52 protein-coding genes and 1 riboswitch (2 of these 53 only partly in view) are annotated in these 56,040 nt (G+C 62.4%); of the genes, 34 read left to right on the top strand and 18 right to left on the bottom strand.

The genetic code is table 11. From position 1 onward, the window contains the following. Window positions 1-668: the 5' portion of an alpha/beta hydrolase gene (locus BMZ35_RS04230; protein WP_165609999.1), read on the bottom strand. 352 nt of this gene lie to the left of the window's left edge; 668 of the gene's 1,020 nt are visible here — the first part of the coding sequence; its start codon is at window positions 666-668; the stop codon falls past the left edge of the window. A 144-nt stretch (window positions 669-812) separates the two neighbouring features. On the opposite strand from BMZ35_RS04230, the gene BMZ35_RS20855 reads away from it, so the two are divergent. From BMZ35_RS20855 to BMZ35_RS04210, 4 genes are read left to right on the top strand one after another with little or no spacing between them, the layout of a single operon-like run. Beyond that, window positions 813-1,496, top strand: coding sequence for a lysoplasmalogenase (locus BMZ35_RS20855; protein ID WP_165609998.1), 684 nt, complete (start codon window positions 813-815; stop codon window positions 1,494-1,496). 38 nt (window positions 1,497-1,534) lie between these two features. Beyond that, entirely contained in the window at window positions 1,535-2,737 is a 1,203-nt protein-coding gene (gene ftsY, locus BMZ35_RS04220) for a signal recognition particle-docking protein FtsY (RefSeq protein ID WP_093091172.1), read from the top strand. Between the two features lie 46 nt (window positions 2,738-2,783). After that, window positions 2,784-3,686: an EamA family transporter gene (locus BMZ35_RS04215; protein WP_093091170.1), complete on the top strand. Its 903-nt coding sequence runs from the start codon at window positions 2,784-2,786 to the stop codon at window positions 3,684-3,686. Between the two features lie 14 nt (window positions 3,687-3,700). Next, entirely contained in the window at window positions 3,701-4,312 is a 612-nt protein-coding gene (locus BMZ35_RS04210) for an inner membrane-spanning protein YciB (protein ID WP_093091168.1), read from the top strand. Between the two features lie 102 nt (window positions 4,313-4,414). Here the strand turns inward: BMZ35_RS04210 and BMZ35_RS04205 are convergent, their stop codons facing one another. Further along, complete coding sequence (locus BMZ35_RS04205; protein ID WP_093091166.1) at window positions 4,415-5,116, bottom strand: glutathione S-transferase N-terminal domain-containing protein; 702 nt, start codon at window positions 5,114-5,116, stop codon at window positions 4,415-4,417. Next, window positions 5,049-6,029, bottom strand: coding sequence for an alpha/beta fold hydrolase (locus BMZ35_RS04200; protein WP_093091164.1), 981 nt, complete (start codon window positions 6,027-6,029; stop codon window positions 5,049-5,051). Before BMZ35_RS04200 ends, BMZ35_RS04205 begins: the two co-directional genes overlap by 68 nt. A gap of 111 nt (window positions 6,030-6,140) precedes the next feature. Next, window positions 6,141-6,218: riboswitch (SAM riboswitch) on the top strand. Between the two features lie 65 nt (window positions 6,219-6,283). Between BMZ35_RS04200 and metZ the strand changes: the two genes are divergently transcribed. From metZ to BMZ35_RS04175, 5 genes are all read left to right on the top strand, one after another. Continuing rightward, the gene (metZ, locus tag BMZ35_RS04195; RefSeq protein ID WP_093091162.1) at window positions 6,284-7,471 is read left to right on the top strand and encodes an O-succinylhomoserine sulfhydrylase; all 1,188 of its coding nucleotides are present in this window, start codon (window positions 6,284-6,286) and stop codon (window positions 7,469-7,471) included. A 261-nt stretch (window positions 7,472-7,732) separates the two neighbouring features. After that, window positions 7,733-8,833: a GTP cyclohydrolase FolE2 gene (folE2, locus tag BMZ35_RS04190; protein WP_093091160.1), complete on the top strand. Its 1,101-nt coding sequence runs from the start codon at window positions 7,733-7,735 to the stop codon at window positions 8,831-8,833. 131 nt (window positions 8,834-8,964) lie between these two features. Continuing rightward, complete coding sequence (locus BMZ35_RS04185) at window positions 8,965-9,189, top strand: hypothetical protein (RefSeq protein WP_093091158.1); 225 nt, start codon at window positions 8,965-8,967, stop codon at window positions 9,187-9,189. Between the two features lie 61 nt (window positions 9,190-9,250). Then, window positions 9,251-10,699, top strand: coding sequence for a TrkH family potassium uptake protein (locus BMZ35_RS04180; protein WP_093091156.1), 1,449 nt, complete (start codon window positions 9,251-9,253; stop codon window positions 10,697-10,699). Then, on the top strand, window positions 10,699-12,312 hold the full coding sequence (locus BMZ35_RS04175; protein ID WP_093091154.1) for a 5-guanidino-2-oxopentanoate decarboxylase: 1,614 nt from the start codon (window positions 10,699-10,701) through the stop codon (window positions 12,310-12,312). Before BMZ35_RS04180 ends, BMZ35_RS04175 begins: the two co-directional genes overlap by 1 nt. Before the next feature lie 112 nt (window positions 12,313-12,424). Here the strand turns inward: BMZ35_RS04175 and BMZ35_RS04170 are convergent, their stop codons facing one another. Further along, window positions 12,425-14,176, bottom strand: a complete 1,752-nt coding sequence (locus BMZ35_RS04170) for a serine protease (RefSeq protein WP_093091152.1) — start codon at window positions 14,174-14,176, stop codon at window positions 12,425-12,427. A gap of 152 nt (window positions 14,177-14,328) precedes the next feature. Here BMZ35_RS04170 and BMZ35_RS04165 point away from each other — a divergent pair, with 152 nt between their 5' ends. The 9 genes from BMZ35_RS04165 (at window position 14,329) to glmM (ending at window position 26,107) form a co-directional block, all read left to right on the top strand. After that, complete coding sequence (locus BMZ35_RS04165; protein WP_093091150.1) at window positions 14,329-15,258, top strand: glycine--tRNA ligase subunit alpha; 930 nt, start codon at window positions 14,329-14,331, stop codon at window positions 15,256-15,258. Then, window positions 15,255-15,779, top strand: a complete 525-nt coding sequence (locus BMZ35_RS04160; RefSeq protein WP_423227744.1) for a DUF6446 family protein — start codon at window positions 15,255-15,257, stop codon at window positions 15,777-15,779. Before BMZ35_RS04165 ends, BMZ35_RS04160 begins: the two co-directional genes overlap by 4 nt. A gap of 3 nt (window positions 15,780-15,782) precedes the next feature. Continuing rightward, complete coding sequence (gltS, locus tag BMZ35_RS04155) at window positions 15,783-16,994, top strand: sodium/glutamate symporter (RefSeq protein WP_093091146.1); 1,212 nt, start codon at window positions 15,783-15,785, stop codon at window positions 16,992-16,994. A gap of 9 nt (window positions 16,995-17,003) precedes the next feature. Further along, window positions 17,004-19,229: a glycine--tRNA ligase subunit beta gene (gene glyS / locus BMZ35_RS04150; protein ID WP_093091144.1), complete on the top strand. Its 2,226-nt coding sequence runs from the start codon at window positions 17,004-17,006 to the stop codon at window positions 19,227-19,229. A gap of 86 nt (window positions 19,230-19,315) precedes the next feature. Further along, the gene (ppdK, locus tag BMZ35_RS04145; protein ID WP_093091142.1) at window positions 19,316-21,856 is read left to right on the top strand and encodes a pyruvate, phosphate dikinase; all 2,541 of its coding nucleotides are present in this window, start codon (window positions 19,316-19,318) and stop codon (window positions 21,854-21,856) included. Window positions 21,857-22,007: 151 nt separating this feature from the next. Continuing rightward, window positions 22,008-22,652, top strand: coding sequence for a cell wall hydrolase (locus BMZ35_RS04140; protein ID WP_093091140.1), 645 nt, complete (start codon window positions 22,008-22,010; stop codon window positions 22,650-22,652). Window positions 22,653-22,779: 127 nt separating this feature from the next. Further along, entirely contained in the window at window positions 22,780-23,709 is a 930-nt protein-coding gene (locus BMZ35_RS04135) for a dihydroneopterin aldolase (protein WP_093091138.1), read from the top strand. Window positions 23,710-23,748: 39 nt separating this feature from the next. Continuing rightward, entirely contained in the window at window positions 23,749-24,768 is a 1,020-nt protein-coding gene (folP, locus tag BMZ35_RS04130) for a dihydropteroate synthase (RefSeq protein WP_093091136.1), read from the top strand. Beyond that, window positions 24,758-26,107 (top strand): phosphoglucosamine mutase, encoded by a 1,350-nt coding sequence (glmM, locus tag BMZ35_RS04125; protein WP_093091134.1) that lies wholly within the window; start codon window positions 24,758-24,760, stop codon window positions 26,105-26,107. Before folP ends, glmM begins: the two co-directional genes overlap by 11 nt. On the opposite strand, the gene BMZ35_RS04120 is transcribed toward glmM, so the two are convergent. Together BMZ35_RS04120 and ilvC are read right to left on the bottom strand one after the other, a co-directional pair. Further along, entirely contained in the window at window positions 26,108-27,022 is a 915-nt protein-coding gene (locus BMZ35_RS04120; RefSeq protein WP_093091132.1) for a DMT family transporter, read from the bottom strand. Window positions 27,023-27,116: 94 nt separating this feature from the next. Continuing rightward, window positions 27,117-28,139, bottom strand: a complete 1,023-nt coding sequence (ilvC, locus tag BMZ35_RS04115; protein WP_093091130.1) for a ketol-acid reductoisomerase — start codon at window positions 28,137-28,139, stop codon at window positions 27,117-27,119. 135 nt (window positions 28,140-28,274) lie between these two features. Here ilvC and BMZ35_RS04110 point away from each other — a divergent pair, with 135 nt between their 5' ends. Genes BMZ35_RS04110 through BMZ35_RS04100 form a run of 3 tightly spaced genes read left to right on the top strand, consistent with a single transcriptional unit; the run spans window position 28,275 to window position 30,360 of the window. Beyond that, on the top strand, window positions 28,275-28,730 hold the full coding sequence (locus BMZ35_RS04110; RefSeq protein ID WP_093091128.1) for an Lrp/AsnC family transcriptional regulator: 456 nt from the start codon (window positions 28,275-28,277) through the stop codon (window positions 28,728-28,730). After that, window positions 28,727-29,182: an Lrp/AsnC family transcriptional regulator gene (locus tag BMZ35_RS04105; protein ID WP_093091126.1), complete on the top strand. Its 456-nt coding sequence runs from the start codon at window positions 28,727-28,729 to the stop codon at window positions 29,180-29,182. Before BMZ35_RS04110 ends, BMZ35_RS04105 begins: the two co-directional genes overlap by 4 nt. Before the next feature lie 59 nt (window positions 29,183-29,241). After that, window positions 29,242-30,360, top strand: coding sequence for an aminotransferase class V-fold PLP-dependent enzyme (locus tag BMZ35_RS04100; RefSeq protein ID WP_093091124.1), 1,119 nt, complete (start codon window positions 29,242-29,244; stop codon window positions 30,358-30,360). An 89-nt stretch (window positions 30,361-30,449) separates the two neighbouring features. Here the strand turns inward: BMZ35_RS04100 and BMZ35_RS04095 are convergent, their stop codons facing one another. The 3 genes from BMZ35_RS04095 to BMZ35_RS04085 all read right to left on the bottom strand — a co-directional run bounded on the left by BMZ35_RS04095 (window position 30,450) and on the right by BMZ35_RS04085 (window position 32,987). Beyond that, window positions 30,450-31,652: a UbiH/UbiF family hydroxylase gene (locus BMZ35_RS04095; RefSeq protein ID WP_093091122.1), complete on the bottom strand. Its 1,203-nt coding sequence runs from the start codon at window positions 31,650-31,652 to the stop codon at window positions 30,450-30,452. A 62-nt stretch (window positions 31,653-31,714) separates the two neighbouring features. Continuing rightward, window positions 31,715-31,945: a hypothetical protein gene (locus tag BMZ35_RS04090; protein ID WP_093091120.1), complete on the bottom strand. Its 231-nt coding sequence runs from the start codon at window positions 31,943-31,945 to the stop codon at window positions 31,715-31,717. A gap of 397 nt (window positions 31,946-32,342) precedes the next feature. Next, complete coding sequence (locus BMZ35_RS04085; protein WP_093091118.1) at window positions 32,343-32,987, bottom strand: pyrimidine 5'-nucleotidase; 645 nt, start codon at window positions 32,985-32,987, stop codon at window positions 32,343-32,345. 124 nt (window positions 32,988-33,111) lie between these two features. Between BMZ35_RS04085 and BMZ35_RS04080 the strand changes: the two genes are divergently transcribed. Further along, a complete protein-coding gene (locus BMZ35_RS04080) occupies window positions 33,112-33,750 on the top strand; it encodes a GntR family transcriptional regulator (protein ID WP_093091116.1) in 639 nt (212 codons plus the stop codon). Window position 33,751: 1 nt separating this feature from the next. On the opposite strand, the gene BMZ35_RS04075 is transcribed toward BMZ35_RS04080, so the two are convergent. Together BMZ35_RS04075 and carA are read right to left on the bottom strand one after the other, a co-directional pair. Continuing rightward, the gene (locus tag BMZ35_RS04075) at window positions 33,752-35,647 is read right to left on the bottom strand and encodes a glycosyltransferase (protein ID WP_093091114.1); all 1,896 of its coding nucleotides are present in this window, start codon (window positions 35,645-35,647) and stop codon (window positions 33,752-33,754) included. 89 nt (window positions 35,648-35,736) lie between these two features. Then, window positions 35,737-36,891: a glutamine-hydrolyzing carbamoyl-phosphate synthase small subunit gene (carA, locus tag BMZ35_RS04070; protein WP_093091112.1), complete on the bottom strand. Its 1,155-nt coding sequence runs from the start codon at window positions 36,889-36,891 to the stop codon at window positions 35,737-35,739. A gap of 184 nt (window positions 36,892-37,075) precedes the next feature. Here carA and BMZ35_RS04065 point away from each other — a divergent pair, with 184 nt between their 5' ends. Further along, a complete protein-coding gene (locus BMZ35_RS04065) occupies window positions 37,076-37,543 on the top strand; it encodes a GatB/YqeY domain-containing protein (protein WP_093092552.1) in 468 nt (155 codons plus the stop codon). Between the two features lie 71 nt (window positions 37,544-37,614). Here BMZ35_RS04065 and BMZ35_RS04060 read toward each other — a convergent pair whose 3' ends face one another. The 4 genes from BMZ35_RS04060 to BMZ35_RS04045 all read right to left on the bottom strand — a co-directional run bounded on the left by BMZ35_RS04060 (window position 37,615) and on the right by BMZ35_RS04045 (window position 42,851). Beyond that, window positions 37,615-39,306: a calcium-binding protein gene (locus BMZ35_RS04060; RefSeq protein WP_093091110.1), complete on the bottom strand. Its 1,692-nt coding sequence runs from the start codon at window positions 39,304-39,306 to the stop codon at window positions 37,615-37,617. 129 nt (window positions 39,307-39,435) lie between these two features. Then, a complete protein-coding gene (locus BMZ35_RS04055) occupies window positions 39,436-40,230 on the bottom strand; it encodes a phytanoyl-CoA dioxygenase family protein (RefSeq protein ID WP_093091108.1) in 795 nt (264 codons plus the stop codon). Window positions 40,231-40,297: 67 nt separating this feature from the next. After that, on the bottom strand, window positions 40,298-41,128 hold the full coding sequence (locus BMZ35_RS04050; RefSeq protein WP_093091106.1) for an IclR family transcriptional regulator: 831 nt from the start codon (window positions 41,126-41,128) through the stop codon (window positions 40,298-40,300). Window positions 41,129-41,165: 37 nt separating this feature from the next. After that, complete coding sequence (locus BMZ35_RS04045; RefSeq protein WP_093091104.1) at window positions 41,166-42,851, bottom strand: long-chain-fatty-acid--CoA ligase; 1,686 nt, start codon at window positions 42,849-42,851, stop codon at window positions 41,166-41,168. A gap of 192 nt (window positions 42,852-43,043) precedes the next feature. Here BMZ35_RS04045 and BMZ35_RS04040 point away from each other — a divergent pair, with 192 nt between their 5' ends. The 3 genes from BMZ35_RS04040 to BMZ35_RS04030 are packed head-to-tail and all read left to right on the top strand — an operon-like array spanning window position 43,044 to window position 47,394. After that, window positions 43,044-45,131 (top strand): 3-hydroxyacyl-CoA dehydrogenase NAD-binding domain-containing protein, encoded by a 2,088-nt coding sequence (locus BMZ35_RS04040; protein ID WP_093092550.1) that lies wholly within the window; start codon window positions 43,044-43,046, stop codon window positions 45,129-45,131. 1 nt (window position 45,132) lies between these two features. After that, entirely contained in the window at window positions 45,133-46,320 is a 1,188-nt protein-coding gene (locus BMZ35_RS04035) for an acyl-CoA dehydrogenase family protein (protein WP_093091102.1), read from the top strand. A gap of 3 nt (window positions 46,321-46,323) precedes the next feature. After that, window positions 46,324-47,394 (top strand): acyl-CoA dehydrogenase family protein, encoded by a 1,071-nt coding sequence (locus BMZ35_RS04030; protein WP_093091100.1) that lies wholly within the window; start codon window positions 46,324-46,326, stop codon window positions 47,392-47,394. A gap of 54 nt (window positions 47,395-47,448) precedes the next feature. Here BMZ35_RS04030 and BMZ35_RS04025 read toward each other — a convergent pair whose 3' ends face one another. Next, complete coding sequence (locus BMZ35_RS04025; RefSeq protein WP_093091098.1) at window positions 47,449-47,904, bottom strand: YHS domain-containing (seleno)protein; 456 nt, start codon at window positions 47,902-47,904, stop codon at window positions 47,449-47,451. A gap of 157 nt (window positions 47,905-48,061) precedes the next feature. Between BMZ35_RS04025 and BMZ35_RS04020 the strand changes: the two genes are divergently transcribed. Further along, window positions 48,062-48,550, top strand: coding sequence for a peptidase associated/transthyretin-like domain-containing protein (locus BMZ35_RS04020; protein ID WP_093091096.1), 489 nt, complete (start codon window positions 48,062-48,064; stop codon window positions 48,548-48,550). Window positions 48,551-48,554: 4 nt separating this feature from the next. Continuing rightward, window positions 48,555-49,151 carry a ferric reductase-like transmembrane domain-containing protein gene (locus BMZ35_RS04015; RefSeq protein WP_242654687.1) on the top strand — a complete coding sequence of 199 codons (597 nt, stop codon included), beginning with the start codon at window positions 48,555-48,557 and terminating at the stop codon, window positions 49,149-49,151. A gap of 60 nt (window positions 49,152-49,211) precedes the next feature. Here the strand turns inward: BMZ35_RS04015 and BMZ35_RS04010 are convergent, their stop codons facing one another. Both BMZ35_RS04010 and BMZ35_RS04005 read right to left on the bottom strand, forming a co-directional pair. Further along, the gene (locus tag BMZ35_RS04010) at window positions 49,212-50,414 is read right to left on the bottom strand and encodes an acetyl-CoA C-acyltransferase (protein WP_093091094.1); all 1,203 of its coding nucleotides are present in this window, start codon (window positions 50,412-50,414) and stop codon (window positions 49,212-49,214) included. A 23-nt stretch (window positions 50,415-50,437) separates the two neighbouring features. Next, a complete protein-coding gene (locus BMZ35_RS04005; RefSeq protein ID WP_093091092.1) occupies window positions 50,438-50,899 on the bottom strand; it encodes a MaoC family dehydratase in 462 nt (153 codons plus the stop codon). Between the two features lie 245 nt (window positions 50,900-51,144). Here BMZ35_RS04005 and BMZ35_RS04000 point away from each other — a divergent pair, with 245 nt between their 5' ends. The 6 genes from BMZ35_RS04000 to BMZ35_RS03970 form a co-directional block, all read left to right on the top strand. Next, window positions 51,145-52,020, top strand: a complete 876-nt coding sequence (locus BMZ35_RS04000; RefSeq protein WP_093091090.1) for a crotonase/enoyl-CoA hydratase family protein — start codon at window positions 51,145-51,147, stop codon at window positions 52,018-52,020. A gap of 72 nt (window positions 52,021-52,092) precedes the next feature. Further along, the gene (locus BMZ35_RS03995) at window positions 52,093-52,623 is read left to right on the top strand and encodes an SRPBCC family protein (RefSeq protein ID WP_093091088.1); all 531 of its coding nucleotides are present in this window, start codon (window positions 52,093-52,095) and stop codon (window positions 52,621-52,623) included. A gap of 103 nt (window positions 52,624-52,726) precedes the next feature. Next, a complete protein-coding gene (locus tag BMZ35_RS03990) occupies window positions 52,727-53,656 on the top strand; it encodes an ABC transporter ATP-binding protein (RefSeq protein ID WP_093091086.1) in 930 nt (309 codons plus the stop codon). Continuing rightward, window positions 53,653-54,414 carry an ABC transporter permease gene (locus BMZ35_RS03985; RefSeq protein WP_093091084.1) on the top strand — a complete coding sequence of 254 codons (762 nt, stop codon included), beginning with the start codon at window positions 53,653-53,655 and terminating at the stop codon, window positions 54,412-54,414. The genes BMZ35_RS03990 and BMZ35_RS03985 overlap by 4 nt, the downstream gene beginning before the upstream one ends. A gap of 112 nt (window positions 54,415-54,526) precedes the next feature. After that, the gene (locus BMZ35_RS03980; RefSeq protein ID WP_093091082.1) at window positions 54,527-55,324 is read left to right on the top strand and encodes a S49 family peptidase; all 798 of its coding nucleotides are present in this window, start codon (window positions 54,527-54,529) and stop codon (window positions 55,322-55,324) included. A 171-nt stretch (window positions 55,325-55,495) separates the two neighbouring features. Beyond that, on the top strand, window positions 55,496-56,040 hold the 5' portion of the coding sequence (locus BMZ35_RS03970) for a calcium/sodium antiporter (protein ID WP_093091078.1). It continues 409 nt past the right edge of the window; 545 of the gene's 954 nt are visible here — the first part of the coding sequence; it begins with the start codon at window positions 55,496-55,498; its stop codon lies off the right edge, out of view.

Here is a 56,040-nt window from a genome sequence, read left to right as displayed (position 1 = left end):
GAATGCCCGCCCATGGCAATCCTGTCCGGGTCGATGTTGAAACGCGCGGCGTTCTTGATCACGAAGGACACGGCCTGGTTCACGTCTTCGGCCCCCGCCAGCGCCGCGTTCCACAGAAAGAGCCGGTTTTCTGGCGTATTCTCCAATCCGGGAAGTCCCGACGAGACTCTTGCGCGCACGGTGCCCTCGAATGCCTGATCCGTTATGAAGGCGCTCACATCCTCGACAAGGTGATTTTCGCCCGGTTTTTGCGCCACTACCGGGTTCTCCTGAGCGAGACGGTACTCCACGACAAAGACGACATAGCCAAGGGGGGCGAGCAGATGTGCGTAGTCTTCTGGACGAGAATGAACAGCCGCTTCTAGTTGGAATGGCGCAAGGCGGCGACCACCCCGATGATATGCACCACCATGCACATATATGACGGCAGGCCGTCTTGTCTCCGGCGCAAAGGTCCCCCGCGTGTAGTCGCTGTTTTCGGCCACCGGTGTGTAGGCATCCATGAAAAGCGGGCGTTCCTTGATGTCGCCATCCATAGAGACCAGCCCTGTGCCGTAGGGAATATCCAATTCGACCTTGTATCCAAAAGCGCCATCTGCGGCGGCGAAGCTGGGAAAAAGACCGATCGTGACAAGAGCCAGAAGGGCCACAATAGTTTTTCGGGGCATTGGAGCAGTCTCCGCAGGAAACGTGGTGCACATAGTGCTCTGGTCAAAACAGTTTTGCAATGTCGTCCACCTTGCCGTTACGGCGGGGGCAGACAGGTACGGCGCGCCCGGCTAGTCTCGGCCCGAACAGGAGAGGGTGCGCGCATGACCATTGTTGAAGAAATCGCCTTGCGCCAATCGGTGCGCTTCGGGCTGATCCTGATCGGGCTGCTTGCCACCGTCGCCTATGCGCTGTTCTTCTGTCATCGTGGTCCCAGCCGCGCCAAGACGCTGATCAAGGCGATCCCCATGCCCGCCTTTGCCGCCGCGGCGGCGGTGAGTTTTGGCAACCCGGTGATCGTGGGGGCACTCTTGCTGTCTGCGGTCGGGGATATCGCGCTCAGCCGGGACGGAGAGCGGTCCTTCCTGATTGGTCTGATCGCCTTTGCGCTGGCCCATGTGGCCTATATCCTGCATTTCTGGGGGCTGTCGGCGGGGCTTTCGGATGCATGGCTGCCGATTGCGCTGATCCTGCTGTTTGCCGCCTCGACCGAATTCTGGCTGGCGCCCTATACCGGCGACATGAAAGTCCCTGTGCGGGTTTACGTCGTGCTGATTTCGCTGATGGGGATCACGGCGTTGGGCCTGCCGGGCCTGCCGCTGGCGGTGATCGGCGCCTTTGCCTTTCTCGCCTCGGACACGATCCTGTCGATCCAGCTTTTCCGCATGTCCGACAGCTCTCCATGGCAGCGCCCGGCCTCGATCGCGCTCTGGCTGCTCTATGCGCTGGGACAATTCGCCATCCTTGCCGGGGCGGGCTGGTCAACGCCGCTCTTCCAAATCGCATGATTTGGGACTAGGTGAAGGGGACGATTTTCGGAGGCCCCATGGCGTTTTTCAAGAAACTCAAGGACAAGCTGTTCAAATCTTCCTCGCGGCTCGAAGAGGGCCTTGATGCGATTGTCGAGGATGGGGGCGAAGAAGTGGTGGTCGACACCACGCTCGAGCCGGTCGCCGCACCGACGCCCGCGCCCAAGCCGGAGCCTGCCCCGGAACCAGCGCCTGCCCCCGCGCCTGCGCCGAAACCGACACCCCCGCTCGAAGCCACCCCCGAGCCTGCACAGGAACCCGAACTGGAGCCCACTCCGGATCCTGTCCCGGCCCCCGCTGCTGTGCCGGACCCGGCGCCCGCGCCGCAACCGTCCAAGCCCGGTTTCCTGCAGCGCCTGACCGGGCGCAGCGCGCCGAGCGAGGTCAAGCGTGTTCTCGACGATGACATGCTGGAAAGCCTCGAAGAGTTGCTGATCACGTCGGACATGGGCGTGGACACGGCGCTGCGCGTGACCGCGAACATCGCCGAGGGGCGCTTTGGCAAGAAACTCTCGTCGCGCGAGATCAAGGAGTTGCTGGCGGGCGAAGTGGCCCGCATCATGGAACCGGTCGCGCGCCCGCTGCCACTTTACCCGTCCAAACCCCAGGTGGTGCTGGTGGTTGGCGTGAACGGGTCGGGCAAGACCACGACCATCGGCAAGCTGGCCAGCCAGTTCCGCAGCGCGGGCAAGAACGTGGTGATCGCCGCCGGGGACACTTTCCGCGCGGCGGCTGTCGAACAGTTGCAGGTCTGGGGCGAGCGCGCCGGGGTGCCGGTGATGACCGCGCCCGAAGGCTCGGACCCCGCCAGCCTTGCCTTTGACGCCATGACGCGGGCCGAAGCCGAGGGCGCCGACCTTCTGATGATCGACACGGCAGGCCGCTTGCAGAACCGCCAGGACCTCATGGAGGAACTCGCCAAGATCGTGCGGGTAATCCGCAAGAAGGACCCAGAGGCGCCGCACAACACGCTCTTGGTGCTGGATGCGACCACGGGTCAGAACGCGATCAGCCAGGTTGAAACCTTCCAGAAACTGGCCGATGTCTCGGGTCTCGTGATGACCAAGCTCGACGGCACCGCCAAGGGCGGCATCCTTGTATCGCTGGCTGACAAGTTCGGTCTGCCGATCCATGCGATTGGTGTTGGCGAACAGATCGACGACCTTGCGCCGTTCGATCCTGAAGAATTCGCCGCCGCCCTGACCGGGTTGGACAAGTGACGCCTGTGCCGGGGAGGGTGCCGGGTTTTGGTCTGGCGTCCATGCCATGTCCGACTGGCTGATCTCGCTCGAAGGCACCGAAACCGGCCATCAGGTGGCGCTGGCGCTGGCCCTGTTGGCGGCCTTCCTGCACGCCGTCTTTGGCGCGCTGCAAAAGGGGCGGCACGATCCGTGGCTCAGCCGGGGCGCGATCGACTTTTCCTATGGCGCGATGGCGGCGCCTTTCGCGCTTTTCGTGGTGCCATGGCCCGAACCGCATATGTGGCCGATCCTTGCGGGTGCCTTTTTCATCCATGTCGGCTACAAGCTCATGCAGAGCTGGGCCTATACCAAGGGCGCCTTTACCGTCGTCTATCCGGTGGTGCGCGGCACGGGGCCGTTTTTTACCGTGATCGGCGCCTACCTGATCTTTGGCGAAACCTTTACTGGCCTGCAATGGCTGGGGGTGCTGGTGCTGATGGGGGGGATTCTCGGGCTGGCAGGCTATAACATGGTGTTCATGACTTCGGGGCGCGAGACGCTGGGTATGGCGATGGTGCTGGCGGTGATCACCGGGTTGTTCGTGGCGCTTTACACGACCTATGACGCCTATGGCATCCGCGCCACGGCCAACCCGTTCACCTTCCTTGCGTGGTTCTTCTTCATCGACGGATTGTTCTTTCCGGTGCTGGCCTTTCTGCGCTGGCGCTCGATGGTGCACCCACCCGCGCCGGGACCGCTCATGCTGCGCGGGTTCATCGGCGGGTTGATTGCCTTTGCCAGCTTCGGCTCGGTCATGTTGGCCACGCGGCTCGACAAGGTGGGCGAGGCGGCGGTGCTGCGCGAAACCTCGACGGTGTTTGCCGCCCTCATAGGCTGGATTTTCCTGAAAGAAACCGTGGGCCCGCGCCGGGTCGCCTTGATGGCATTGATTGCGCTGGGCGCTGTGATAGTGGAGATGGGAGGCTGAGAGGACGCGCACGCATGGACGACACAACCAACGAAAAGAAAATCAACCCGACCCTGAAATTCGCGCTCGAGATGGGGCCGATCATTGTCTTCTTCGCCGCCTATCTCTGGTTGCGTGAGCGGACTTTCACGATCGGCGACACGGAGTACGAGGGGTTCATCATCGTCACGGCGGGTTTCGTGCCCCTGATGATCGCCTCCAGCCTCGCCCTGTGGCGGCTGACGGGGAAACTCTCCAAGATGCAGGTGGCCACGCTGGTGCTCGTCGTGATCTTCGGCGGCCTGTCGGTCTGGCTCAATGATGACCGCTTCTTCAAGATGAAGCCGACCATGATCTACCTGTTGTTCGGCGGGCTGCTGGGTGTCGGGCTGCTGCGCGGGGAAAGCTACCTCAAATATGTCATGGACGAGATGTTGCCGCTGAAACACGAAGGCTGGATGATCCTCACTCGGCGCCTGACGCTGTTCTTTTTCGTGCTGGCGGTGCTCAACGAGGTGATCTGGCGCACGCAAAGCACCGATACATGGGTCTATTTCAAGACCTTCGGCCTGACTGCGGGGGTGTTCATTTTCTTCCTGACACAAGGCAAGCTGTTTCAGGATTACGCGGTCGAGGAAGAAGACTGACGCGGCTTGCCGCGCCTGATTTTTCTTTTTCCAAAAATACCCCGGGGGTGGCGTTTGAAAATGCGGGCATTTTCAAACCGAGGGGCTGGCCCCCTCCCAGGCTCAGCTTTGCTGAGCCACCGAAAGGCGCAAAAGATCCGTCTGAACCCAGGTGTCGGATTTATCGCCTCGCAGATCGGCATGGAGCGCACGTCCGCGCCGCAGGGCGGGGCGGTCCCAAAGCTCTTTCAACCAGCGCGCCATATGCGGCTTGTCCTCCAACGTCTGCTCCTGTCCTTCCCAAAGCGAGGCCCAGCCCCAGATCGCCATGTCGGCGATGGAATAGAAGTCGCCTGCTACGTAGCGGTGCTCGGCCAGGCGCCGGTCAAGAACCGCGTATAGGCGGGCAACTTCGCCGCGGTAGCGGTCCTTGGCGTAGGCGATGTCCTCAGGCGCGTATTTCAGAAAGTGATGCGCCTGCCCGGCCATCGGTCCGACCCCGCCCATCTGCCACATGAGCCATTCCTCGACCGCGATCCTGTCCCGTTCGGAGGCCCCGTAAAACTGACCGGTCTTGCGCGCCAGGTACATCAGGATCGCGCCGCTTTCGAACACCGAAACCGGCGCGCCGCCGGGGCCGTCTGGATCGACGATGGCAGGCATGCGGTTGTTTGGGGCAATGTTCAGAAAATCGGGGGCGAACTGGTCGCCCTGTCCGATATTGATCAGGTGCGCCTCATAGGGCAGGCCCATTTCCTCAAGGGCGATGGAGACTTTCCATCCGTTCGGGGTGGGCCAGTAATAAAGGTTGATCGGTCCTGTCATGGGCGTGCTCCTGTTGCGAGGGCCATGATGCCGGTTTCGGCCAGAGGGGCAAGGAAAAGCCAAGGCGCCGAGGCGAGGACGTCAGGCGGCAGAGGGTTTGCAGCTGTGCCAGCGGCAGGCGCGCGGGCTCGTGGATCAGACTGCGATAGAAGGGGAACACGCCGGGGCGCAGGTAGGTGGACCAGTGACAGACCATGCGGCGGCGCGGGGCGATGGGAAAACCGAGCGTGGCGAGGTGGTCAAGGGTCTGGCGGTCGTCAAGGCGCAGGGTGAGGGCGTTGGGCGCGTTCAGCCCGCGCCCCAAAAGCCGGTCCCGCCGCCGCAGGAGCCGCGCGAACAGGTAGTCGTAAGGCGCGTTTTCGCGGCTCGAGATATTGAAGAGTTCCGCGCGGCGCCCTGCCGGAGACGCCAGCGCGCGGATGGCGTCGCGCTCAAAGGCCGCCGCGTTCAGCAGGATGACCCGCCCGACCGCCCCGGCGGGGGCGTGGGGCAGGGCGCGAAGCGCAAGGAACCCGCCCATGGAATGCGCGATGAGATGGACCGGGCGGTGCGGTGCGAGGCGGTGCAGGGTGGCGATCAGCGCGGCAAGGGCGCGGCTGGCGCGAAGGGCGGCCTTCAGCGCCTGTTTCAGGCTGCCGCGGGCGGTCCAGCCAAACGCGATGCCGACCCCTTGGCTGTCAAAGCCGAGATGGCGGGGCCAGCTCAGTGCCTTGCGATGGGCCGTGTCCTTAAGCGACAGGATATGATGGTGCGGGCAATGGGCCGGGTCGGCGGGTTGAAACCGGAAACCGTGGATCATGATGGCGATGGGACCGGGTGTGGCAAGTACGCGCCGCAGAGTCGGCTCAAGCCCCTGTCCCGCGCCATGCAGCCTGGGCGTGCGGCCATCGGCATTGATCCGTATGAGTGCCATTGGGCGACTCCCCTACATCTTGTGTGCGGTATTCAGAATGTTTGTGTATCTGGCGTGAAAATCGGGTTTCAGGACCGTGACGGTGTTGACGTGCAACACCTTGGCGCGCTAATCGGTCGGCGTGGCGATTTGTTACCGGATTGCGGGCCACGTAAAACATGCCGCTAAAGAGGTCAGGAAGAAGGAGCCCCCTTTCGCTTGGCCGAAACGGGGCTTTTTTGTTGGGCGTCTGGAACCGCCCGGGAGACATGAAAATGAACGACTGGAACACACGCACGAAGCTGGTCCATGGCGGCACGCGCCGTAGCCAATACAATGAGGTGAGCGAGGCGATCTTTCTGACACAGGGGTTCGTCTACGAGAGTGCCGAACAGGCCGAGGCGCGGTTCATCGAGGCTGGGCCGGACGAGTTCATCTATGCGCGCTATGGCAATCCGACCGTGGCGATGTTCGAAGAGCGGATTGCGCTTCTGGAGGGGGCCGAAGACGCCTTTGCCACCGCCAGTGGCATGGCGGCGGTCAACGGCGCGCTGACCTCGATGCTGAAGGCCGGGGATCACGTGGTGTCGGCCAAAGCGCTGTTCGGCTCCTGTCTATATATCCTCGAAGACATTCTGACCCGCTATGGGGTTGAGGTCACGTTCGTGGACGGCACCGATCTTGACGCATGGCGCGCGGCGGTGCGCCCCGGCACCAAGGCGGTGTTCTTTGAAAGCATGTCCAACCCGACGCTCGAAGTGATCGACGTGGCCGGTGTGGCCGAGATCGCGCATGGCGTGGGCGCCAAGGTGGTGGTGGACAACGTGTTCTCGACCCCGGTTTTCTCGAACGCGATCGCGCAGGGCGCGGATGCAGTGATCTATTCCGCAACCAAGCATATCGACGGCCAGGGGCGCACGCTGGGGGGCGTGATCCTTGGTACGAAGGAGTTCATCCGCAAGACGGTGGAACCTTACATGAAGCATACCGGGGGCAGCATGTCGCCGTTCAACGCGTGGGTGTTGCTCAAGGGGCTCGAGACCATCGATCTGCGGGTGCGCGCACAGGCCGCGAGCGCGCAGGCGATTGCCGAAGCGCTTGAGGGGCATGCGGCGCTGCAGCGTGTGCTTTACCCGGGGCTGAATGCCCATGCGCAGAACGCGCTGGTGCAGACGCAGCTTGGGGGCAAGGGCGGTACGGTGCTGTCGCTGGATATCAAGGGCGGGCAGGCCGCGGCGTTCCGGTTCCTCAATGCGCTGAACGTGGCTGTGATTTCGAACAACCTGGGGGATGCGAAATCGATTGCCACCCATCCCGCGACGACCACGCACCAGCGGCTATCGGACGATCAGAAGGACGAGTTGGGAATCACGCCGGGATTGGTGCGGTTCTCGGTGGGGCTGGAAGACACGGACGATCTGATCGGGGATGTGATGCAGGCTTTGGCGGCGGCGCAGGGATAGGCGCGCCGCCCGCGGCAAAGGGGAAAGGGGGCGCTGCCCCCGCCGCAGCAAGCTGCGACTCCCCCGGGGTATTTCTGGAAAAAGAAAGATCCAGGGAGGCGTTCCTTGTGTGTTTCGCCTGGCTTATCCGGATGGAGGCCAGGGGATCTTGAATGATCCGGGGCGTCGTTTTTGGCGTAGGAGTCTTCGAGGTTGGTAATCTTGCCGGGCTTTGCTTACATTAGTCTGGCGACAGGACGCGAAACGAAAGGCACCCCGCCGATGAACATGCAGACGCCCAAAGGCTCCGACAGCTTGTCCCGTGATGACGCACGCGAGGCGCTTGAGCGCCTGCGGGCCTGGGCGGCACAGGCGACGGTGACGGAAATTGCAGAGCTGGATCCGGCGGTGGCGCGGCTTTTGCCGGATCAGCCGTTGTCGAACTATCCCGACCTGTCGCGGGATTATCCGGAAGATTTCGAGGTGGACGCGGCCTATCGCGCCAGCTTGCCGGATTTGCAAAACGGGCCGAGCAGCCTGATCAAGGGCGAGAAGCAGCAGATTCAGCATGTGGGCATTTCGAATTTCCGCCTGCCCATTCGGTTTCACACGCGCGACAATGGCGATATCACGCTGGAAACCAGCGTTACCGGGACGGTGAGCCTTGAGGCCGACAAGAAGGGCATCAACATGTCCCGGATCATGCGGTCGTTTTACAAGCACGCGGAAAAGACGTTCAGTTTCGAGGTGATGGAAGCGGCGCTGGCCGATTACATCACTGACCTGGAAAGCTTTGATGCGCGGCTTCAGATGCGGTTCAGCTATCCGATGAAGATCGACTCGTTGCGGTCCGGGCTGCAGGGGTACCAGTATTACGACATCGCGCTGGAGAAGGTGCAGATGAACGGGGAACTGCATAAAGTGATGCATCTCGACTATGTCTATTCGTCGACCTGCCCCTGTTCGCTGGAGCTGAGCGAACATGCGCGCATGGCGCGCGGCCAGCTTGCGACGCCGCATTCGCAGCGCTCGGTGGCGCGGATTTCGGTCGAGATCATCGGGGACGACTGCCTGTGGTTCGAAGACCTGATTGACCTTGCGCGGGCGGCGGTGCCGACAGAGACGCAGGTGATGGTCAAGCGGGAGGACGAGCAGGCCTTTGCCGAGCTCAATGCGGCCAACCCGATTTTTGTCGAGGATGCGGCGCGGCTGTTTTGCGAGCAGCTCAAGAACGATCCGCGGATCGGGGATTTCCGGGTGATTGCCAGCCACCAGGAGAGCCTGCACAGTCATGACGCGGTGTCGGTGCTGACCGAGGGGCCGTTCTTTGCAGGACAGAGCCTTGATCCCAAGCTGTTCACAACGTTGTTCCACGTCGGGTAAGACTCGCGTGCGTGCGGCAGGGGGGCAACACCGCCGTTGCCGTATGGCAGGGCGCGGCCCGCGCGGGTGGGATGTTGGTGTAGACTGAACCCGTGGGAGGAAACCGAAGACGTTTCGAACGGAGGTTTCCAATGAACGGCGACGACTGCGAAATTCATGTTTCTTCAAGCCGGATGCTCAGGCGGATGGACCTTTTCCTTGCCGCGCAGGGTATGGGCTTCAACGCAGGAACCGAGCGGCGGCGGCGCTTGCATGACGCTTTTGCGCTGGACGCGCTCAGCGATTGTCAGTTGGCCTATCTGGGGCTGACGCGCGACCAGATTCCGGCCTATGTCTTTGCGGATTTGCTGGGGTGAGGGCGCGCGGGGCGGCTGATCCTGCTTGACAGGGACGGACGGGCAAGCCAACGCTGCGGCCATGTTTGACCTGCGTCCTGTCGGATACGTGATCGGCCTTCTGGTGGCCATGCTGGGTATGACCATGCTGCTGCCGATGGCCGTGGATCTCATGGACGGTGCCGAGCATTGGTCGACGTTTTTCATCAGCGCAGTGGTCACGATTCTGTCCGGTGGGCTGGTGTCCCTGTCCTGTCATAACGGGCGGGGAAGCGGGCTGAGCCTGCAGCAGACCTTTCTTCTGACCACCGGCGTCTGGGTGGCGCTGCCGGTCTTCGGGGCGATGCCTTTCATACTGGGGGCCACCGAGGCCCGGATTGTGGACGCGGTGTTCGAGGCGATGTCGGGGTTGACCACGACCGGGTCGACCGTGTTTTCCGGGCTGGATGATCTGCCACGCGGCATGCTGTTGTGGCGCGGGTTGCTGCAATGGCTGGGCGGGATCGGGATCATTGTGGTCGCGATGGTTTTCCTGCCTGAGCTGCGGGTTGGCGGGATGCAGATCTTCCGGTCGGAGGCCTTTGATACAATGGGGAAAATCCTGCCCCGCGCGACGGCGATCTCGGCGCAGATCTCGGTGATCTATGTCGGCCTGACACTGGCCTGTCTGACGACCTATGTCGTGATGGGCATGCCCGTTTTCGATGCGGTCGTGCATGCGCTGACAACGGTGTCCACCGGCGGGTTTTCAACGCGGGATGCCTCGTTCGGCGCGTTTTCCGGCCCGATGGAATACGCGGCGTCGGTGTTCATGATCCTCGCGGCGTTGCCCTTCGTGCGCTATGTCCAGATGGTCAACGGGCAGTCGCGGCCCCTGTTGCGGGACAGTCAGGTGCATGTATTTCTGATCACGATCGGGGTGCTCGTGCTGTTGTTCACGGTGGTTCTGACCCGGATTTTCCCGCACCACTGGGAACAGTCGTTCCGCGAAGCCCTGTTCAATATCACTTCGATCATTTCTGGAACCGGCTATGCCAGTGTCGACTACATGAACTGGGGCGGTTTCATCATCACGATGTTTTTTTTCATCGGGCTGATTGGTGGTTGCGCGGGATCGACCGCCTGTTCGGTCAAGATTTTCCGCTACCAGCTTCTGTTTTCCGCGATCAAGGTGCAGCTGCGCAAGATACAGCATCCCAGCGGCGTGTTTACTACGCGCTACCAGGGACGGCGGGTGGATGAAGACGTGCTGAGCTCGGTGATGACGTTTTTCGTGTTCTTCACGGTGAGCCTTGGGGTTCTGGCGGTGGCGCTCAGCATGACAGGGCTTGATTTCGTGACGGCGATTTCGGGGGCCGCGACGGCGATTGCGAATATCGGTCCCGGGTTGGGGGATATCATCGGCCCGGCCGGAAATTTCTCGACGCTTAATGACACGGCCAAGTGGCTGTTGATTATCGGAATGCTGATCGGGCGGCTGGAGTTGCTGGCGGTCTACGTATTGTTCACGGTTCAGTTCTGGAGGGCGTGATGGTCGAGGAAGCACGGGCGACGTTGGGGGCGCAGATTTCGCATATGCTCAGGGCGCGCGGCGTGGATGTGATCTTTGGCATTCCCGGCGTGCACAATGTCGAGTTGTATCGAGGCATTGAAGAAGCCGGGATCACGCATGTGCTGGCGCGTCATGAACAGGGCGCGGGGTTCATGGCGGATGGCTATGCGCGGGCCAGTGGCAAGCCGGGGGTGGCCTATGTGATCACTGGGCCGGGCCTGTGCAATATCATGACGCCGATGGGGCAGGCCTTTTCCGACAGCGTGCCGGTGCTGGTGATCTCATCCTGTCTGGACGAGGTGGCGGCGACGCGCGGGCAGCTGCACCAGATGCTTGACCAGAGGGGCGCGGCGGCTTGCGTGTGTGACTGGTCCGAGGAGGCGCGCAGTGCGGAGGCGGCCTATGGGCTGATTGACCGGGCGCTGGTGGAATTCGCGGCGCGCCGCGCGCGGCCCAAGCATATCCAGGTGCCGATTGGGGTGCTCGGAAGCCTGGCCCCGCCTGCGCCGAAAGGGCCGCCGGGCTGGGGCGAGGCGCATGGGGTGCCGGATGCCGGAGACATGCGCGGGATCGTGCAGGATCTGGTTCAAGCGCGCAAACCCTTGTTCATCTTTGGCGGGGGCATGGCGGCGCACGGGATGGGCGGCGCGCGGCTGGTGCGCGATCTTGTGGCGGAAAGTGGCGCGGCGGCGTTCATGACCTATGCCGGGGGTGGTTTGCTGACGCCGGATGATCCGATGAGCTTTGGCTGTTACCTTGGGCGACCGGAAAGTGCGCGGATCATTGGCGAGGCTGATCTGGTGATCGCGATTGGCACGGAACTGTCTGAAAACGATCTGTGGCGGGACGAACTGGGCCATCGCGGGACATTGGTGCGGGTGGATATCGACCCGGAAGTGCTGGCCGACCGGCACCGGGCCGGGATCACGGTGCAGGCGGATGCCTATCTGTTTGTCAAAGCGCTGTTGGACTTGCTGGAGGCGCCGCAGCCCGCCAGGTGGGACGCGGGTGAGATTGCCGCCGCGAAGGTACGGTTCCGCGCCGAGGCGGATGCGGAGCGTCCGGGGATTGTGCCGCTGTGCGCGGCTTTGGCCGAAGTGATGCCGGAAGATGCGATGGTGTTTTCGGACATGACCCAGTTTGCCTATGTCGCCAAGGAGGTCTGGGACATGGCCAGACCGAACATGTGGCACCACCCCACGGGGTTTGGCACGCTGGGCTATGCTTTGCCTGCCGCGATTGGCGGGGCGATGGCGCGGCGGGGACATCCGACGGTCTGTATCGCGGGGGATTACGGGTTCCAATACACAGTGCAGGAGCTTGGTGCGGCGGTGGAGATGAAATTGCCGATCCCGATCCTGCTCTGGGACAATGGCAAGCTCAAGGAGATCGAGGACAGCATGACCGCCAGCCAGATCGCGCCCAATGCGGTTGAAGCGGTGAACCCGGATTTCTGCAAGTTGGCGGAAGCCTATGGGTGTTTGTCCGAAGCGCCGCAGGATGTGGCGGCGTTGCAGGAGGCGGTGCTGGCGGCGTTTGCGGCGGATCGTCCGACGCTTATTCGCATGACGCCGGAGCTGGCGAGGGGGTAGGGGGCGTTGCCCCCATCGCGGCAGAGCCGCGATTCCCCCAGAGTATTTCTGGCAAAATGAAGAAGGGCGCCCGGTGTGAGGGGCGCCCTTTTGTGTCCTTTGCAGAAGCGGGTCAGTCCGTCCAGCAGCTCACGAGGACGGTCATGCCGGAGGCCAGCCGGGTGATGTCCTCGGGGGCCATGGCGCCGGAGACGTCGCTGGTGGTGGCGCGGATGCCTTCCTGTTCCAGCAGGGCGCGGATGGCATCGGCGTTGACCGCGAAGCTCACATTGTCGGGGAGCTGTTGTGCGCTGCCGGATGCGCGCGGCAGGAGCATGCCGAAGACCGCGCCGCCCGCGTCGAGCACGGGGCCGCCGGCATCGCCGGGTTGGGCCGCCAGCGCGAGGCGGGCGAGTTCCTGTTCGCCAGCGAGGCCCTTGATATCGGCCAGTTGGCCGAAGGTCATGGTGGGCGCGCCGAGCATACCTTCGTAGGAATAGCCCGAAACCGCCACGTCCGATTTCAGCAACGGCACGCCGAGGCGCAGGCTGGCCACGCTCATCGGGGCCAGCGCGCTTTGCGGTTCGAGAATCGCGACGCCGAGGGTGGAATCGATCGTCGCCACGGTGGCCTCGTAATCCTCTTCCAGCGTGATCCGGGTACAGTTTTGCACCGCCTCGGCGGTGGTGACGACGCGGCCGGTCGGGTCAATGAAGAACCCCGAGCGCGACAGGCGGGGTTTGCGGATCTGCAGGCCAGCGATCAGGTCGATATCCTGCGTCGGATTGCTGCCCGCCGCGGGATCGAGAACGCCGTCGATGCGCGCGAGGCTGTCCTGCATTTCGGTCAGGATGCGGGTGCGGCGCTCTTCGTCTCCGGCGGGCCAGACCAGGGTGAAGCCCTTGATCTCGCCATCCTTGAGCACGACCTCGGTATGCGAGACGATGTCGGCGCCTTCCCCGATCAGCAGGAAGCCGCGGTCCTTGCGGTCGCGCTTGCCGTTGAGGGGCACGATTTCCAGCGTCTGCATGATGTCATAAAGGCCAAAGAGCGTGGTCTGGTCGCCCGCCTGGCTGATCAACAGGACCTTGGCCGGGATGTCGCTAGTGGCGTCATATTGCACGAACGGGTATTCGGTGGTCGCCTTGGCAACGACACCCAGCGGCAGCATGATTTCGATCCCGGCGTCAAAGTCGCTGACCAGTTGCAGGTTCATGCCCTTGAGCACGGCGTTGTACTGATCCAGCAGCATCTGGCGTTGCATGGTGGTCAGAACGCCGGTTTCCTCGAAATTGTTGGCGCGTTGCCATGCGGCCATGGAGGCGCGGGTGCCACGTCCGAAGGCGCCGTCGATGGCGGAGGTGTAAAAGCCGGCCCATTGCAGCAGTTCCTGCAGTTCCTTGCGCTCATCGCGGGTGAGGCGGGCTTCGCTGGCGCGGGCTTCGCGCGGGGTTTCATCGGCGGCTTGCGGTTCGGGAGGGGCGACGCTTGTGACGGTGTCGCTTGTGGCATCAGGCGCGGCGGCGGCTGTCTGGCTGCCAAGCTGGTTGGTGCCCACCGGCCAGAACTGGCTGCGGTAACTGCCCGCGGTGGAAATGTAGCTGTCGATAGGGATCAGGCCCTCGGAGCGGTAGACCTGCAGCACGGATTCCGCATCGCGGCGCTGATAGGGGCCAAGCGCGATGGCGTACCAGCCGCCGCCAAGGGAAAATCCGTTAACGTCCTGCATCCGTTCGCCATAGGCGCGGATGCGTTCCTCGGCGACGGTCAGGCTGGGTTGGGCCTCGAGCTGGACCCAGACAAGTTCGTCATCGGCGGATTGGGAGAAAGCAGCGGTGGTGAAGAAGAAAGCGGAGAGAAACAGCGACAGTAGTACGCGCAACATCTTTGGAAAGGCCCCTGAAATGCAAATAGGTGTCTTGGTTGCACCTGTTTAGCAGGTTCACGCCGTCTTGCATCCCCATTTTGAGGCTTCGTGCAATTGACCCCGTCTTTGCATCCGCATAAGCAAGAGCCGCGTTTCCAAGGGGCAGAGCCATGGCATCAAAAGACAGCAAACCGCGCAGTTTCCAGGAGATCATCCTGCGGCTTCAGGCATACTGGGCCGGGAAGGGCTGTGCCGTCATGCAACCTTATGACATGGAAGTCGGTGCCGGGACGTTCCACCCGGCCACGACCCTGCGGTCGCTGGGCAGCAAACCCTGGGCCGCGGCCTATGTGCAGCCGTCGCGCCGTCCGACGGACGGGCGCTATGGCGAGAACCCGAACCGGTTGCAGCATTATTACCAGTACCAGGTGCTGATCAAACCCAGCCCGCCGGATCTTCAGGCGCTGTATCTCGGCTCGCTCGAAGCGATCGGGATCGACATGGAGCTGCATGACATCCGCTTTGTCGAGGATGACTGGGAAAGCCCGACGCTGGGCGCGTGGGGGCTTGGCTGGGAAGTTTGGTGTGACGGTATGGAAGTCAGCCAGTTCACCTATTTCCAACAGGTCGGCGGGCATGACTGTCACCCGGTTTCGGGCGAGCTGACCTATGGGCTTGAGCGGCTGGCGATGTATGTTCTGGGTGTGGATCACGTGATGGACATGCCGTTCAACGCACCGGACGCGCCGATTGCGCTGTCTTATGGGGACGTGTTCAAGCAGACAGAGCAGGAATACAGCCGCTGGAACTTTGACGTGGCCAATACCGAGGTGCTTTTGAAGCAGTTCGAGGAGGCCGAGGCAGAGTGCGAAAAGATTCTGGCGCAGGAGCATGTCGACCCGAAAACCGGCAAGCGCATCATCATGGCGCATCCGGCATACGATCAGTGCATCAAGGCGTCCCACTTGTTCAACCTTCTGGACGCGCGCGGGGTGATCTCGGTCACCGAGCGGCAAGCCTATATCGGGCGGGTGCGGGCGCTGGCCAAGCAATGCGCCGATGCCTTTGTGCTGACCGAGGCCGGGGGGCACGCGGCGTGAACGGAAAACTGCTGGCGGGGTTTATTGTCGTGGTCGCTTTCATTTCTGGCATCGCCATGTATTACCTGCAGGTCTATGCCTATTACGATGCCGTTCCGGCGTCGGGCACGGATGACGTGCAATTGACCGTGATGGCCAGCGGTCAGCCCGAGCCGATTCTCTATGAAAACTTCGAGGCAATCGACTCGGAGAGTTCCCCGATCCGGTATCGGGCCTGTTTCACGACGACGATGAGTTCCGGCCTGTTGACCGAGACCTATGAAGCCTATGAGCGCCCAGAGCCGCTTGTGGCGCCGGGCTGGTTTGACTGTTTTGATGCCAAGGAAATCGGTTATGCCCTGGAAGAAGGCGAGGCGCTGGCGTTTCTGGGCACTGAGAACGTGGTTTACGGCGTGGATCGCGTGATCGCGATCCTGCCCGACGGGCGCGGTTTCGCGTGGCATCAGATCAACCGCTGCGGCGAGGTCGTATTTGACGGCAAGCCCGCGCCCGAGGGCTGTCCGCCCGCGCCGGAGAGCTGATGGGTGGCTGAGCCGGTCATCATAAACGACTTTCTGACCGCGACCTTCGGGTTCGCGGTCTTTCTGCTGGGGGCTCGGCTGACCCGCAAGGTAGCGTTCCTGCGCGAGTTCAATATTCCTGAACCGGTGTCGGGCGGGTTGCTCGCCGCAGGTCTGTTTGCGCTTTACATGCAGGTAAGCGGGCAGGATCTTGAGTTCTCGATGCAGGGGCGCGACCTGTTCCTGATCCTGTTTTTCACCTCGATCGGGTTGAATGCACGTCTTGGCGATCTCGTCGCCGGGGGCAAGCCGCTGGCGATCCTGCTGGTGCTGACGGTGCTGATGATCGTGGCACAGAACGGGATCGGTGTTGTCGGGGCGCTTTACTTTGACCTGCCGGTGCCGGCAGGGGTGATGCTGGGATCGGCGGCGCTGATCGGGGGGCATGGCACGGCCATTGCATGGGCGCCCGAGGTGGTGCGCGCGACCGGGTTGACCGATATGCCCGAGATCGGGATCGCGATGGCGACGCTCGGGTTGATCGTGGCGGCGCTGATCGGGGGACCGATTGCCAAGCTGCTGATTGCCCGTTTCGACCTGACCCCGCGCCGTCCCGACGAGGAGACAACCGTGGGCCTGCCTTTTGACAAGGAAGGCCATGTGCGGCCCATCACCCATATCAGCCTGATGCGAGTGATGCTGGCGCTGAACATTGCGATCATCCTTGGCCATGCGCTGGGCGAGGTGATCGAGGCCGCCGGGCTGATGTTGCCGACCTTTGTGCCTTGCCTGATCATGGGGATTGTTGTGGGCAACGTGTCCCCCGTGCTGTTTCCGAAGATGGCGCCGATTTCGCGGACGCCGTCGCTGGCGGTGATTTCGGATTTTGCGCTGGGGGCGTTTCTTGCCATTTCGCTGATGACGCTGGATTTCGCGACCCTGCGCGGCGTTGGTTGGAGCATTGCGTTGGTATTGGCCTGCCAGACGGTCATGACGTTCCTGTTCGTCCGCTACTTCCTGTTTCCGGTTCTGGGGCGCGGGTATCGCGCCGCCGTGCTGGCCGCCGGGTTCGCCGGGTTTTCGCTCGGGGCCACCCCCACCGCCATCGCCAATATGACCGCCGTGACCAAGCGCTACGGGCCGTCGCCCATCGCCTTTGTGGTTTTGCCGCTTGTCTCGGCTTTTTTCGTGGATATCGCCAATGCGATTGTCATACAGACAATCGTGAACTTCTAAGGACCTGTCATGCCTGATCTGCTGATCGAACTGTTTTCCGAGGAAATCCCCGCGCGCATGCAGGCGCGGGCTGCTGAAGACCTGAAGAAACGTGTGACGGATGGTCTGGTCGAGGCGGGGCTAACCTATGCCGGGGCGCATGGGTTTTCGACGCCGCGCCGCCTGACGCTGGTGCTTGAGGGATTGCTGGCCGAGAGCCCGACCGTCAAGGAAGAGCGCAAGGGCCCGAAGGTGGGCGCGCCGGAAAAGGCGATCGAAGGCTTCCTGCGCGGTGCGGGCGTGGCGCGTGAAGACCTTGAAGAGCGCGAGACCCCCAAGGGCGCGGTCTATTTCGCCACCATCACCAAGCCGGGTCGTCCGGCGGCAGAGATCGTGGCCGAGGTTCTGGAAGACACGATCCGCAATTTCCCCTGGCCCAAGTCGATGCGCTGGGGCGCGGGCAGCCTGCGCTGGGTGCGTCCGCTGCATTCGATCCTGTGCATTCTCAGCGACGAGGCAGGGGCCGAGGTGGTGCCGCTGGAGATCGACGGGATCAAGGCAGGCGACACGACCGAAGGCCACCGATTCATGGGCGCAGGGCGGTTTGCCGTGACGGGGTTCGAGGATTACGAGGCCAAGCTCAAGCGCGACAAGGTGATCCTGAGTGCCGAGGAGCGGGGCGAGCATATCTGGCACGAGGCGACCAACATGGCCTTTGCCCAAGGTCTGGAAGTGGTCGAGGACAAGGGGCTTCTGGCCGAGGTTGCGGGGCTGGTGGAGTGGCCCGTGGTGCTGATGGGTGATATCGCCGAGGATTTCCTTGGGCTGCCTGCCGAGGTGTTGCAGACCTCGATGAAAGAGCACCAGAAGTTTTTCTCTGTGAAGAACCCCAAGACGGGCCGGATCGAGAAGTTCATTACCGTGGCCAACCGAGAAACGGCGGACCATGGCGCGACTATTCTGGCTGGCAACCAGAAGGTGCTGTTTGCACGGCTGTCGGATGCGAAATTCTTCTGGGAGAACGATCTGCGCATTGCCAAGCTGGACATGACGGTCTGGAGCAATGACCTCAAGAACGTCACCTTCCACAACAAGCTTGGCACACAGGCCGCGCGGATCGACCGGATTGCGGCGCTTGCGGGTGAGCTGGCGGTAGTGACCGGTGCGGATGCGGGGCGTGCGAAGGATGCGGCGCATCTGGCCAAGGCCGATCTGAGTTCGCAGATGGTCTATGAATTCCCCGAGTTGCAGGGTCTGATGGGGCGTTATTACATCGAGGCCGCGGGTATGCCCGCAGAGGTGGCCGCGGTGGCGCAGGAACATTATTCGCCGCTGGGACCGTCTGATGATGTGCCCACCGCGCCGCTGTCTGTGACTGTTGCGTTGGCGGACAAGCTCGACACGCTGACCGGGTTCTGGGCGATTGATGAAAAGCCGACCGGATCGAAAGACCCGTTTGCCCTGCGTCGCGCGGCGCTGGGGGTGATCCGGTTGGTGCTGGAAAACGAGCTGCGCCTGTCGCTGGATCGGTATTTCGACGGCCAGTTGCTACGTCATGAGATTGCACAGAACGGGGATGACGTGGTGTCGCGTGGGCTGATGACGGACATGATGGCGGAAGTGGCAGATCATGGCGTCTTTGGTGCTGCGGTGCGCACCGTGCTGGATGCGTTTGATGGCGACCTGCCCGAGCATATGGAAGAGTTGAAGAGCCGTCTGCCGGACACGTCGCGCGATTTGCTGGGGTTCTTCCATGATCGCCTGAAAGTCTACCTGCGCGATCAGGGCATTCGCCATGACGTGATCGACGCCTGTATCGCGATGCCGGGCAATGATGACCTGACGCTGCTGGTGAGGCGCGCGCGGGCGTTGCAGGACTTCATGAGCACTGAAGATGGCGAGAACCTGTTGCAGGGGTTCAAGCGAGCCAACAACATCCTGAGCCAGGCCGAGGAAAAGGACGGGGTGGAATATTCCTTTGGGGCGGATGTGAAGTTTGCCGAGGATGAGAGCGAAAAGGCGCTGTTCGCGGCGCTTGACGGTGCGGAGCGCGCGATCTCTTCGGCCATCGAGGCCGAAGATTTCGCATCGGCCATGGGGACCATGGCCTCTCTGCGCGCCCCGATTGATGCGTTCTTTGAAGCGGTGCAGGTGAACAGTGATAACGAAACCGTGCGGCGCAACCGTCTGAACCTGTTGTCGCGTATTCGCACGATTTGCCTTGGGGCCGCCGACCTGACCCGCGTCGAGGGGTGATCACCTGACGCAGTCGGGCAAGGCAAGCTTTCGCTTGCCTCGTTTCAGTTGGCGCGTATGCTGCGGTTTCAAAGAAAGGTGCCGCAGTGCAGCAAAACGACCCCGATATCACCCTGATCACGCAGGATGCGCCTGTGAGCGTCGCCAATCATGGCGGGCGGGCAAAATGCCTGCAGCGCCTCGTGCGGCTGGACCTGCCTGTGCCGGTGACGGTGGCGCTGAGTTTTGACGAGGTACATCGGATTGCGACCGGCGAAACGCCGGAGGTGGCCCGTATCCTTGCGCCTTTTGCCTCGGAACAATTGCTGTGTGTGCGCCCGTCTTCGGAAGATCCCGACTGGGGAGGGCCGGGGGCGGTGTTGAACATCGGCATGAACGACGCCCGCCTTGAGGCGCTGGGCAAGCGGATTGGCGAAAAGGCGGCGGCGCGGCTTTATGTGAAGTTCATCCAGTCCTATTCGACCCATGTCGCGCGGCTTGATCCGGATATCTTTGACGACCTCGACATGAACGCCCCCAACGTGGTGGCACAGTTCCTTGAGGCCTATGAGGACGAGGCTGAGGAGCCGTTTCCGCAGGAACGCGGGCAGCAGCTTGTGGGCGTGTTGCGGTCAATGGCGCGGGCCTGGGAAGGCACAACCGCGCGCCTGTTGCGCATGGCCAAGGGCGCGCCGGCGGATGCGGGGCTTGGGCTGGTGGTGCAGTCGATGGTGCTGGGTGTCGGGCAGGGCGAATGCGGATCGGGCGTGTTGCAGCTGGTCAACGGCGACTCGGGCCTGCCGCAGATCACCGGGCGCTACCTGAGCCAGAGCCAGGGGCGGGATGCATTACAGACCGGGGCAGAGGCGCTGTACCTTGAAAGGGATGCGCGCGGGGCGTCGTTGGAGGAAGAGGCCCCTGAAGCATTTGAACAGCTCAAGACCCATGCGGCAGTGATGCGCATAAAGCTGCGCGAAGAGATGCAGTGCGAGTTCGCGATTGACAGCGGAGAGGTGCATATTCTTGACGGCGTGCGTGTGCAGCGCACGGCGCGCGCGGCGGTGCGGATCGCGGTGTCGCTGGCCAATGACGGGATCATCCCGCGTGAGGAGGCGGTGATGCGCATCGAGCCACGCGCCCTTAATGAGCTTTTGCACCGCCAGATTGACCCCAATACCAAGCGCGACGTGGTCGGCGCGGGCGTGGCGGCCAGCCCCGGCGCAGCCTCGGGAAAGATCGTCTTTACCGCCGCCGAAGCACAGGCCAGCGCGGCGCGCGGCGAAGCCTGTGTGCTGGTGCGCCGGGAAACCAACCCGGAAGACATTCGCGGCATGCATGCGGCCAGTGCCGCGTTGACGGAACGGGGCGGGATCACCAGCCACGCGGCCGTGATCGCGCGCGGGCTTGGTCTGCCTTGCGTGGTGGGCGCGTCACAGATGCGGTTCCAGACCCGCAAGCGGCGGCTGGTGGCGCCGGATGGACGGGTGTTCCGCGAAGGCGACGTGATCACGGTGGACGGCACCAACGGCCAGATCCTTGCCGGAGAGGCGCCGATGGTCGAGGCGGCGTTGGATGATGCGTTCCAATCGTTGATGAACTGGGCCGATGACGTGCGCGACATTGACGTGCGCGCCAATGCCGACACGCCGGACGATGCGCGCACGGCGCTGAATTTCAAGGCACAGGGGATCGGTCTGTGCCGGACCGAGCACATGTTCTTTGAGGCGGACCGGCTGACTGCCATCCGCGAGATGATCTTTGCCGACGGTTCGGAGGATCGCCGCGCCGCGCTGCAGCAGATTTTGCCGTTGCAGCGTAACTCGATTGCCGAACTGTTCCGCATCATGGAGGGGCGTCCGGTCTGTGTGCGCCTGTTCGATCCGCCCTTGCACGAGTTCCTGCCGACCGACCGCGCCGGGCTGCGCGATCTGGCCGAGGCGCTGAACCTGCCATTGTCGGACGTGACGCGGCGGGTGGAAGCGCTGGGCGAGTACAACCCGATGCTGGGGATGCGGGGCGTGCGGCTTGGGATCACGGTGCCGGAAATCTATGACATGCAGGCGCGCGCCATTTTCGAGGCGATGCTGATGGTGACGGAAGACGGCGCGCCGATCATGCCCGAGATCATGATCCCGCTGGTGTCGGCCAAGCGTGAGGTGGAGCTGGTCAAGACCCGCATCGACGCGGTGGCCGCTGCTGTGCGTACCGAGAAGGGGCGTGATTTTGACTATCGGTTGGGCGTGATGGTGGAAACACCGCGCGCCGCGCTCCGGGCAGAGGATATCGCGCCGCATTGCGACTTTTTCAGCTTCGGCACCAACGACCTCACACAGATGACCTATGGCCTGTCGCGCGATGATGCGGGGCGATTCATGTCGCCCTATGTGCAGCAGGGTGTCTTCCCGGAAGACCCGTTCCATACGCTGGATCGCGAAGGGGTGGGTGAGCTGCTTCGGCTGGGGGCAGAACGGGGGCGCAAGGCGCGGCCCGAGTTGACGCTGTCGGTGTGCGGCGAACACGGGGGCAGCCCCGAATCAATCGCCTTCTGTCGCGAGATCGGAATGAACTATGTGTCCTGTTCGCCGTTCCGCGTACCGGTTGCGCGTTTGGCCGCAGCACAGTTCGCGATTCAGGACAAAATCTCATAAAATAAGACTTTTTTGAGGCTTTTGCTTGACATCGGCGTGTCTTGTCGCAAGCGCCGAAAGGCGACCGACTGGACGATTTTGGACAATTCGGCTAAGAGGGCGCCAGTTTCGGACGGGGAGGGTCCGGTCTGGAAACGATTTAGAGGTCGCTATGCGTAGGTTTTTTGCTGCCGTTCTTGTTTTTTCTCTGACGTCCGGAGTGGCGATGGCCGAGGCGCCCGCTGACAACCGGGACGACGCGACGCTGCCCAAGCGCGTGGCGTTGTTTGATGGAAAGAAGCTGCGTGATTTCTTTGCGCCGAAGTCTGAAAAGCTGACCGAGCAGGTGAGCTATTCACGTGCCTGGATCGACACGCTACCGCCGGTGGCCAAGAAGGAACGCGACACGGAATGGCAGTGTCTTTCGGAGGCGCTTTATTTCGAGGCGCGCGGCGAGAGCATCAAGGGGCAGTTCGCGGTGGCCGAGGTCATCATGAACCGCGCCGAGCATGGCGCGTTTCCCGACAGCATCTGCGGTGTGATCAATCAGGGCACGGCGAGCGGGCGCAAATATCAGTGCCAGTTCACCTACAACTGCGACGGGGTGAAGAACCGCATCCACGAAAAGGCCGCTTATGAGCGCGTGGGCAAGGTGGCCCGGCTGTTGATTGACGGCGCGCCCAAGGTGTTGACGGAAGGGGCAACCCACTATCACACCAAGGCCGTGAGCCCGTCCTGGTCGCGCAAGTTCAAGCGCACCGCGACCATCGGTGTGCATCATTTCTACCGGATGCCGACCCGCATTTCCCAGAATTAGGCCGATCTCCGGCTGCGTAGTCACCCGCTAGTGACGCGTTTCGCCACTGGTTTGCCGCCTTGGGCTTTGTTAAAGGCCCTGCAAGCGCCTAGTCTGGGCGTTGCCCGATACCAACAGGAGCGGCGCCATGACCAATGAAATCCGCCTCGCATTTGCGCACCCGTCCGAACGGTCCGAAGCCACCTCTGGCCCCGATCCGCTGGACCGGATTTCCCTGCGCGACCATATCGTCGAGGTAGACATCGGGGCGTTCCAGCAGGAGCGCGGCCAGATGCAGCGTGTCTGTTTCAACGTCGTGGTCGAGGTGCGTCCGTTGTCCGGGGCGGTCGAGGACGATGTGGACCGCATCCTGTCTTATGACCGCGTGACCGAGGCGATTGCCCATGAACTGGCCGCCGAGCGGCTCAATCTTCTGGAAACGCTGGCCGAGCGCGTCGCCGAACGCATCCTGCATGAGCCACAGGCGATGCGGGTGTTCGTGCGGATCGAAAAGCTGGACCGGGGGCCGGGGGCTCTTGGCGTGGAGATCGTGCGCAGCCGCAAGGCATCATTGGCCCCCGTCGAAGAGGCCGGCGAGGACGAGGCACCCCATCCGCGTGTTGTGTTCTTGTCCAACGAGGCGATCACGTCGCCATACCTTACGGGCTGGATTGACCAGCTGGAACGGGACGGCGTGCCGGTGATCTTTTGCGTCGGGGCCGGCGATGCGCCCGCGCCGCGTACCGGCCATGCCATGACCCAGCGGCGGATCGACCTTCTGTCGATCGAGCAGAACGCTTGGGTGCTGGCTTCGAAAGACCCGCGCTGTGTGGTGGTGAATACCCGGACCGAGCTGGACTGGGCGATGAAGAACGGGCAGTTCTGTGTCTGGGCGCCGTCCAAGATCGTGCTGGATGCGGTGGATGGCCCGTCGGCGCAGCCGCGCGACGCGGTGGCGCTGGGCGTCTGGTTTGCCGAGTTGGTGCAGGCGCGGCGGTTCTGGACCGTCGGCGCGATACCGCCCGAAGGCGCGAAACTTCCGGTGCGGGCCGTCCCTGTCGACGCAGAGCAGTTCTGAGCGCTTGCCTTTCGGCTGGCAATTGCGCATTCAGCATTCATGACGGATTATTTTCGTGCGCTCCCCCAGACCGATGCCGCGCGTCCGGAAGGCGCGCTGGTGCTCGCAGGGGGCTGGTGTTGGTTTACTCATGTTGAACATTTGCGGCGCGGCGCGCCGCCCGAGGTGATTTCTGCGCGCGACGTGCCCGAGGATGTGCTGGCGGCGATGACCGCCACGCGATCCAAGCTGGGGCGGGTGCGTATGGACCGCCCCCAGATCATGGGCATCCTGAACGTGACCCCGGACAGTTTTTCGGATGGTGGCGCGCATGTCGGACCGGCCCGAGGGCTGGCCCATGCGCGGGTCATGGTTGATGCTGGGGCAAGCCTTATTGACGTCGGAGGTGAATCCACACGCCCCGGCGCGATGGAAGTGCCACCCGAGGCCGAGATTGCCCGCACCGCGCCGGTAATCGCCGCGATTTCCAACGTGTTGCAGGTGCCGATCAGCATCGACACGCGCAAGGCGGTGGTGGCGCGGGCCGCGCTGGACGAAGGGGCATTTCTTGTCAATGACGTGTCCGGCTTCACATTCGACCCGGCGCTGAAGACATTGTGCGTGGAGCGCGCGGTGCCGATCTGCGTCATGCATGCGCAGGGCGATCCGGAGACCATGCAGGGCGATCCGCGTTATGACGACGTGCTTCTGGACGTGTACGATTTCCTGGCCGCCCAGGTCAGCATGCTGACCGGGCTGGGCATCCCGCGTGATCAGATCCTTGTTGATCCCGGCATCGGTTTTGGCAAGCGGATCGAGCACAACCTTGCCCTTCTTGCGCGGCTGAGCCTGTTTCACAGCCTTGGCTGCCCGATACTGCTGGGGGCGTCGCGCAAGGGGTTCATCGGCAAGATCGGCAATGCGCCGGAGGCCGATCAGCGGGGGCCGGGATCTGTGGCCGTCGCGCTGGAAGGCTTTGCGCAGGGGGCGCAGGTTGTGCGGGTGCATGATGTGGCCGAAACACGGCAGGCCCTGCAATTGTGGCAGGCAGTGACGACAGGAGAGTATCATGGTGCGTAAGTTTTTTGGCACGGACGGAGTGCGCGGCACAGCGAACCAGCATCCGATGACCGCGGAGATGGCTTTGCGCATCGGCGCTGCCGTGGGGCGGTATTTCCGCAATGACGGGACCAACCAGCATCGCGTGGTGATTGGCAAGGATACGCGCCTTTCCGGATATATGTTTGAGAACGCGCTGACGGCGGGGCTTACGAGCACGGGGATGAACGTGCTGTTGCTGGGGCCGGTCCCGACCCCCGCGGTGGGCCTGTTGACCAATTCCATGCGCGCGGATCTGGGGGTCATGATCTCGGCCAGCCACAACCCGGCGGAAGACAATGGCATCAAGTTTTTCGGACCGGATGGTTTCAAGCTTTCGGACGAGGCCGAGCTGGAAATCGAACGGCTGATCGAAGAAGGGGTCGAACCGGTGCATGCCCAGAATATCGGGCGTGCAAAACGGATCGACGACGGGCGGTTCCGGTATATCGAGCGGGTCAAAAGCTCATTGCCGCGCGCGCTGCCGCTTACGGGGATCAAGGTGGTGATCGACTGCGCCAACGGGGCGGCCTATCGCGCGGCTCCCGAAGCGCTCTGGGAGCTTGGCGCGGACGTCATTCCGGTTGGCACGTCGCCGAATGGTCTGAACATCAACAAGAATTGCGGCTCGACCAAGCCGCAAACCGCCAGTGAAGCCGTTGTGGCGCATGGCGCGGATGTGGGGATCTGCCTGGATGGTGACGCGGACCGCGTCATGATCATCGACGAAACCGGCAAGGTGGCCGATGGCGACCAGATCATGGCGGTGCTGGCATCGCGTTGGGCCGCCGAAGGGCGGCTCAAGGGGGAAGCATTGGTTGCGACCGTGATGTCGAACCTCGGGCTTGAGCGGTATCTCGAAGGGCGTGGATTGCGACTTGAGCGGACGGCGGTCGGAGACCGTTACGTGGTCGAAGCGATGCGCAAGGGGGGCTACAACCTTGGTGGGGAACAGTCGGGCCATATCGTGATGACCGACTATGCCACGACCGGGGATGGCCTGATGGCGGGCTTGCAGTTCCTCGCGGCCATGGTGGGGACCGGGCAGAAGGCGTCCGAGCTTGCCCATGTTTTCGAAGCTGTGCCGCAAATGCTCAAGAACGTGCGGTATCAAGTCGGGCAGGCGCCGCTGGAGATGGATGCGGTCAAGTCGGCGATCGCCGATGCCGAGGCTGCGTTGACCGGGAAAGGGCGGCTGTTGATCCGCAAGTCCGGTACGGAGCCGTTGATCCGGGTTATGGCGGAATGCGAAGATTCCGTGTTGCTGGAGCAGACCGTCGATGGCGTGGTGGATGCGGTGAGCGCGGCGGTGGCGGGCTGATCAGACCGCGCCGAAAAGTCGCTTCAGCGCGCCGTACTGGCTGAGCCCGACGCCGGCTAGGATCAGCATGGTGGCCCAGAGCAGCGAGGGCTGCACGGGTTCGGCAAGGAAGACCGCCCCGAGCAGGACGGACCAGAGCGGCACCATGTAATTGGTGAGGCTCATGAAAACCGGCCCGGCGCTTCGGATCACGACATTGCGCAAAAGGTTCGCGCCTGCGGTGGGAACGAGGCCCAGCAACACGACGTAGAACAACCCCCGGGGTGCCGGGATTTCCGGCAGGCCATGGTTGATGAGCGCCATGGGCACAACGAGGCCCATGCCGAAGACCAGCGTGATCGCCGAAAGGCCTACGGCGTCGATCGGGGGCAGGCGGCGCATGACGATTGACGATACAGAATAGCAGCAGGCCGCCCCGAGACAGGCGAAACGGCCCACGGTTTCCAGTGCGTTACCCGAGCTTTGAAAGGCGCCGGGGCCGATCAGCACCAGAACGCCAATGAAACCGATGACAAAGCCGATGCTGCGGCGCAGGGTCATTCGCTCGCCGGGGATGAAGACATGCGCCAGAGGCAGGGTGATCAGCGCAACTGCTGCCATTGATACTCCGGCAAAGCCCGAGGTCACGAATTGCTGGGCAAAGGACAGGAGCATGAAGGGGATGGCAACACTCAGCAGAGAGACCAGCCCGAGGCCGCGCCAATCGGTGTCCTCTGACGTAAACAGGCGCCCGCCGAGCGCCTGCCAGAGAGTCACTGTCAGGACGGCGGCAAAGCTGATCCGGCCAGCGGCCACCCAGAGCGGGGGCAGGTAGCCCAGCGCCAGTTTCTGCACCATGAAGGTGCCGCCCCAGATCACGCCTAGCGCGGCGACCATGAGCCAGCTTTGGGGGGTGATGTCAGGGGATTGCTTCATGGAATGTCCTTAAGGCAATTGACCCCGGCGCGGGGGCCGGGGTCAATCGTTTTCGTCAGATAAAACTCTTGCTGCGGGAAGGCCCCGCGCGCAATCAGTTCTTTTCTTTGTCGACCATTTTGCCAGCCGAGATCCACGGCATCATGCCGCGCAGTTTCTCGCCGGTGGCTTCGATCTGGTGCTCGTCATTGTGACGGCGGGCCGCTTTGATGGTCGGCTGACCCACGGCGTTTTCGAGCATGAAGTCGCGCACGAATTTGCCCTGCTGGATGTCGGTGAGGACGTCCTTCATGGCTTTCTTGGTCTGCTCGTAAGGCAGGATGCGCGGGCCGGTGACGTACTGGCCATACTCGGCGGTGTTCGAGATCGAGTAGTCCATGTTGGCGATGCCGCCTTCATAGATCAGGTCCACGATCAGCTTCACTTCGTGCAGACATTCGAAATAGGCCATTTCCGGTGCGTAGCCGGCTTCTACCAGGGTTTCGAAACCGCAGCGGATCAGTTCCACGAGACCACCGCAGAGAACGGCCTGTTCACCAAAGAGGTCGGTTTCGCATTCTTCACGGAAGTTGGTTTCGATGATGCCCGAGCGACCGCCGCCGATGGCGGAGCAGTAGGACAGGCCGATTTCCAGCGCCTTGCCGGTTGCGTCGCGGTCAACCGCCACGAGGCAGGGCACGCCGCCGCCTTTGGTGTATTCGCCGCGCACGGTGTGGCCGGGGCCTTTGGGGGCCATCATGATGACGTCGACGCCGTCTTTGGGCTCGATCAGGCCGAAATGCACGTTCAGGCCGTGGGCAAAGGCAATGGCTGCGCCTTCACGGATGTTGTCGTGCACGTATTTCTTGTAGGTCTCTGCCTGAAGCTCATCGGGCATGGTGAACATGATCAGGTCGCACCATGCGGCAGCTTCCGCGATGCCCATGACCTGCAGGCCTTCGCCTTCGGCTTTCTTGGCCGAGGGGCTGCCTTCACGCAGAGCGACAACAACGTTCTTGGCACCCGAGTCGCGCAGGTTCAGCGCGTGGGCGTGGCCCTGCGAGCCATAGCCGAGGATGGCCACTTTCATGTCCTTGATCAGGTTAATGTCGCAATCGCGATCGTAGTAAACGCGCATATCGGCGCTCCCTCTTGTTTGATATCTCTGGGGCGATCATAGGGGGGCGGCCGCGGAAGGCGAGCGGTGTTGGGCGCTATATTTCGCGAAATATTGCGCTAGCTATTCGTCAGAATGTGGTTTATCGCATGATTCATGCTTGATGATCTCGACAGGCGCATACTTCGCCACATGCAGGCTGATCCGCAGCAATCGATTCCCGATCTTGCGGACCGGCTTACTGTGACCACGTCGCGCCTGACCCGACGGATCGAGAAGCTGCGTGAAACGGGCGTGTTGCGGGGGCAGCGGGCGGTGATCGACTGGCAGGCGTTGGGCTATGCCGTCGAAGTGAGTTTGCGGGTGACGCTGGACAAGACACAGTCGCGGGCCTTTGACGATTTCATTGCCGCGGCGCGGGACATTCCCGAGGTGCTCGAAATCCAGACCTTTCTCGGGCAGGTGGATGTGCGGCTTTCAGTGATCGCGCGGGACATGCCGCATTATCAGGAGATTTACCGCGCACGTATCCTGACACTGCCGCATATCGCCGACATTGAAGCGTTGATGCATGTGGCGCGGATCAAGTCGGACGAGAACCTGCCGGTATGATCGAGCTGGACGAGATCGATCGCGGGCTGCTGCGCGCCCTGAGTGAAGATGCGACACGCAATGCGGGGGCTTTGGGGCGGGCCTTTGGGCTGAGCCAGCCCGCGACGTGGCGGCGGATCAAGCGGTTGCAAGACAGTGGCGTCATTGCCGGGCGGCGGCTTGATCTGGACGCGGAGAAGCTGGGCTTTGGGGTGACGGTGTTTCTGGGCGTGAAGCTGGCCACCAAGGGGCAGATTTCGCTGGAGGATTTCGAGCGTGCGGTGACGGCGATTCCAGAGGTGCAGACGGTGGAGCATGTGCTGGGCATGTATGATTACCGGCTGAGGGTCACGGCGCGCGACATTCCGGATTTCGAACGGGTGCTGCGGCGGCGGATCATGACCTTGCCGGGTGTCGGCAACGTGGATGCCAATGTGCTGTTGAGCGAGGAACGTCGGCCGGGGCCGCTTTGAGCCTTTGCTTTGACGCGCATTCGCGCTAGCCCTTGGGCAACAGACAAAGGAGTTTTCCCATGGCGAGCGAGATTGATCCCGGCGGTTTGGACGAGTTCTCGGTGGTGTTCACCGACCGGTCCCTGAACCACATGTCAGCGGCGTTTCAGCAGGTGATGCTGGACATCAACGCGATGCTGAAAGAGGTGTACAACGCGGATGCAGTGGCGCTGGTGCCCGGCGGCGGCACCTATGGCATGGAGGCCGTTGCGCGCCAGTTCGCGCGCGGGGCAACGACGCTGGTGGTGCGCAATGGCTGGTTCTCCTATCGCTGGAGCCAGATTTTCGAGGCCGGGGGATTCGCCGCCGAAAGCACGGTGATGAAGGCACGTCAGACCGGCAACGGGGCCACGGCGCCGTTTGCACCTGCACCGATCGATGAGGTGGTTTCCAAGATCAAGGACGTGAAACCCGACGTGGTCTTCGCACCGCATGTCGAGACAAGCGCGGGGGTCATCCTGCCGGATGACTATATCGCGGCAATGGCGGCCGCGGCGCATGAGGTGGGTGCGTTGATGGTGCTTGACTGTATCGCGTCGGGCTGTGTCTGGGTGGATATGCAGGCGCTGGGGGTGGACGTGCTGTGTTCCGCGCCGCAAAAGGGCTGGTCCGCCTCGCCGTCCGCCGGGTTGGTGATGATGTCGGCGCGGGCGTTGGAGCGTCTGGAGACGACCGAAAGCGACAGCTTTGCCATCGATCTCAAGAAATGGCGGTCGATCATGGCGGCCTATGAAAACGGTGGGCATGCCTATCACGCGACCATGCCGACGGACGCGTTCAGGGCCTTCCGCGATACCATGCTGGAAACCCGCGACTATGGCTTTGACCGGCTGCGCGAGGCGCAATGGGCCCTTGGCAATGGCGTGCGGCGGATGCTGAAAGAAAAAGGCATTCAATCGGTGGCTGCCGAAGGGTTCGGGGCGCCGGGGGTGGTGGTGAACTATACCTCGGACCCGGGCGTTCAGAACGGTAGCAAATTCGCCGCCGAGGGCATGCAGATCGCCGCCGGGGTGCCGCTGGCCTGTGATGAACCCGAGGGATTCATGACCTTCCGTCTGGGCCTCTTCGGACTGGACAAGCTTTATGATGTGGACGGGACGATGGCGAGGCTGAAAACGGTGCTCGACAAGGTGCTGTAAGATCGCGCCAAAAACGCCCTAGTCTTCCTTTTGCCAAAAATATCCCGGGGGTCCGGGGGCTGGCCCCCGGCCTCGCTAAAGGCACGATACTACCGTGCCCCAAGACCCATCTGCATCAGCGTCTTGCGCACGGGGGCCATGGAATAGAGCGCATTCAGGCCCATTGCGCGGGCATCGCGCAGTGGGCGGGCCTCCATCATCGACGCCCGGTTTAGAAGGTCGATGCCCTTCACGCGCAGCTTGACCTCGGTAAAGCGCTTGCGGTGGTAGGTTTCGAGCATCTTCTCGTTGCCGAGTTCCGCCGGGTTGGCCTTGGCCAGATCCAGAAGGATGCGCATGTCCCCGAGAGACATGTTCAAACCTTGCGCTCCGATCGGGGGCACCACGTGGGCCGCTTCGGCCACCAGCGCGAGGCGCTCTCCGTAAAGACATTCGGCAGATTGCGAGATGATCGGCCAGATCGTGCGGCGCGAGGCGAGTGTGAGCGGGCCGAACAGCGAACAGGAGCGTTCGGTCATCGCAGCCTCGAATGCGGGCACGTCCATTTCGAACAATTCCTTGGCGCGCGGGCCGCGCTCCATCCAGACCAGTGCGGACGAGGGCTTGCCCTGGTAATCGGGCAGGGGCACCAGCGTAAAGGGGCCGCCCGAGCGGTGGATTTCGGTCGAGACATTGCAGTGCGGGATCGGGTGGGTCACGGCAAAGGCCAGCGCCTTTTGACCATAGCGGGTGGTGCGCACCTTGATCCCGGCGGCCTCGCGCATGGGTGAATTGCGGCCATCGGCGGCGATGACAAGGCGGCAACGGGTCTGGGTGCCGTCCGAAAGGCCGACGCGGGCCTCGTTCGTGCGGGTAAACAGCGACGTTGTCGCCGTTCCAAGGCGCAGGTCGACATTGTCCATTTCCGACAGCCGGGCCAGCATCTCGCGGCGCAGCAGCCAGTTGGGCAGGTTCCAGCCGAAGGGCAGATCGGAAATGTCCGTGGCGTTGAAATCATTGATGATGCGCGGCTCGGGTGTTTCGCCGCCCGCGTCGACGATGCGCATGATCTGCAGGGGCGCCGCGTGCTCATCAAGGCGCTGCCACAACCCGGCCTCGTCAAGCAGGCCACGCGCGGGTTGCAGGAAAGCAGTGGTGCGCAGGTCCGACCCGGCGGCGTCGCGTTCGGTGACGGGCGGTGTCGGGTCGACGCATTGCACCGAGAAACCGGCGCTTGCAAAGGCGGCGGCTGCGGTCAGCCCGGCGATGCCACCGCCGGAAACCAGGATGTCGACTTGTGTGAGGGTGGTCATGGGAAAGCCTCCTGAACCCGGAACTTAGTCCTGTGCGGGCCGGGTTCCAAGAGGCGTAATTGTCATCCCCGCGAGATGACCAGCAGAATGATCCAGATCACGGGAACCGCAGCGACGGCAGGCATGTAGAGACCGGGGATACCATAGGCATAGATCGCCGAACCCCATGCCGCGACCACGGCCAGCAGCACGGCGTAGATCGCCTTGAGGCCCGCGGCAGAGATGACTTCGTCATGGGCGGCTTCGTGGGTTTCAGCAGGGGCGGAGGTGTTTGCGGTTTCGGTCAGGCTCATCAGAGGCTCCTGTAGGCGATGGTTTCGAGTCGAATCACATATACAAGTGCGAATATGTGAATGGCAATGTGTTTTGCTGCACTGCAGCATTGCTGCCGGTCCCTTACGATGCCTTTCCTCTGCATGCAATCCGAACCGGCGGGTTCACGCCCAGTTGATGACTGCCCAAACGGTTCCCAGATCAGGAACAGTCTGCCAGCCCAAGTGCCGGACAGGGTCAAAAGGGCGGGAGAATCGGCGCGTCTTCTGGTCGGAAAGGGCGGGCATCATTGGGAAAAGCGTGGGGTCAAAGCGTTTTTGATACGGACATTCAACATCTCCTGCTGCGTGCAGGATATAAATGTGAATTGAAAAAGCATCTTTTGATCGGGCGAACTGTCGCAGTCTCCGCCTGCGCTCAGCTCAGTTTCCGCAGAAACGCAGCCAGGTCGTCGGTGTGATGATGGATGTGCTCCGCATCATGCGGATCGGGTGCGACGTGCACGGTGCGCATCCCCATTTCGTGTGGCGCCTGAAGGTTGCGCGGATCGTCTTCGAACATCGCTGCGGTTTCGGTATCCACACCATCAATTTTGAACACGGTTTCATAGGCTTCGCGTTCCGGTTTGGGGCGGAACCCGGCATGTTCCACGCCATAGACCGCATCGAACAACCCATCCAGCCCCCGCGCCGCCAGCACCCGTTCGGCATAGGGGGCGGTGCCGTTCGTATAGACGATGGCCCGCCCCGGCAGGGCACGGATATGCGCCGCCAACTGCGCGTCCGGTTCAAGGTGGTCCAGCGAAATGTCATGCACTTCGGTCAGGTAGGGACCGGGGTCGACATCATGTTCGCGCATCAGGCCCGCGAGGGTCGTGCCATAGGTGGCCCAGTAATGGCGGCGCAAGTGGTCGGCCTTGGGCTGATCGACGCCAAGCGCCTGCATCACGAAGCGCGTCATGCGCACTTCGATCTGATCGAACAGCCGCGCCTGCGGCGGATAGAGGGTGTTGTCGAGGTCGAACACCCAGGTCGAGACATGTACGAAGGATTCCTTTGGCATGGACGGAAGGTAGGTGTTTGACCGCAACGGCGCAATGGCGGGAAAGACGCTGCGGTGCCGTATGGGGTTGCATGATTGCCCCGAGCGCTTAGTCTGGCGCGCAATAAGACGGGGAGACGCGCCGATGGCTCAGGTGAAATCAACCAACAAGGATGCATATACGCTGATCCTTGAAGCGATTGACGTGGGCGTGTTCAAACCCGGCGACAGGTTGGTGGAAAGTGATCTGGCCGAACGCTTTGGCGTGTCGCGCACACCGATCCGCGAGGCGTTGCAACGCCTCGAGACGCAATCCCTGCTGGCGCGGGACGGGCGCAGTCTGATCGTGTCGTCGCTGGATCACAATCAGATGGCCGAGCTGTACGTGGTGCGTACCGAGCTGGAAGGGCTGGCCGCGCGGTTGGCGGCACGTCATGCCACGAATGAAGAGGTGCGGGTGCTTCAGGACATGGTGGATGCGGATCACAAGCTGGTGGACGACCCCTCCGCGCTTGCCCGGTCGAACCGGCGGTTTCACAAGCAGATCCATCTTGCCTCGCACAACCGCTATCTCGTGCAGCAGCTTGACCTTGTGCATCGCTCGATGGCGTTGATGGCGACCACGTCGATTGCTGCCGAGGGACGGGGGACCGACACGCTAATCGAACACCAGAAGATCGTGGATGCGATTGCAGCACGAGACGAGGAAGGCGCCTATAACGCGCTGCGCGATCATATTTCGCAAGCCTTCGTGACGCGGCTCAAGCAAGAAAGCGACGGCTGATCTATTCAGACGAAAAGCTGGTATGGGCCTGTGTGCCTTCGGCAGTTTTGCCGTGGGCGGTCTTGTCCCAGTAATAGGGGATGATCAGCAGTTCGATCAGAGCCTTGTAAGCCGCGAGCGTTGCCAGTGGGAAATAGAAAGCCATGGTCAGCACGAAAGGGTAGAGCCGTTCCCGGCCCTGACCAAGGATCGAGGTGAGCGCGATGAGTGCGCTCATGATCCCGGCGCTGATCATCAGCGCGGCGATGCCGCCGATCACCGCCGGGGGCAAGGTTTCGGCAAGCGGGTGGCCGAACCCCAGTGCTGCCCCCCAGAAGCTCCAGATCAGCGGCGCCAGCACGAACTGGGTCAGGGTGGTCATGAAGACCATGTGAAAGCCGAAGAACTTGCGCGGGCCAAGGTCCCGCCACAACTGGCGGGGTGCGCGCATGTGCACGAGGTAGGTGATCATGAACCCCTTGAGCCAGCGCGAGCGTTGCCGGATCCAGGCGATGGGGCGGCAATTGGCTTCTTCCTGCGTGACCGTGTGCATGAGTTCGGTGCGGTAGCCGAACCGGGCCAGCCTATAGCCGAGGTCTGCGTCCTCGGTGACGTTATGCGCGTCCCAGCCGCCGACATGTTCGATGGCCGCACGGCGCAGGAACAGGGTTGTCCCGCCAAGCGGCACGGCCAGCCCCATGCGCGCAAGCCCAGGCAGGACGATGCGGAACCACGTGGCGTATTCGATGGTGAAACAGCGCGACAGCCAGTTGGTATAGGGGTTGTAATAATCCAGCACCCCTTGAAGACAGGCCACGTCGGGTGCGGCGTGGGCAAAGTGCCGGGCGACCTGTTCGAGCTGGTCCTTGGCCGGGGCATCCTCGGCATCCCAGATGCCGATGATGTCGCCCTTGCAGAAGTCCAGCGCGTAGTTCAGCGCGCGTGGCTTGGTGGTGAGTCCGGACCCGGCCGGAACCTGAACCACGCGCATCCATCTTGGCAGGCGCGTCTGGGCGATGGTCTGGCGGGTCAGGGTGTCCTTTTCTTCGAGCACCAGCACCACGTCGAGCAAGGCGCGCGGATAGGTGAGGCGGGTCAGGCGGCGGATCAGGGCGTGGGCGATTTCCTTTTCGCGGAACAGGGGCACCATGACCGAAATGCGGGGCAGCGGCGCGAGTGAGGACGGCGGAGGGAGAGGCGGGTTTTTGCGGGGCATCATGTGCAAGATCAGGGCGGTGTTTTTCATCACTGCCGCGATCAAAAGCGACAGCAGCGCCCATGCCATGACCCCGGCAAAGAGCAGCCCGGGCAGGAACAGGAGCATCAGGGCTGCACAGGCGAGCAAGCCAAGCAGGAGTGCGGTCCGGGGCGGGGTGCGAATGTCCCAGCCGCGACAGCTGAATTGAGGAGCCACCCGCGTTTCGGCCAGTGTTGTCAGTGCTTTGCGATGCGTGACGGAGAGGTATTGCATGACCTGATCCTCGGGGGCGACAACGAGATTGGCGCTGCGCAGGTCAGGCGGGAGTTGAGGGCGGATTTCCTCGAACCGGTCGGCGCGCCCGATGGCGAGAGTCAGAACGCCGTCCTCGATCGCCCATGGGACAAGGCAATATTTCAGGCAGAGATGCGGCGGCAGATGCGACGCCAACCGGGGGTCGGGCGGTTCGCGTGTCAGGTCGACCTGGTGCGTCGCAAACCGCGCCGCCTGCCGGTTTCGCAGGTCGTGATCGGAAATCCAGCCGCGGGAGCGCAGAATATCCGAAAGCGTGGCCTGCCAGCGCCGCTGGGCGCGGAGTGCGTAGAAGAGTTGCCACGGTGTAATAAGGTCGTGTTCGATCAGATCCCGCCCGAGCGGCATGTGATCGTCTTGGCGGGGCGGCAAGGCTTCCCGGAAAACACGCATGACCGGGTCGTTCATCCACTTTACCCACGACATTCTGACTGCATCGCCAGAATGCGCGGGGAAAGGTTAATGCGCCGTTAAGGAAGGTTTACACGCCCGACGTTTCAGGAGCGCTCTGCCATGTAAGCGGCAAATTTCTCGAACAGGTAGAAGCTGTCCTGCGGGCCGGGGCTGGCTTCGGGGTGGTGCTGGACCGAGAAGACCGGCTTGTCGGCGATGCGAATACCGCAGTTCGACCCGTCAAACAGGGAGACATGGGTTTCGAGGACGCCCTCGGGCAGGGTCTGGCTATCCACGGCGAAGCCATGGTTCATCGAGGTGATTTCAACCTTGCCGGTGTCGTTGTCCTTGACCGGGTGGTTGGCGCCGTGGTGGCCGTGGTTCATCTTGATGGTCTTGGCACCCAGCGCCAGCGCGAGCATCTGGTGGCCCAGGCAGATGCCAAAGACCGGCAGGTCGGCCTTGAGCACGTCCTTGATCATCGGCACAGCATATTCGCCGGTTGCCGCCGGGTCTCCGGGGCCATTGGAGAGGAAAACGCCGTCCGGATTGTGGGCTAGAACCTCTTCGGCGGTTGCGGTGGCGGGCAGAACGGTGACGTCACAGCCTGCCGAAGCGAGGCAGCGCAGGATGTTGCGCTTGGCACCAAAATCGACCGCGACGACCTTGTGCTTGGGGGCTTGCTGGCGGGTATAGCCCTCGGGCCAGGCCCAGCGCATTTCGTCCCAGTGGTAGGATTGCGCGCAGGTCACGTCCTTGGCGAGGTCCAGCCCTTCGAGGCCGGAGAACGCGCGTGCCTTGGCGATCAGCGCCTCGGTATCGAACTTGCCCTCGGGGTCATGGGCCAGCGCCACGTGCGGGGCGCCCTGCTGGCGGATGGCGCGGGTCAGACGGCGCGTATCGACGCCACCAATCGCAATACGCCCGCGCGCGGCGAGCCAGTTGGAGAGCGTATCTGCCGACCGCCAGTTCGAGGGCTCGGTGGGATCCCATTTCACGACCATGCCTTCGGCCACGGGATCGGCGGTTTCGTCATCCTCGGGGGTGACGCCGGTATTGCCGATATGCGGGAAGGTGAAGGTCACGACCTGCCCGGCATAAGACGGGTCGGTCATGATTTCCTGGTAGCCGGTCATGGCGGTGTTGAAGCAGAGCTCGGCCACTGTCTCGCCGGTGGCGCCGAAACCGCGTCCGTAAAACAGCGTCCCATCGGCAAGAGCAAGGCAAGCGGTCGGGTGGGAAGGGGGCTGTTGGGCCATGGTGCGACTCTCCGGCTGACAAATTGGCCGATACCTATGTCGGGGTGGGGACAGCGTCAAGCGCCGAACGCAGCAAAACAAGGCCGAAGTTGACCTCGGGGCGCGCGGGGTGCAGGCGGTTGCGAGTCGGGTTGGGGTTTTGTATGGTCCCGGCCTTATGTTTGACATGAAATGGCAGGGCCCAATGACACTGCGGGACGAAATTAACACGGCGATGAAACAGGCGATGCGCGACCGCGCCGCCGAGCGTCTGTCGACTTTGCGGCTGATCACGGCGGCTATCAAGGACCGCGACATTGCCGCGCGCTCAGAAGGCGAAGATCGTAGCGGGGTGGATGACGGTGAAATCCTCAGCATTCTGGCCAAGATGGTAAAGCAGCGTCAGGAAAGCGCGCGCACCTATGAAGAGGGCGGGCGGCTGGATCTGGCAGAACGCGAGATCTCGGAAATCGGTGTGATCGAAGAGTTCCTGCCCAAGCAGCTTTCCGAGGGAGAGGTCAATGCGGCGATCAAGGCAATCGTGGCCGAAGTTGGAGCCAACTCGATTCGCGACATGGGCAAGGTGATGGGCGCGCTCAAGGCGCAGTACACCGGGCAGATGGATTTCGGCAAGGTCGGCCCTATGGTCAAGGATGCCCTCAACCAGGGCTGAAATTTCAGGAAATCAGCAAAGAAAAGGCCCGGATGTTTGATCCGGGCCTTTTTCATGACGCGTGTGTCGGTCTAGACGAATACGAAGTCGTCGTCGGTGATCAACGCCGCATTTACGCCAGTCAGTACAAAATCGATACCGTTGTCCATCTCAACGAGTGCGCCATCGGCTGTGCCGGTGACGGTGTAGCCATGGTTGGCCGACGCGATGCGGATCAGGTCGACGCCGTCTTCAAAGTCGAGGATCACATCCAGACCGTTGTTGACCGTATCGCGGAACACGAACTGATCCGCGTCTGCACCACCGCGTAGGATATCGTTGCCGACACCCCCGCGAAGATAGTCATTGCCGTCCCCACCAAACAGGACATCGTTGCCGCTGCTTCCGGTAAGCGTGTCATTGCCCTGGCGGCCAAACATCAAGTCATTGCCGTCGCCGCCATGCATGGCATCATTGCCGCGTTCCCCCCGCAGGGTGTCATCTCCGATATTGCCGAAAATCGTATCGTCGCCATCGCCGCCCGAGACAAAGTCCGAACCGCTGCCGGCTTCGATCAAGTCCTCTCCGTCGCCGCCAACAAGAGAGTCCGCGCCGCTGTTGCCGAACATGCGGTCATTTCCATCGCCGCCCAGCAAGGTATCGTCGTCGTTGCCTCCGCGCATGTAATCGTTGCCGGAGCCGCCCATCAGGGAATCGTCCCCGTCTCCGCCGCGCAGGAAGTCGCGTGCCGCTCCGCCCCAAAGCACGTCGTTGCCATCTTCACCGGTCAAGGTGTCGGTTCCGGCGTCGCCGTAAAGGGTGTCGTCATGTGCGCCGCCATTGAGGCTGTCGTCGTTGTTGCCGCCATAGAGAACGTCTGCGCCACCCTCGCCAATCAGGGTATCGGCGCCGTTGCCTCCGTCCAAGTGATCGGCGCCCCACCCCCCTTTGAGAACATCCGAGCCAGTACCGCCAATCAGACTGTCGTGGCCAGCGCTTCCCATCAGCAGATCATTGCCCTCGCCACCATCGAGTATGTCGTTGCCATTTCCGCCACGCATCACGTCGTGGCCGCTGTCGCCACCCATGGTGTCGTTGTGATCCCCGCCAAACATGCGATCATTTCCGCCGCCGCCGGACATCAGGTCGTTGCCGAGGTCGCCATACAACCAGTCAGACCCCGCCCCACCGAACATGGTGTCATGCCCGAATTGGCCGTACAGGGTGTCATTCCCCAACTCACCGTGCAGGATGTCGTGATCGATCCCCCCATACAGGACATCGTTGCCGGTACCGCCCAGGACGGTGTCATTGCCTTCGCCGCCGACCACGCTGTCCGAGCCGGCGCCGGCATCGATGTAGTCCGCGCTGCCCTCGCCAAGGATCGTGTCGGCGCCCATGCCGCCATAGAGGATATCGCTTCCCCCACCGCCTTCGATGAGATCGTTCCCCTCTTCGCCGAAGAGCAGGTCGTTTCCTTCGCCACCATAGAGCGTGTCGTTGCCATCTCCGCCAAAGGCGATGTCATTCTGGGCGCCGCCGAACAACAGGTCGTTGCCGCCGCGCGCAACGAAAACCCCGCGTCCGTCATTCAGGGTGAACACGTTGTCGTTTTCTGTTCCATAAAACAGCACTGCGACGTCTGCGAATACGATAACGGACTCGGTGTCGTCGATCGTGAAATCGTAAGGTCCGGCAGCCGCGATGATCTCGGCGTCGCTGAGGGTCGGCAAACGGAATATTACGTCTTCGGGATTCGGAATCACCGGCGGAAGAATGGGCATGGAAGTGCCTCGCTTTCATGAATTGAACGCAAATATGGCGCAATAATGTCAAGAATGAGGCGAATTGTACGCGTCGGTCAATGGAAACGCTGAATCATAAATTAACTGTTTCCTGATTGGCGACAACGCTCAAGGGGTCGGCCAAAGCACCGGGAACCAGTCTTCACGCAGTTTCTGGCCGGGTGTCATGTCATGACCGGGGAAGGGCGGCGAGGTACGACCGGGGCGTTCGACATAACGCGCGTCATCGCCGAGAAGGCGGAGCGAAAAGGCGCGGCGGCGGGTGGTCGAGGTATTCCCGCGTGCACCGTGCAGTACATCATAGTTGAAGGCGACGGCGTCGCCGGGCTGCATGGCCCATTCCAACACCTTCATGCCCTCGGCATCCGGATCGGGGATGGGCATGTAGTCATCTTCGTTCGGGAAGAAGCTTTCTTCGCTGACCCAGCGGGTCGGCAGCACGGGTTTTTCCCAGCGGTGGGATCCGGCCACCATGCGCAGGGTGGCGTCTTCGACCGGGTCGAGGGGGGACCAGAAGCTGATCGTCTGTTTGCCTTCGACAAAGTAATAGGGGCCGTCGGTATGCCAGGGGGTCGCCATCGAGGTGCCAGGTTCCTTGACCAGAACGTGATCGTGGAACATCTGGACGCTGTCTGACTGCATCAGCTGCGCGGCGACTTCGGCGGCGGGGGAGGTTTCGATCACCGCGCGGAACTCCGGGATGCGCTGCCAGTTGCAGTAATCATCGAAGAACCGCCCCGACTCGCCTGCTTTCTTGTTTTCTGAGGCAAAGGGGCCGGGCTCGGCCATGTTGCGGGCCACACCGGCGCGCAGGGTCTCGACATGATCGGCAAAAAGCCCCCGGATCAGGACCACGCCGTCTTTCTGAAAGGCGTCGATATCGGATTGTGTGACCGTGACCATGGCGGTGTCTCCTGTTGCCGGACCGGGCGGCACAGTGGGCGCGCCGCGCGGGGAGGTCAAGGGCGGATCAGCCGTGCGCGAGGTGGTGGCGCAGGCTGTGAGTCATCTCGACAAGCCGGGGGCCAAGTTCAGTCTCGATCCGCTCGCGGGGCAGGAAAGAGGAGGGGCCGCCAAAGGCAAAAGCCATGTTGGGCGTGCCCTCGGAGCGGGAGGGGAAAGGCACGGCGGCGGTATGCACCCCGGCGTGCCAGTCGCCGTAATCCGCGATGAAGCCGCGGGCAGCCAACTCGTCTTTCGCTGCATGAAGGCTGCGTTGGCGTTCTGGCCAGGCTTCGGGGCCGTAGTGGTCTTCGAGTTCGGCTTCGATCTCGGCCTGTTCGGCGGGGCTGCTGCCGGCGAAATAGGCAAGCCCGGAGGCGGTGCGCGCGAGGGACACGCGCGAGCCGACGCCGAGCTGGATCGACACAACGCTGTTGGGGGCGCGGGCCACGGCGAGGTAGGCCATGGTCGGGCCATCGCGCGCGGCCATGACAACCTGCACACCTTCACCCGCCTCGTTGGCAAGGCGTTGCATGTGTTTCTTGGCCTCGTCCCGCATCGGGATCGAGCCGAGGCAGGCAAAGCCCAGCGACAAAACAGGAATGCCGATCCGGTAGCGCCCGGTCTGTTCGTCATAAAGCAGGTAGCCACCCTGCATCAGCGTGTAGGTCAGGCGCGAGACGGTGGAGTTGGGCAGGCCGGTGCGTTGGGCGAGGTCACGGTTGGACAGACCGGCGCGGTCGTCAGGGCGAAAGGCACGCAGCACATCAAGGCCACGCGAGAGGGCGGTGACGAACTGGCGGTCCGTTTCCGTGGATTTCGCGGCGGGGCCGTCAGAGGTGGGGAGGCGTTTTCTCATATCGAAGCCTTGGGCATTTGGTGGCGCTGTCTATCGGTCATGTGAGGTCTTTCCACAAGACCTTGCCCGCGCCGGATTTGGGCAGGGCCTCGACGAATTGCACGATGGAGGGGCATTTGTAGGCGGCCATCTGGGTACGGCACCATGCGGTGATTTCGTCTTCGGTTGGCTGCGTTCCAGCGCGCGCAACGACCACCGCCTTGACGCATTCGCCTCGGCGCGGGTCGGTGGCGCCGATGACGCAGGCTTCGGCGATGTCCGGGTGATGCAGCATGAGCATTTCGATCTCGGCAGGCCAGACCTTGAACCCAGCGGCGTTGATCATGCGTTTCACGCGATCGACCATGAAGAAATACCCGTCGGCGTCGCGATAGCCGATATCGCCGGATCGAAAGAAGGGCAGACCGTCGATCTGGATGAAGGCTTCGGCAGTTTCCTCGGGGCGCTGCCAGTAGCCGGTGAAGTTCTGGGGCGAAAACATGATGATCTCGCCCACCTCGCCATGGGGCAGTTCGGCGCCGGTGTCAGGGTCGATCACGCGGGAATCGACCTGATACAGCGGTTGGCCAAGGCATTGCGGTTTTGGCGCATCAATGGGGTTCACATGGGTTGCGGCCATGGTTTCTGAGAGGCCGTAGCCTTCGACATAGTCGAGCCCCAGCATGTCCTTGAGCTTGCCTGCGATGGCGGCGGGCATTGCCGCGCCGCCGCCGCCGATCATTTCGAGGCTGGAGAGGTCGTAGCTGTCAAAGTCCGGATCGTTCACGAGGTCGATGGCCATGGTTGCGATCGAGCGCCAGCGGGCAATGCGGTAGCGCGCGATCAGGGCAGCGGCCAGTTTCGAAGACCACCGCGGCAGGATCACCAAGGTGCCGCCGGTCATCAGTGGGCCGTGCATGCCGTTCTGCATGCCCGTGACGTGAAAGAAGGGCAGCGCGCCGAGGTGAACGGTGGTTTCGTCGACCGGGTTCCACAGGATACCGGCCACAAGGGAGCACATGACAGATCGGTGGGTGTGTACACAGCCTTTGGGTTGGCCGGTGGTGCCGGAACTGTAGGGGATCACGCAGAGGTCGTCCGGAGTTGTGATCCGGGGGGCGGGCTTGTGGGCTTCAGCCAGCGCCGTCGAAAATCCGGTGATGCCAAGAGCCTCGGCTTCGGCTTCGGACAGGGTTGCCGTTGCGCCGGGGATGGGCAGGTCGAAGTCGGGATCGGCCATGTCCGCATAGCGCGCGCCGATGATATGGTCGAGATCGCCGCGTTTCAGGGCAGGCAGGATGTTGTCGAGCAGTTCCAGCCCGCAGATCGCGATTTTGGCGCCGGTATCCGCAACGAGATAGTCAAGCTCGGCGCTTCGGTTCATCGGGTTGACCGGGATCACCGCGCCGCCTGCGCGCAGGACGCCGAAACAGGCGATGATATGTTGCGGGCAGTTTTGGGTATAGATCAGCACCCGGTCGCCGCGCTCGAGACCGATCTGTTGCAGGTAGCCCGCCATGGCCTCGGCCTTGTGCCAGAGATCGGCATAGCTGATCTCGTTGCCTTGGTAGATCACCGCCGTCTTTTCGCCCAGCCGCGCGGCAGATCGTTCGAGGTTGGCATCCATGGTGGTGTCGGGAATCTCGTAATCCCACGGTTTTCCGGTGGGCCAGAAATCCGGTTGGCGCGCCTCGGGCGACGTGATGTGACGCCGTGGTATGGTATCATCCAGAAACAAGCGCATGCCCCCCTCATATGCATGTCCGACAATGTGCCGTTACGTTATTTATTCCGCATCGTGAAATTGATTTCCGCACGATTGACGGGTGAAATCAAGGGTGCAACAAATCAAAAAGACTTGGCAGGTGGCCATGTCAGGAGGAATTTGACCGCGCTGGCGCGTGTGGCTGGCGTGTGGGCGCAGGAGGAGACACAGATGGACGAGAGTCAAAAGGTTTCAACGGAAATGGTGGGCGACGTTGCCCTGATCTGTATCGACAACCCGCCGGTGAATGCGGGCGGTGTGGCGGTGCGCCGTGGCATTCAGCAGGCGGTGGAAGAGATCAACGCGGGGGGCACCGCCAAGGCCATCGGGCTTTACTGTGCCGGGCGGACCTTTGTCGCCGGGGCGGATATCACCGAATTCGGCAAGCCGCCGCAGGCGCCGATGATGCCGGAGCTCTATGACATCGTCGAAGCCTCGGGCGTCCCTCTGGTCTGTGCCATTCACGGCACGGCTTTGGGCGGTGGGCTGGAACTCGCCATGGCGTGCCATGCGCGTGTTGCTTTGCCGGGCGCGCGGGTTGGTCTGCCCGAAATCCATCTGGGTCTGTTGCCAGGGGCCGGGGGCACCCAGCGGGCGCCGCGTCTGGCCGGGATTGCGGCTGCGCTGGACATGAGCCTTTCGGGGCGGCAGGTGTCAGTGGCCGAGGCTCTCAAGATGGGGCTGGTGGACCGGATCGACGAGGGCGAGCCGCGCGATGTGGCGCTCAAGGCCGCACAGGATGTGGCGGCGGGAACACTGAAGACACGCCGCACGCGCGACATTGAAACGGTGGCGGACGCAGAGGCAATTGCCGCCGCACGGGCGATGGTGAAAAAGAAATCGCCGCTGTTGTTGTCGCCGGTGCGCTGCATCGATGCGATCGAAGCTTCGATGGGGGATTTCGACGCGGGCATGAAGATCGAGCGCGCCGCCTTCATAGAGTGCCTGGCGCATGACCAGAGCCGGGGCATGATCCATGCCTTTTTTGGCGAACGGGCCGTGGCGAATATCCCCGAGAAAAAGGCCGCGTCGCGCGACATTGGCAGCATCGGCGTGATTGGTGGCGGCACTATGGGATCGGGGATTTCGACCTCGGCGTTGATGGCGGGCCTGCCGGTGACACTGGTGGAAGTCACCGAAGAGGCGCTCGAGCGTGGGGTGAAGACGATCACCGGCAATCTGGATGGTGCGGTAAAACGCGGCAAGATGAGCGCCGAGAAACGCGACGCTGCGCTGGCAAACCTGACACCGGCGGTCGGGCTGGAAGCACTATCGGACGTGGATCTGGTGATCGAGGCCGTCTTTGAGAAGATGGAGATCAAGAAGGAGATCTTCGGTAAGCTCGACACGATCTGTAAACCGGGGGCGGTTCTGGCTTCGAACACGTCTTATCTCGACATCAACGAGATCGCCGCTGAAACCAGCCGCCCGGCGGATGTGCTGGGCCTGCATTTTTTCTCGCCCGCGCATATCATGCGGCTGTTGGAAGTGGTGGTCGGGGCCAAGACCGCGCCCGAGGTTGTTGCGACGGGCTTTGCGCTTGCCAAGCGGATGAAGAAGGTCGCCGTGCGCGCAGGTGTCTGTGACGGGTTTATCGGCAACCGCATTCTTGGACATTACCTTAAGACCGCGAGCTATCTTGTGCAGGACGGGGCGCACCCGGATCAGGTGGACAAGGCGCTGGAAGGGTTCGGCTTTGCCATGGGGCCGCATCGCGTGGGCGACCTTGCGGGGCTGGACATCGGCTACATGACCCGCAAGCGGCTTGAGGCGACGCGACCCGCCGAGGAACGCTATGGCGGTGCAATTGCAGACCGGCTGAGTGAAAACGGCTGGAACGGGCGCAAGACCGGAAAGGGGTATTTCCTGTATGAAGATGGCAAGACGCTGGAGAACCCGGACCTGAACGCCATCATTGACGAGGAACGCGCCAAAGCGGGCATTACGCCGCGCGATTTCAGCGATGAAGAGATCGTGGACCGTTACATGACGGCGATGATTTCCGAGGCCGCGCGGGTGGTCGAAGACGGGATCGCACTGCGCCCCGTCGACGTCGATGTGGTGTTCCTGATGGGCTATGGCTTCCCGCGTTTCCGCGGCGGGCCGTTGCATTATGCCGACACGATTGGCGCTGCGGAGCTTGTGCGCCGGATTGAAACCTATGCGCAGGAAGACGCGTATTACTGGCAGGTGCCTGAAATTCTGCGCCGCATGGCCGAGGATGGCAGCACATTCGCCGACATGAACAGGGGGAAATGAGATGGACCTGAGTTATTCCGCCGAGGAAATCGCGTTTCGCGACGAGGTGCGGGCCTTTCTGGCCGAGAACCTGCCCGCGCATATCTCGGACGCAGTACGCGCCGGGGGGGAGTTGGACAAGGCAACCATGGAAGAATGGCACGCCATTCTGAACAGCAAGGGCTGGCTCGCGACGATCTGGCCCAAGGAGTTTGGCGGCCCCGGCTGGAGCCCGGTGCAGAAGCATATCTTTGACGAGGAGTGCAACCGCGCCTATGCGCCGAGGATCGTGCCCTTTGGGCTGGGCATGCTGGGGCCGGTGCTGCAGAAATTCGGAACCAAGGCACAGCAGGACCATTACCTGCCGCGTATTCTGGATGGCACGGATTGGTGGTGTCAGGGCTATTCGGAACCCGGCGCCGGATCGGACCTTGCCTCGCTCAAGACCCGCGCGGTGCGCGAGGGCGACGAATGGGTGATCAACGGTCAGAAGACATGGACGACGCTTGGCCAGCATGCGGACTGGATCTTCTGCCTGTGCCGGACCGACCCGGAGGCCAAGCAGCAGGAAGGCATCAGCTTCATCCTTGTTGATCTCAAGACACCGGGTATCGAGATGCGCCCGATCAAGCTGATCGAAGGGGGGCACGAGGTCAACGAAGTGTTCTTTACGGATGTGCGGGTGCCCTATGGAAACCTTGTCGGACAGGAGAACAAGGGCTGGACGATTGCCAAGTACCTTTTGACCCATGAACGCACCGGCATTGCCGGGGTGGGCGCGTCGATGCAGGCGCTGGAAGAGGTCAAGGCGCTGGCCCGGCAGGTGCGCCGGGGCGGCAAGCCGCTGATTGAAGATCCGCTTTTCGCGGCGCGGATCGCGCGGGCCGAGATTGACCTTGAGGCGATGAAGATCACCAACCTGCGGATGTTGTTCCAAGCGCAGCAACAGGGCGCGCCGGGGCCGGAAACCTCGATCCTCAAGATCAAGGGGACGGTGATCAACCAGGAACTAAACGATCTGGCGCGTCGGGCGTTGGGTCCGGCGGCGGCACCCTTCCCGGGCTTTGTGAATGACGGCAACCTGATGTTCGGACCGCCCGATACGGCCCACAGCGCGGCGACCTATTTCAACAATCGCAAAACCTCGATTTTCGGTGGATCAAACGAGATCCAGCGCAACATCCTGACCAAGACCATGCTGGAGCTCTGAGAGATGGATTTCAACCTGACCGAAGACCGGCAGATGCTGTCGGACACGCTGAACCGCTTTCTCGGGGATCAATACCCGGTCGAGCATCGTAACAAGGTGGCCTATGAGGCGCCGTTTCATGATCCTGCGCTATGGGATCAGCTGGTGGAACTGGGCGCGCTCTATGCGCTGGCCGGGGAAGATGCGGGCGGCTTTGGCGGCACCGGGTTTGATATCTCGGTGGTGTTTGAGGCACTGGGGCGCGCATTGTGCCCCGAGCCCGTGCTTGGCGCGGCGATGGCAGCGCGGCTGTTGGGCGCTGTCGGGGAAGATAGCGAGGCATTGCTCTCGGGCGCGTCGAAATACGCGGTCGCGATCACCGAGCTGGATGCGCCCTACGAGGTGAACGACATTGCCGCTGTCGCAAGTGCGTGTGGCGACGGCCATGTCCTGAGCGGGCGCAAGAGCACCGTGTATGGCGGGCAGGTCGCGGATGTGTTCCTTGTTGCGGCCAAGCTGGACGGCGCGGTGGCGCTCTTTGAGGTGCAGGCCGGGGATGCCAGCGTGACGGGCTATGCGATGATGGATGGCGGCGGCGCGGCAGAAGTGTTGCTCGACGACACGCCGGGGCGTCTGTTGCTGGCGGATGCGTCGGCGGCGCTGGAAGACGCGGTGAATGCCGGGATCGTTGCGCTCTGTGCCGAAGCGGTGGGGGCGATGGATGTGACCCATGCCATGACCGTGGACTATCTCAAGCAGCGCAAGCAGTTTGGCGTTCCGATCGGCAAGTTCCAGGTGTTGCAGCATCGGGCTGTCGACATGCTGACCGAGATCGAGCAGGCGCGTTCGATCACGATCAAGGCAGCAGCTGATCTGGGCAGTGACGATGCTGCGCTGTCGGCGTCGATGGCCAAGAACATGGTGGGCCGCGCGGCGCGGCTGGTGGCGGAAGAGGCGATACAGATGCATGGCGGGATCGCCATGACATGGGAATATGCCGTTAGCCATTATGCCAAGCGTTTGGTGATGCTGGACGCGCAGCTTGGTGACACCGATTATCACCTGAGCCGGGTGATGGCGGGCTACGCGGCCTGATCCGTCCCTTTTCGGAAAACACTGGCGCGGTCCTTTTGGGCCGCGCCTTTTTGCTCACCCAAGTATTCCGGGCCAGTTTGCCAGCCCCTTGGCGATATTGCCGGGGATGTCCTGCCGCCAAAGCTCCTGCGCGCGCAGGTTGTAATTGAGGTAGAGCGTGTTCTCGTGGATCGTCCATGCCTCTGGTATGGTGGGGGCGAGATAGCCCTTGGACGCAGCGTAGGCGCAGTAGCCCCCAAAGACAGGGGCATAGGCGCGTGGATTGGCTTCGAAGGTTGCGGCGTTTTCGGCGCTTGAGAAAAGCCATGTCGCGCCGTTCCACATCAGCTTGTGGGCATCGCTCCCGGCAACGGGTTTCTGCATGGTGAAATAGGCCACCGGGTCATAGCCGTTGATGGCCAGCGGATTCTGAAACACTTCGGGTTCGCGCGCAAGGGCGGCGCGGGGCGCGAGGGCAAGGCCCAGTGGGGCGGTGGCCAAAAGGCCAAGGGTGGTACGGCGTGTCAGCATGTCGGTCCTCCTGATCTGCAATGGAGATTAGGCAGATATTTCGTCAAGAGGACCCCACCTGACCGAGGTGTGATCGCTTCGTGAACATGGCGGCTTCGGCTGTGAGGCGCTTTTGCGCTATGGTGAGGCCAGGAGTTCACGTTTCGGAGGATGCCCGATGGCGAGACATTTGTTTTCACGGCGGAGCGCGTTGGTCACCGGGGGGGCTGCGCTGATGACGGGCGGGTCGGGGCTATTGGCGCCGGCGCGGGCCAAGTCGCTTGCGCCAACGCGCTCGATGCGGGGCGGGGCGAACAATTACCGCCCCGGAGCGCCGATCGTCGAACGGATCGGGGGCGGCGGGTTCTGGATGTATGGGACGGTCCGACGCGCGGGCGACGGGGCGCCTCTGGCGGGGCAGCGCATCCAGATCTGGGCGCATACCACCGAAGGGCACGAGCGCGACTGGCACAGCCATGGCGCGACGCTGACCAATGATAAGGGCGAATTCCGGCTGGAGATGCCCCAGATCGTCCCCGCGTTCGGCCAGCCTCACGGGCATCTGGCTTATGACAGCGGCGAATTTGAAACGGTGTTCCTGCGCCCTGTCATGAAGAGTTCGAAGGACACAAAACTTCGGGCGGATTTTGTGCTTAACCCGGTCTGAGCAGGTGCGCAGTCTGGCGATCTGGGGGACGGGCGCCTGTGTTCTGATGGTGCCGTTTGCGCTGGCCACGCAGAGCCCGCTGTTACAGTGGCGGGACGCGCCCTATGTCGTGGCGGGTTTTGCAGGGATACTGGCGATGACGGTCATGGTTTTTCAGCCGCTGCTGGCGGCGGCGGAGCTGCCGGGGCTATTGCGCCAGAGGGCGCGGCGTGTGCACAGGTGGGTCGGCCTGTTGGTTCTGACGCTGGTGGGGGTGCATGTGGCGGGGCTGTGGCTGACCAGCCCGCCGGACATGATCGACGCATTGTTGTTCCGCTCGCCCACGCCGTTTTCCGTCTGGGGTGTATTGGCGATGTGGGCGTTGGTCCTGTCGGCGGGCTTGGCGGCGATGGGGCCACCCATGCGCCCGCGCTTGTGGCGCATCCTGCACACCGCACTGTTCCTCGTAATCATGGTTGGGAGCGTGGTGCATGCCCTGTTGATCGAGGGCACCATGGAGACCGTTTCCAAGTCTGTGCTGTGTGCTGTTCTGATCTGGGTGACAGTTGGGGCGGTTCTGCGACGGCGCGTCTGGGTTGTACTGCTGCGCCGTCAACGCTGATCGGCGCAAGAAAAGGCGGCACCGGGGCGCCGCCTGAAGAGTTCACCGTTGAAACGGTGTTCAGAGAACTTCGAAAAGACCCGCCGCGCCCATGCCGCCGCCGACACACATGGTACAGACCACGTATTTCGTGCCCCGGCGTTTGCCTTCGATGAGCGCATGGCCGACCATGCGCGCGCCGGACATGCCATAGGGGTGGCCGATGGAAATCGCGCCGCCGTTCACGTTGAGCAATTCGTTCGGGATGCCCAACACGCGCGCGGAATGCAGCACCTGGCAGGCGAACGCCTCGTTGAGCTCCCAGAGGCCGATATCGTCCATGGTCAGCCCATGCGCCTTGAGCAGCTTAGGGACTGCGTGGATCGGGCCTATACCCATCTCGTCGGGTTCCAGCCCGGCGGCCATGACACCGACATAGCGCCCCAGCGGGGTCAGGCCGCGCTGTTCGGCCAGCTTGGCCTCCATTACAACCGAGGCCGAGGCACCATCAGACAGTTGCGAGGCGTTGCCTGCGGTGATGTGCTGGCCTTGTTTCACGACCTGCCCATCCTTGAACACGGGCTGCAGGCCCTGAAGATTTTCAAGCGTTGTGCCGGGGCGGTTGCCTTCGTCTTTTTCTAGCGTCACCTCGTGGAACGAGATTTCCTTGGTCTCCTTGTCCATCACGCCCATCGACGAGGTCAGGGGCACGATCTCGTCATCAAATTTGCCTGCCGTCTGTGCCGCGGCGGTGCGCTGTTGGCTTTGCAGGGCATAGGCGTCCTGATCCTCGCGGGTGACGCCATAGCGGTCAGCGACAATCTCGGCGGTTTCCAGCATGGTCATGTAGAGTGCGGGCTTGTGTTCCTTGATCCACGGATCTCCCGCGCGGTCGGTGCGCATGTTCTGGTTTTGAACCAGTGAAACGGATTCGACGCCGCCGCCGATGACGACATCCATACCGTCATGCACAACCTGCTTGGCCGCCGTGGCAATTGCCATCATGCCGCTGGCGCATTGGCGGTCGAGCGACATGCCCGCCACAGATACCGGAAGTCCTGCGCGGATCACGGCCTGACGCGCGATATTGCCCCCGGTGCTGCCCTGCTGGATCGCGGCACCAACGATGCAATCGTCAACTTCGTGTCCTTCGAGACCGGCGCGTGACACAGCGTGGCTAACGGCGTGGCCGATCAACTCCTGGGCCTGCGTGTTGTTGAAGGCACCGCGATAGGCCTTGCCGATCGGGGTGCGGGCGGTGGAGACAATAAGGGCGTCGCGCATGGGTCTTGTCCTGTTGCTGGTGATTAGGCTTTTTTCTCGAAGAAGAGGTTTTTCCACTGCGCCACGAGGGCGGGCTTGTCCTCTCCACGGATTTCGACTGTGACGTTCCACATCATTTCCTGAACGCCGGGCTGGGGTTCACTGTAGCGCGCCAGCGTAAAGCGGCCGCGAATCTCGGACCCCGAGCGCACCGGGGCGACAAAGCGGACGCGGTCAAAACCGTAATTGACCCCGGTTTCGGCATTGGCGGTCTTGGGGACGGCCTCGGCCACCATCTGCGGCAAGAGGGCAAGGGTCAGGAACCCGTGCGCGATGGTGCCGCCAAAGGGCGACTCCTTGGCCGCTTCCGGGTCGGTGTGAATGTACTGGTGATCCCCTGTGGTGTCGGCAAAGGCATCAATCATGGCCTGATCGATGCGAATCCACTTGGACAGGCCGTATTCAAGGCCGACGCCCTCTTTGGGCTCAAGCAGGCTGGCAATCATGGGTCCGGCTCCCTGAAAATTTGGTCATTTCGTTCCTGTGGGCGGATGAGAGCGAATTTTTTGGCTTGTGTCAATCTGCGGAATGCTATTCCGCATAGCGAAAATAAGTTAATTGCCACGTTTTTTCAGGGGGAAAGCACGGGATTGGTGGGTGGGTGAAAAAAAGAGACGCCACGTCAGGTTGGGCATAACGGGGTGCAGAGCGGCAAAGTTGCGGGGTGAAAGTCGATCAGGGAGGACTTGCAATGACTTCGGCTGAAGAGGTGCACGTGCGCTATGAAAAGGACGGGCGGATCGGGCGAATTACCCTGAACCGGCCCGCAGTGCGCAATGCGATTTCAATGGCGATGCCGGGCCAGATTGCGGCGGCGGTGGCGGAGGCGGAGGCCGACCCCGAGGTACATGTCATGGTGCTTTCCGGGGCAGGCGAGGCGTTTTGCGCGGGCTATGACCTGACCGAGTTTGCTCAGGCGGAAGGGCCGAATCCGGGCGTTCAGGAGATGCCATGGGATCCGATGCAGGATTACCAGTTCATGTGGAAAAACACGCAGGATTTCATGAGCTTGTTTCGGGCGATGAAGCCGGTGGTCTGCAAGGTGCATGGGTTTGCGGTGGCGGGCGGATCGGACATCGCGCTTTGTGCCGACCTGACGATCATGGCTGAGGATGCGCAAATCGGGTACATGCCGGCGCGGGTCTGGGGCTGTCCGACGACGGCGATGTGGGTCTATCGGCTGGGGCCGGAAAAGGCCAAGCGCATGCTGTTGACCGGGGACAAGATCACCGGGCGCGAGGCGGCGGATATGGGTCTTGTGCTCAAGGCGGTGCCTGAGGACGCGCTGGATGATGAGGTCGAAGCGCTGGCCGCGCGGATGGCGAGTGTGCCCGTAAACCAGTTGGCAATGCAGAAGATGGTGATCAACCAGGCGGTGGAGATGGCCGGGATCAACCAGACGCAGCGACTTGCCACGGTGTTCGACGGGATCACGCGGCATTCACCCGAGGGTATGAACTTCAAGGCACGCTCCGAGCAGAAGGGCTGGAAACAGGCGGTGCGTGAACGCGATGAGGGCACGTTTGACTGGACCACGAACGAGGAAATGCCCCGGCGCAATCGTTAGACCTTGGTCTGGTTGCGCGGGGTGTCTGCCGGGCCTAGTTTGGCGACGCGTTGAGATGAGGAGGACCACCCCATGCATATGAGCGATGAGCGCGAAATCGCGGCCCCCGTTGCCGAGGTCTGGGCGGCGCTTTTGAGTGCGGATGTGCTGCAGGCCTGTGTGCCCGGTGCCAAGGAAGTGACCGGGACGCCCGAGGACGGGTTTGAGGCCGTGGTGGTGCAGAAGGTTGGCCCCGTGAAAGCGACGTTCAAGGGGCAGGTCGTGCTCTCGAACATGGTCGAAGGGGAAAGCCTGACACTGACCGGCGAAGGCAAGGGCGGCGCTGCCGGTTTTGCCAAGGGGGGGGCGGACGTGACCCTGGCGGCAAGCGAAACCGGGACTTTGCTGAGCTATGAGGTGGACGCGAAAGTCGGGGGCAAGCTGGCCCAGCTGGGCTCGCGGTTGATCGACGGGTTTGCCAAGAAAATGGCGGATCAGTTCTTTACCAACCTTCAGGAGCATCTGGAGGGGCCTGCGGACGATGAGCCTGAGGGCGTGCCGGAGAACGCCGAGGAAGAGCAGGGCGAAAAGAAAGGCCTGTTCAAGCGACTTAGGGGCGGCTGAGCGCCGCTGACCCTGCGCGAATGCACAGGTTGGTCTCTTGGTTTGCGACTTGGCCTTTGGCGCGAGGGTGATACCTTGCGCGGGCGAAGGCGTGAGGGGACTGATGGAAACGATTGTCGACATAAGTGATGTGCGAAAGACCTATGCGGGCGGGTTCGAGGCGCTGAAAGGCGTGACCCTGTCGATCCGCAAGGGCGAGATACTGGCATTGCTCGGGCCAAATGGTGCTGGAAAGACCACTTTGATTTCAACAATTTGCGGTATCACCAACCCGGGGTCGGGCACGATCGCCGTTGGTGGGCATGACGTGGTGCGCGACTATCGCGCGGCGCGACGGCTGATTGGGCTGGTGCCGCAGGAGATCAATCTGGAACCCTTTTCCAAGGTCAGGGATACGGTCGCGTTTTCGCGCGGGCTGTTTGGCAAGCCCAAGGATGACGCGCTGATCGAACGTATCCTGCGACAACTGTCGCTTTGGGATAAACGCGACGCGCGGGTTCTGGAACTGTCGGGGGGCATGAAGCGCCGGGTCCTTATTGCCAAGGCGCTGGCCCATGAGCCCGAGGTGCTGTTCCTTGATGAGCCCACCGCGGGCGTGGACGTGGAGCTGCGCAAGGAGATGTGGGAGATCGTGGCCGAGATGAAGGCACAGGGTACGACGATCATCCTGACAACGCATTATATCGAAGAGGCCGAGGCGATTGCCGACCGGGTTGGCGTAATCAATGGCGGGCAGCTCTTGCTGGTCGAGGAAAAGACGGCGTTGATGCAGCGGCTGGGGCAGAAGTGCCTGCAGATTGACCTGCAGGAGCCGGTTGAGGCCGTGCCTGAGGCGCTGGCCGCCTATGGGCTGGAGCTTGCCGATGACGGGCAGGCGCTGCGCTATACCTATGACACACGGGGTGAAAGCACCGGGATCACGCGGCTCTTGGGCGATTTGTCGGCCGCCGGGTTGTCCTTGCGCGACATCCACACGGAACAATCGAGCCTTGAAGACATCTTTGTCGGGCTGGTCAAGGAGGGCGCGGCATGAACTGGGCAGCGATCCGCGCGATGTATGTTTCTGAAATGACCCGGTTCTTTCGAACGATTGCGCAGAGTTTCATTTCTCCGGTGATTTCGACATCACTGTATTTCGTCGTATTCGGTGCCGCCATCGGCAGCCGCATCGACCAGGTCGAAGGCGTGAGCTATGGCGCCTTTATCGTGCCGGGGCTGATCATGCTGTCGGTGATGACACAGGCCTTGTCGAACGCGTCCTTTGGTATCTATTTCCCGAAGTTCATCGGCACGATTTATGAATTGCTGTCCGCGCCGGTGAATTTCCTTGAGATCGTTCTGGGCTTTGTAGGGGCGGCGGCGACCAAGGCGTTGTTTATCGGGCTGGTTATTCTGGGCACGGCGGCCTTGTTCGTGGATGTGCAGATCCAGCACCCGCTGGCGATGCTGACCTTTCTTGTTCTGACGTGCCTGAGTTTTGCGCTTTTCGGGTTCATCATCGGCATCTGGGCCGGGAATTTCGAACAACTGCAACTCGTACCGCTTTTGGTGGTGACGCCGCTGGTGTTCCTTGGCGGCTCGTTCTATTCGATCTCGATGCTGCCGCCGATCTGGCAGAAGATCACGCTGTTCAATCCGGTGGTTTACCTGATTTCGGGCTTTCGCTGGTCGTTCTTCGGGGTTGCGGACGTGCCGATCGGGATGAGTCTTTTGGCGATTGCCGGGTTCACGGCGCTGTGCCTTGGAGTGATCTGGTGGATCTTCAAGACCGGGTGGCGCATTCGCAGTTAGGGCACTCCTCATGGCCGGGCGGGCTTTCGTCGCGTCAATATTTCCTCAACACGGCAGGTTTCGTTGAACGCTTGCCTTGTGAAAGGGGGCAGGGCGTTCTACATCCGAAGACATGAAACGCTGGATCCCTTTCGTCAAATCGCCACCGACTGTGGCTGTTGTGCGCCTGAGTGGCATGATTGCAAGCGGTCCGCGTGGCCCGTTGAACGATGCGGCATTGGGTCCGGTTCTGGAAAAGGCGTTCCGCCGGGGCAAACCGGCGGCCGTCGCTCTGGAGATCAATTCGCCCGGCGGCAGCCCGGTGCAAAGCTCGATGATCGGCAATCGTATCCGGCGGCTGGCCGAGGAAAAGGACATCCCGGTTTTTGCCTTTGTTGAGGATGTAGCCGCATCGGGGGGCTATTGGCTCGCTGCGGCGGCGGACGAAATTTACGCGGATGACAATTCGATTGTCGGCTCGATCGGGGTGATCTCGGCCGGGTTCGGGGCGCATGTGTTCCTGTCCCGGCAAGGGCTTGAGCGGCGGGTGCACACGGCTGGGAAATCCAAGTCGATGCTGGACCCGTTCAAGCCCGAGAAACCGGAAGACGTGCAACGGTTGACCGCGCTTTTGGAACAGATCCATGCGAGCTTTATCCGGCATGTGAAGACACGCCGAGGGGCAAAACTCGAGAATGTGCCGGAGCTGTTCACCGGCGAGGTGTGGATCGGTCGCGAGGCGGAAAAACTGGGCCTGATCGACGGGTTGGGGCACATGGTGCCCGTGCTCAAGGAAAAGTTCGGCAAGGACGTCAAGCTGCGCCGTTATGGCATGCGCCGCTCGGTCTGGCAGCGCTTTGGCGCCAACGTGGCGCAGGATGCACTGGCCGGGATAGAGGAGCGGGCGGAATACGCGCGTTTTGGCCTCTGACGTGATTATCAAGATTGTCTCTCTGTTCCTGGTGGGCATGGCAGTGCTGGCCATGTTCGGAAAGCTGCGCTTTCCGGGGCAGAAACGGTTACAATCGGCAAAATGCCCGAGCTGCGGGCGCTACAGGATTGGCAAGGGGCCTTGTCCCTGCCAGAAGGGCAAGGGGTAAGCATGGAGTGGGTTCTCGTCTCATTGGGGCTGGTAATCCTGCTTTTGGCCGGTGACGCGCTGGTGCGCGGCGCGGTCAACCTGTCGCTCAGGATCGGGATACCTGCGCTGATCGTGTCCCTGACCATCGTGGCCTTTGGCACCTCGGCGCCCGAATTGCTGATATCGCTGCAAGCGGCACTGAAGGGTGCGCCCGGTATTGCCATGGGCAACGTGGTCGGATCGAACACGGCCAATATCCTTTTGGTGCTGGGGATTCCGGCAATTCTGGCGACGCTGCACACCAGCCATTGCAACACGCGGCGCACCTATCTGTTCATGATCGCGGCGTCGATCTTGTTCATTTGCCTGTCTTATCGCGGCATTTTCACCTTCTGGTCGGGGGTCGTGCTGCTGAGCGCACTGGCCTTTGTTCTTGGGGACGCGTTCATGGCCGCGCGCAAGCACCGCAAGGAGGCTAGGGGGCTTGTCGTCGAGGACGAGGAAGAGCTTGAAGGCGCGGACCCTGACATGCCGTGGTGGCGGATCATCGTCTTCCTGGTACTGGG

It is taken from the genome of Shimia aestuarii (assembly GCF_900114635.1).
GTDB classification, from domain to species: Bacteria; Pseudomonadota; Alphaproteobacteria; order Rhodobacterales; family Rhodobacteraceae; genus Shimia; species Shimia aestuarii.
The sequence above is the reverse complement of the archived record's forward strand: the minus strand, read 5'-3'. Positions and strand labels throughout refer to the sequence as shown.

What these genes read in the sequence shown, in the direction of transcription:
- BMZ35_RS20855 (WP_165609998.1), top strand. Translation starts at nt 813, where the DNA reads ATGACCATTGTTGAAGAAATCGCCTTGCGCCAATCGGTGCGCTTCGGG.
- ftsY (WP_093091172.1), top strand. Translation starts at nt 1,535, where the DNA reads ATGGCGTTTTTCAAGAAACTCAAGGACAAGCTGTTCAAATCTTCCTCG.
- BMZ35_RS04215 (WP_093091170.1), top strand. Translation starts at nt 2,784, where the DNA reads ATGTCCGACTGGCTGATCTCGCTCGAAGGCACCGAAACCGGCCATCAG.
- BMZ35_RS04210 (WP_093091168.1), top strand. Translation starts at nt 3,701, where the DNA reads ATGGACGACACAACCAACGAAAAGAAAATCAACCCGACCCTGAAATTC.
- BMZ35_RS04205 (WP_093091166.1), bottom strand. Translation starts at nt 5,116, where the DNA reads ATGACAGGACCGATCAACCTTTATTACTGGCCCACCCCGAACGGATGG.
- BMZ35_RS04200 (WP_093091164.1), bottom strand. Translation starts at nt 6,029, where the DNA reads ATGGCACTCATACGGATCAATGCCGATGGCCGCACGCCCAGGCTGCAT.
- metZ (WP_093091162.1), top strand. Translation starts at nt 6,284, where the DNA reads ATGAACGACTGGAACACACGCACGAAGCTGGTCCATGGCGGCACGCGC.
- folE2 (WP_093091160.1), top strand. Translation starts at nt 7,733, where the DNA reads ATGAACATGCAGACGCCCAAAGGCTCCGACAGCTTGTCCCGTGATGAC.
- BMZ35_RS04185 (WP_093091158.1), top strand. Translation starts at nt 8,965, where the DNA reads ATGAACGGCGACGACTGCGAAATTCATGTTTCTTCAAGCCGGATGCTC.
- BMZ35_RS04180 (WP_093091156.1), top strand. Translation starts at nt 9,251, where the DNA reads ATGTTTGACCTGCGTCCTGTCGGATACGTGATCGGCCTTCTGGTGGCC.
- BMZ35_RS04175 (WP_093091154.1), top strand. Translation starts at nt 10,699, where the DNA reads ATGGTCGAGGAAGCACGGGCGACGTTGGGGGCGCAGATTTCGCATATG.
- BMZ35_RS04170 (WP_093091152.1), bottom strand. Translation starts at nt 14,176, where the DNA reads ATGTTGCGCGTACTACTGTCGCTGTTTCTCTCCGCTTTCTTCTTCACC.
- BMZ35_RS04165 (WP_093091150.1), top strand. Translation starts at nt 14,329, where the DNA reads ATGGCATCAAAAGACAGCAAACCGCGCAGTTTCCAGGAGATCATCCTG.
- glyS (WP_093091144.1), top strand. Translation starts at nt 17,004, where the DNA reads ATGCCTGATCTGCTGATCGAACTGTTTTCCGAGGAAATCCCCGCGCGC.
- BMZ35_RS04140 (WP_093091140.1), top strand. Translation starts at nt 22,008, where the DNA reads ATGCGTAGGTTTTTTGCTGCCGTTCTTGTTTTTTCTCTGACGTCCGGA.
- BMZ35_RS04135 (WP_093091138.1), top strand. Translation starts at nt 22,780, where the DNA reads ATGACCAATGAAATCCGCCTCGCATTTGCGCACCCGTCCGAACGGTCC.
- folP (WP_093091136.1), top strand. Translation starts at nt 23,749, where the DNA reads ATGACGGATTATTTTCGTGCGCTCCCCCAGACCGATGCCGCGCGTCCG.
- glmM (WP_093091134.1), top strand. Translation starts at nt 24,758, where the DNA reads ATGGTGCGTAAGTTTTTTGGCACGGACGGAGTGCGCGGCACAGCGAAC.
- BMZ35_RS04120 (WP_093091132.1), bottom strand. Translation starts at nt 27,022, where the DNA reads ATGAAGCAATCCCCTGACATCACCCCCCAAAGCTGGCTCATGGTCGCC.
- ilvC (WP_093091130.1), bottom strand. Translation starts at nt 28,139, where the DNA reads ATGCGCGTTTACTACGATCGCGATTGCGACATTAACCTGATCAAGGAC.
- BMZ35_RS04110 (WP_093091128.1), top strand. Translation starts at nt 28,275, where the DNA reads ATGCTTGATGATCTCGACAGGCGCATACTTCGCCACATGCAGGCTGAT.
- BMZ35_RS04105 (WP_093091126.1), top strand. Translation starts at nt 28,727, where the DNA reads ATGATCGAGCTGGACGAGATCGATCGCGGGCTGCTGCGCGCCCTGAGT.
- BMZ35_RS04100 (WP_093091124.1), top strand. Translation starts at nt 29,242, where the DNA reads ATGGCGAGCGAGATTGATCCCGGCGGTTTGGACGAGTTCTCGGTGGTG.
- BMZ35_RS04095 (WP_093091122.1), bottom strand. Translation starts at nt 31,652, where the DNA reads ATGACCACCCTCACACAAGTCGACATCCTGGTTTCCGGCGGTGGCATC.
- BMZ35_RS04090 (WP_093091120.1), bottom strand. Translation starts at nt 31,945, where the DNA reads ATGAGCCTGACCGAAACCGCAAACACCTCCGCCCCTGCTGAAACCCAC.
- BMZ35_RS04085 (WP_093091118.1), bottom strand. Translation starts at nt 32,987, where the DNA reads ATGCCAAAGGAATCCTTCGTACATGTCTCGACCTGGGTGTTCGACCTC.
- BMZ35_RS04080 (WP_093091116.1), top strand. Translation starts at nt 33,112, where the DNA reads ATGGCTCAGGTGAAATCAACCAACAAGGATGCATATACGCTGATCCTT.
- BMZ35_RS04075 (WP_093091114.1), bottom strand. Translation starts at nt 35,647, where the DNA reads ATGAACGACCCGGTCATGCGTGTTTTCCGGGAAGCCTTGCCGCCCCGC.
- carA (WP_093091112.1), bottom strand. Translation starts at nt 36,891, where the DNA reads ATGGCCCAACAGCCCCCTTCCCACCCGACCGCTTGCCTTGCTCTTGCC.
- BMZ35_RS04065 (WP_093092552.1), top strand. Translation starts at nt 37,076, where the DNA reads ATGACACTGCGGGACGAAATTAACACGGCGATGAAACAGGCGATGCGC.
- BMZ35_RS04060 (WP_093091110.1), bottom strand. Translation starts at nt 39,306, where the DNA reads ATGCCCATTCTTCCGCCGGTGATTCCGAATCCCGAAGACGTAATATTC.
- BMZ35_RS04055 (WP_093091108.1), bottom strand. Translation starts at nt 40,230, where the DNA reads ATGGTCACGGTCACACAATCCGATATCGACGCCTTTCAGAAAGACGGC.
- BMZ35_RS04050 (WP_093091106.1), bottom strand. Translation starts at nt 41,128, where the DNA reads ATGAGAAAACGCCTCCCCACCTCTGACGGCCCCGCCGCGAAATCCACG.
- BMZ35_RS04045 (WP_093091104.1), bottom strand. Translation starts at nt 42,851, where the DNA reads ATGCGCTTGTTTCTGGATGATACCATACCACGGCGTCACATCACGTCG.
- BMZ35_RS04040 (WP_093092550.1), top strand. Translation starts at nt 43,044, where the DNA reads ATGGACGAGAGTCAAAAGGTTTCAACGGAAATGGTGGGCGACGTTGCC.
- BMZ35_RS04035 (WP_093091102.1), top strand. Translation starts at nt 45,133, where the DNA reads ATGGACCTGAGTTATTCCGCCGAGGAAATCGCGTTTCGCGACGAGGTG.
- BMZ35_RS04030 (WP_093091100.1), top strand. Translation starts at nt 46,324, where the DNA reads ATGGATTTCAACCTGACCGAAGACCGGCAGATGCTGTCGGACACGCTG.
- BMZ35_RS04025 (WP_093091098.1), bottom strand. Translation starts at nt 47,904, where the DNA reads ATGCTGACACGCCGTACCACCCTTGGCCTTTTGGCCACCGCCCCACTG.
- BMZ35_RS04020 (WP_093091096.1), top strand. Translation starts at nt 48,062, where the DNA reads ATGGCGAGACATTTGTTTTCACGGCGGAGCGCGTTGGTCACCGGGGGG.
- BMZ35_RS04010 (WP_093091094.1), bottom strand. Translation starts at nt 50,414, where the DNA reads ATGCGCGACGCCCTTATTGTCTCCACCGCCCGCACCCCGATCGGCAAG.
- BMZ35_RS04005 (WP_093091092.1), bottom strand. Translation starts at nt 50,899, where the DNA reads ATGATTGCCAGCCTGCTTGAGCCCAAAGAGGGCGTCGGCCTTGAATAC.
- BMZ35_RS04000 (WP_093091090.1), top strand. Translation starts at nt 51,145, where the DNA reads ATGACTTCGGCTGAAGAGGTGCACGTGCGCTATGAAAAGGACGGGCGG.
- BMZ35_RS03995 (WP_093091088.1), top strand. Translation starts at nt 52,093, where the DNA reads ATGCATATGAGCGATGAGCGCGAAATCGCGGCCCCCGTTGCCGAGGTC.
- BMZ35_RS03990 (WP_093091086.1), top strand. Translation starts at nt 52,727, where the DNA reads ATGGAAACGATTGTCGACATAAGTGATGTGCGAAAGACCTATGCGGGC.
- BMZ35_RS03985 (WP_093091084.1), top strand. Translation starts at nt 53,653, where the DNA reads ATGAACTGGGCAGCGATCCGCGCGATGTATGTTTCTGAAATGACCCGG.
- BMZ35_RS03980 (WP_093091082.1), top strand. Translation starts at nt 54,527, where the DNA reads ATGAAACGCTGGATCCCTTTCGTCAAATCGCCACCGACTGTGGCTGTT.